The following is a 56,061-nucleotide window of genomic DNA, read 5'->3' as shown; positions in this document are numbered from 1 at the left end:
ACGGCGGCGGCGCGACAGACATCGACGGCAAGGCCCCGCCAGTTGCCCTGGCTGTCGAGGAATTCGAAGCCCGGGAGGCCGGTCCCGAGCCCGCAGGCAAGAGTGCCTCGTATCCTGACGTTATCCAGATCCTTGCCGGCCTGGGCCAGGCGTACGCTACCGAACGCGGCGACAACCAGCCCGATGGCGACCCACGCAGCCAATCTACGCATTGCTCACCCAACTCGCTCCCCTACGTCCCTCTCGATCTTCCATCGAATAATTGCAATAGGCCAAATGAAAACCGCCGCCCTTTCGGGCGGCGGTTCGTCGTGAGGATGTCGCGTGTGTCTTAGCGGATCGGCGGGGCGTACTGCAGGCCACCCTGGGTCCACAGCGCGTTCTGGCCGCGGGCGATCTTGAGCGGCGAGCCCATGCCGACGTTGCGGTCGAAGCTTTCGCCGTAGTTTCCGACCTGCTTGACGATGTTGTAGACCCACTTCTCGTCGACGCCGAGCGCCTTGCCCATGCCCGGCGTGACGCCGAGGATGCGCTTGATGCTGGGGTTCTCGGACTTCAGCATCTCGTCGACGTTCTTGGACGTGATGCCGTATTCCTCGGCCTCGATCATGGCGTAGAGGGCCCAGCGCACGATATCGGCGAATTGGTTGTCGCCGTGGCGCACGACGGGGCCCAGCGGCTCCTTGGAGATGATCTCCGGCAGGATGATGTAGTCATCCGGCGTCGGAGCGTTGGCAGCACGGGTCGCATAGAGGCCCGAGGCGTCCGTGGTGAACACGTCGCAGCGGCCGGCGAAGAAGGCCGCACGGACTTCTTCGATCTTCTCGATGACGACCGGCTTGAAGGTCATCTTGTTGGTGCGGAAGTAGTCGGCGAGATTCAATTCGGTGGTGGTGCCGGGCTGCACGCAAACCGTCGCACCGTTCAGTTCCTTGGCGCTCTTCACGCCGAGCTTCTTGTTCACCATGAAGCCCTGGCCGTCGTAGTAGTTGACGCCGGTGAAGTCGAAGCCGAGCGCGGTATCGCGGGTCAGCGTGTAGGTCGTGGTGCGGGCGAGCAGGTCGACCTCACCCGACTGCAGGGCCGTGAAGCGCTGCTGGGCGGTGGTCGGCACGTACTTCACCTTCTCGGAATCACCGAAGATCGCGGCCGACACGGCGCGGCAGACATCGACGTCGATACCTGTCCACTTGCCCTGGCTGTCGGCCGACGCAAAGCCTGCGACGCCGGTGCTGACGCCACAGATGAGCTGGCCGCGCGCCTTGACGGCATCGAGATCCTTACCGGCTTGCGCCGTTCCGGCGACACCGACCAGCCCGACGGCGATCGCGCCGGCGGCCATATACTTCTTCAGCATTGTTTCGTTCCCTCGTGGTTGCCTCTGGCGTCCGTCGGCCACCTTGCGTGGCCGTTCAGGCGCGATGCGCAATTCCTAGGCGAACCAATGCGCACGCGCAACGGCGGCGCACGTCCGACTGTGGCGGTTTAGAGGCGGTCCGCCGCGTTCGAGGCGAAGGGATTGGTCGACCAGGCGTCGTTGTCCGCCCGGCCGAAGAAGCCCCCCTTGCGGCCCTTGTCGGCAGCGCGCTTCACCTCGCCCTGCCATTGCCGGTAGGCGACCAGCGACTCGCCGGCCAGGGCGCCGTGGCCGCCATTTTCGGAGACATAGGGCTGGGGATTGACGAACTGGCCGTTCACGATGACCGAGAAGTGCAGGTGCGGGCCAGTCGACCGGCCGGTCGAACCGACATAGCCGATCAGGTCGCCCTTGCGGACGCGGGTGCCGGGGCCCATGCCGTCGGCGAAGCGCGACATGTGGGCGTAGAGCGTTTCGAAGCTCTCGGCGTGGCTGATCTTCACCGTGCGCCCGTAGTTGAAGTACCAGCCCTGGTGGTTGATGACGCCATCGGCCGCCGCATAGATCGGCTCGCCGACCTTGCCTTCGTAGTCGATGCCGTTATGGAAGCCGCTGCCGCTCTTGCGGCCATAGTAGTAGCGTGTACCGAAGGGCGACGACATGCGGGCGCCCGGCCGCGGATCGGTGAGCGCCGTGCCGCCCAGACGCTTGCCCTGATCGTCAAACCAGCCCTCGGGCTGATTGGGAGGGGCAAACCACCAGAAGGACTGACGGGTCTTGCCGTCGTTCAGACTTGCTACGAGCACGCGCGGCGCGCCGTCGACCGTGCGGCCCTGCACGATGTCGATCTTGGCCGATGCCGACGTGAAGCCGGCCAGGGCCTGCGTGAGTTCCCTGACCGATGCCGGGGCGGCGCCGGAAGGGGCAAGCACGCCCGCGAGGGTGGTCGGGCTGGCCTTGACCGTCTTGATCGAATCCGCGACCAGCGAGCGGGCGCCGGGACCCGCGGGGAGCGCGGCCGCAGCCGTGCTGGGGACGCTCGAAACACGCTCGTCGTCATCCCTGGTGGCATTGGGGGCGAGCTTGTAGCCGAAGCTGCCATCGGTGCCGCGCGCGAGTTCGACGGCGAGCGAGGTGTTGGAATAGAGCTGAAGCGACACAAGCCGCTTGGGCTGGCCGGCTCCCTGGGCCTCCAGCACGGCACGGCCAGACGAGGCAGCCTTCACCTCCGGCGTGCTCAGCGCCTTGTTGACGGCCGTGGCGGCCGCTTCGGCATCGGCCGGGTCGACCTGGAGGGTGAGAAGTTGTTGAGCGACCGAGCCCTCGGCCGCTACCGAGAAGGACCGGACGTCTTCGCTGGGGGCGGGAGCCACAGACCGCTGGGGCGCCGGCTTGAGCTGTTTCTTTTGCGGGGCCTTCACCTGGGCCATCGCCCCGGTGGCGTCTACTGCACTAGCAGCGGAAAGTGCGAGGGTTGCTACCAGAAAGCTGCGGACGGTTCGCCAGCGGTGGGCGCGTTTGTGACGCGTCATCGTAAACGCCATTGGCCTCTCCCGTTCTCCATTAGAACGCTACTCATTGACAACTGAGGCTGATAGCGATCACCGCCTTCCCCCGAAGCCGATGCCCCCGCGTGCCCCGCTTGGGGCAATACTGGCCACCGAAAACTTACAAGTCCAACAAAAAGTTGCAAAAATGCAACACCCGTGAAAGAGGGGTTAAATAATTGTTAATGAAGGATTTTTCCTCTCAAGGCGTCTTTCGACTTTTAAATGTCACAGGGGGTAAATCACTCACGGATGCTGCGTTTGCTGCACTGCGAAGAGATGGGTAGGATGCCAGCAGCCCGGCGGCTTCGGCCATTTCCTCGACGTCGTTGAACATCGGCACTCCGGTGCGTTCCATCGTGGCGAACCAGTCGGTCTTGCCCGGCAGGGTTCCCATCATGCTGTGCATCAAAGGTAGGCGGGCGTCCGCAGCCAGCTCCGCCAGCCGCTCGATGACCGGCTGGGCATCGACCATGAAGGGCACGACATGGATCATCAGGATCATGTCGTAGGCACGGGCGCCATGAGTCATCGCGGCTTCCAGGGTCAGTCCGAACCTATCCTCGCGAGCATCGGCCAGCAGGTCGACCGGATTGGCGACCGAAGCTTCGGCCGGCAGCTGCTGGCGCAGCACGTCGCCCATTTCCGGCGGCAGGGCCGCCAGGTCGAGCCCTTCGAGGGCGGCGCGGTCGGCGCAAAGCACACCGGGCCCACCCGAGTTTGAGAGGATCAGGGCTCGGCGGCCCAGGCCCTGCGGAAAGCAGCCGAACGCCTTGGCCGCGATCAGCAGCCGCCGCAGGCTGGTGACGCGGACGATGCCGCAGGAGGCACAGAAAGCTTCGATGGCGGCATCGTCGTTGGCGACCGCGCCGGTATGGGCGCCTGCCGCCCGGCCGCCGATCTCGGTGCGGCCGCCGAACAACGCCACGACGGGCTTCTTCGCCGCCACTTGTCGCGCGATGGCCCGGAAACGCTCGTGGTCGTCGATCGATTCGACATAGAGCAGCGCAGCTCCGATCTCCGGCCGGTCACCCAGCCAGCCGAGATAGTCCTCGACCCCCAGGTGCACCGCATTGCCGACCGAGACGACCGACATCAACGGCAGACCGCGTGCATTGGCCTTGTCGATGAACTCTTCGGCCAGGGCGCCGGACTGCGAGATAAAGGCGAGCCCATGCCTGGCGCCGGCGACATTGCCCGGCGGCAGGTCGCGCAGGAAGGTGGCGGCAAAGCGCCGTGCCGGATCGAGGTGAACGATGCCGGCGCAATTTGGCCCGGCGACCGTGAGACCGCGCCGGGCGGCCAGCGTGAGCAGCGCTTCATTGCGCGCCACACCGACCGGGCCCGCTTCCGCAAACCCGCCCGGAAGGATCAGCAGGTTACGGATGCCGCGATCGGCGGCCTCGCCGACGGCGTCGAGGATGGCCTCGGGCCGGATGACGATCACTGCGAGATCGACCGGCCGGTCGATTGCCGAGATAGAGGTCACCGATTCGTAACCGAATATCGTGCCGCCCCTGGGATTGACCGGCACGACCCTTCCGCCATAACCGGCTTGGCGGAGCATCTGCATGACGGCGCCGCCTGACGAGGTAGGGCGCTCGCCCGCGCCGACGACAGCGACGCTGCTGGGCGCGAAGAATGGCGAGAGGTCGCGTACGGGATCGGTCATGGCCGGTCGTTGCAGCACAGGCGTAGAGGGAGAACAAGATGTCCGATCCGATCGAGTTGCTGGTGCAGGGCCGGGCCCACGATCTCGGCGGCGGCTTCGCCGTGCGGCGCGTACTGCCCAGCGTGAAGCGCCGGATGGTCGGGCCGTTCATCTTCCTCGACCATTTCGGACCGATGGACGTGCCGGTCGGTGGCGGCATGGAAGTGCGGCCGCATCCCCATATCGGCCTCGCCACAGTCACGTATCTGTTCGATGGCGGGATCTTTCATCGCGACAGCCTGGGCTATGCGCAGGCGATTCGGCCGGGCGACGTCAACTGGATGACGGCCGGCAGCGGCATCGTGCACAGCGAGCGCACCGAACCCGAGATGCGCGCCACCGGCTTTCGCATGCACGGCGTCCAGACCTGGGTGGCGCTGCCCAAGACGCACGAGGAAACCGCTCCCGCCTTCGAGCATGTCGAGGCGGCGCGGCTGCCGGCCTGGCAGGAGGGCGGTACGGCGCAGCGGCTGATCGTCGGCACCTATGCCGGCCGCATTGCGCCCACCACGCATTTCTCGCCGATCTTCTATGTCGGCGTCGAAGCGGCGGCCGGCGCCAAGCTCACGGTCACGCCGGACCATCAGGAGCGTGCGGTCTACATTGCCGACGGCGCGCTGACGGTCGGCGATCGCCAGCTTCTGGTCGGCGATCTTGCGGTGCTGGCGCCGGGGCAGACCGTCGAGGCGATTGCCGGGCCACAGGGTGCGAAGGCCATGCTGCTGGGCGGTGCCACCATGGACGGGCCGCGTCATATCTGGTGGAACTTCGTTTCCTCGGACAAGGAGCGGATCGAGAAGGCCAAGGCGGACTGGCGCGACCAGCGCATGGGCAAGGTTCCGGGCGACGACGAATTCATCCCGCTGCCCGATCGCTGAGGCGCATCGGCGGGGCGAGGACGGCCCGGCAGGTGCAGGCGTTTGCCTCGGGGACGTGCCGGGAGCGCTGCGACCTGAGGGAAAGCTAAGGAAAGCAGGACGCTCGAAGCCGGCGCGGGCGGGCTCGGCCATAGGCGCATGGCTTGACAGTCACTCTTGACCGTCAGATGATTTTTGACAGTCAGGAGTGACTGTTAGACAACAAGGGCCATAGCGCATGGCGGCAAAAAGGAAATCCGGTCTTTCAACCCGTGCTTCTCGGCACGAGGCGACGCATCGGCGGATCCTCGATGCGGCGGTTGCTTCGCTCGTGGAAGAGGGTACTGCGGCAACCACGACGGTCGCCGTCCAGAAGCGCGCCGGGGTGAGCCGTGGTGCGCTGCTTCACCACTTTCCGACCCATGCAGAGTTGCTGGCGGCGACGGTCGACGAACTGGTGCGTCGCAACGAGAGCGCCGCGCGCGACGCGCAGGCGTCTCATACCGATATCGTCGATCCGATCGACCGCGCGACCCGCGCCCTGGCCGATGCCTTCGCCCAGCCGGCCTATCTGGCCGAACTGGAGCTGTGGGCCGTGGCCCGAACCGATCAGCAGTTGCACGCAAGCCTTCGCGTCGCCGAAAGCCGTGCGCGCCGCGATCTCGAACGCGTCGTCGGCGACCTCTTCGGGCCGTTGCGCGAGCACCCCGCCTATACAACCGTCGCCGCTCTGACGATCGAGTTCGTGCGCGGCCTCGCTCTGGCCGGTGTGCTGCGCCGCAATCGCGCGCATCGCAACCACCTGCTTGAAGAATGGATCAGGGTCGTTCGTCTTCTGCTGGATCAAAAGCCGACAGCCCGGATTTCGTCGACCGCGTCCAAACCCAGAAAGGCCATCAATGACTGACTTTCAGACGCTTCGTTACGAATCGCGGGACCGCAAGGCTTACATTACGCTTTCGCGACCCGACCGGCTCAACGCCATCGACGATCGCATGCCTCGCGAGATTCGCGCGGCGGTCGAGCGCGCCGACGCAGATCCCGACGTGCACGTCATCATCCTCGCCGGGGATGGTCCCGCTTTCTGTGCGGGCTATGACCTGAAGAAGTTCGCCGAGGAAGGCAACAGCGAGTGGAACCAGGTCGGTCCCTCGTGGGATGCGATTCGCGACTATCGCGGGATGAGCCGCAATACCGAGGACTTCTTCTCATTGTTCCGCTCGCTCACGCCGTCGATCTGCAAGATTCACGGCTACGCTGTCGCCGGCGGCAGCGACATCGCGCTGAGTTGCGATCTGGTGGTCATGGCCGAGGATGCCAAGATCGGTTACATGCCGGCGCGCATCTGGGGATGCCCGACAACGGCGATGTGGGTCTATCGCCTGGGTGTCGAGCGCGCCAAGCGCATGCTGTTGACCGGCGATAAGATCGACGGCCGTACGGCGGCCGAATGGGGGCTCGTGCTCGAAGCCGTGCCGGCCGATCAGCTCGACGCGCGGGTCGAAGCGCTCGCCGACCGAATCGCTTCGGTGCCCACCAATCATCTGGCGATGCAGAAGCTGATGGTTAATCAGGCCCTCGACAATATGGGGCTGCGCTCGACGCAAACGCTGGCGACGCTGTTCGACGGCATCACGCGCCACTCGGCCGAGGGGCGCTGGTTCAAGGAGTTCGCGGAACAGCGCGGTTTTCACGCGGCCGTCGAATGGCGCGACTCCGGTCGACCGATGCCGAACGGCGGCGGCCCTATCCCGGAGGCGTGACCGGGGTGCTTGCCGGAACCTCCTTCGGCAACGCGGATCCTAACCCCGTTCGGGTGGACTCCAGGTCGTCTCCTCGTCGAGCGGGTAGACCGGCCGCGGTAGCTTGGTCCAGGTGAAGTTCGCCAGGACCGGGGACGTCAAGCCCGGGCAGTCCACTTCGTAGATCTGTTCGGGCTTGAAAAACTCGTCGAATCCGCCGCGGAAATGGCCGCGGCTCTTCACGACCACAACCCTCGCCTGGGAGATGTCGAGGTCGAAGATCTCGAACTGGCGCGGGTCCATGCACTGGCAGCGGATGCTGATGACCACCACCAGGATGCCGCCGAGGTCGAGCAGCGCCGATGGGCCCATGTCGGACGAGACATTTCTCAGCACGCCGCGACGGCCGACGAACTTGCCGTCCGACAGCTTGATGACCTTCGCTTCGCAGTCGAAGGGCAGCGAGAATTCCTGGTGTTCCTGGGTGTTGAACGAGGCCGTGAAGATCGCGCCTTCGCCCAGCTCGTGCGCCTTGGCGGCGAGGGCGGCGTCGTTGAAGACGCCGAAGAAGACACCCTGCGCCTTGCCGCCCTTGAGCGCGCGCAGCAGATAGGTCGTGTTGCCGCGACCGCCGCCGCCGGGATTGTCGGCGACGTCTGCGAGAATGATCGGCTTGCGACGTCGGTCGCGGCCGACCGAGACGGCGAGCTGGACGGCATCGCCCAGCGACATCATTGCGCGCTTGAAGCGCTCTTTCATGCCCCAGGCGCGCTTGGCGATATCGAGCGACAGGTCGGCGGCGGCCTGGCGATTGCCGTTGCGCGCCGTCACCACGGCGGTGAGGCCGTTCTTCGGGCTGTCGCTGTAGGCAAAGCCGGCCATCACCGACACGTTCAGGATATCGCCGCCGACCTTGGTTTGGCCGTACTTGATCAGATCGGCGTAGGGGCCGCGCGCCGTCAGCAGGGCGATCTGCGGCGGCACCAGCGGAATCTTGACCATCTCGACAGCCGTGCGCGTTCCCGCCAGCAGCTCGCGCATGTGCTTGGCCGCTTCGACGCCGCGCTCGTAGATGTCGATGTGCGGGTTCTCCAGATAGCCCACGAAGACGTCGAGATTGTCGGTCATCCGGCGCGAGACGTTGGCGTGCAGGTCGAACACCGCGGCGATCGGCACATCGGGGCCGGCCACGCGGCGCAGCAGTTCGAACAGGTCGCCGTCGGGATCATCCGTGCCTTCGGCCAGCGCCGCGCCATGGCAGGCAACGAAGATGCCGTCGACCGGCAGCACCGATTTCAGGCTGGCCTCGATCTCGGTAAGATAGGCTTTGAAGAAGTTCTCCTCGACCGGGCCGCCGGGCTGGGCGAGGGCGACGCGCAGCGGGACGGGTGTCCAGTCGCCGGTGCGGTCCATCTCCGTAAAGAAGCCCGGCAGGTCGGGCAGGGTGATCGACTTGCCCGAGCGGGCTTCGCTCACGATGCGGTTGCCGCGGATGTCGGCGTCATGCTCGAAATCTTCCGCCGTCGTGACCGGCGCGAACCGATTGCACTCGATGGCGAAGCCGAGAACGGCGATCCGCGGATTGTCCCTGGACACAGTCTCCTCCCTCAGGCCGCGAAAGCGGGTTCGTAGGCAAAGAGTCCGGCCTGGCCGCCCGTGTGAATGAACACGATGTTTTCGTCTTTGCCGAACGTGCCCTTGCGGATCAGGTCGATCAGGCCCGACATCGCCTTGCCGGAATAAACAGGGTCCAGCAGCAGGGACTCGGTTTCGGCCAGGAGCTGGACCGCTTCCTTCATGGCCGGCGTCGGCACGCCATAGGCCTCGCCGAAATAGCCGTCATTGGCTTCGATATTGTCGTGCGGCGCCGCGCCCTTGAGGCCGAGATGCACCCAGGTCTCGTCGACCAGGGCGGCAACACCCTTCTCCTGGACGCTGCGGGACCGGCCGACGGTGATGCCGAGCACACGCACGCCGCTTCGCACGCCGTCGAAGCCGGCGACCAGGCCGGCCTGCGTACCGTTGCTGCCCGTGGCATGGACAACCCGGTCGACGCGGATGCCGAGATCGGCTGCCTGCTGCAGGATTTCTACGGCGCAGCCGACATAGCCCAGCGCGCCGATCGGGTTCGAGCCGCCGACCGGGATGATGTAGGGCTTGCCGCCGGCGCGGCGTACGTCGTCCGCCGCGCGTTCGCCGGCTTCCGCCATCTGTGTATCGCGCGGCACGTACTTCAGCGTCGCTCCGAGCAGCCGGTCGAGCAGGATATTGCCGTTGTGGCGATAGGCGTCGGTCGGCTGCGAGACACGCTCTTCGAGGACGAGAACGCATTTCAGGCCTAGCTTGGCGGCCGCCGCTGCGGTTTGCCGGGCATGGTTCGATTGAAGCGCGCCCAGGGTGATCAGCGTATCGGCGCCTTGGCTCACGGCATCGGCGACCAGGTATTCGAGCTTGCGGGTCTTGTTGCCGCCGGTCGCTAGTCCGGTGCAGTCGTCGCGCTTGATCCAGAGGCGCGGGCCGCCGAGCCGGTCGGTGAGGCGTGTCATGGGTTCGAGCGGCGTCGGCAGGTGCCCAAGACGGACGCGTGGAAAACGACCAAGCTGCAACAACTCATTCCCCTTTTTGTCAGCGCTGTCGCGCGAGGAACGCGTCGACCCGTGCGTTGAACGTAGCGGCCTGCTCGAAGTATGGCGAGTGGCCGGAGTCCGAGATTATCTCGGCTTCGCCGCAGGGCAGGTTTGCCGCGATGGCGCTTGCGAGGAAAGCTGGGAAGACCGTGTCTTCGCCGCCGGCGATCAGCAAGGTCGGCACGCGGAACGCCTTCAGGTCGGCGAGCGTGCGCGTTGCCGTGCGGCGCAGGCCCTCGCGCAGTTTCGCCTTGTCGAGCGCACCGGCCATCTCGTCGATGCTGCGGTAGAGAAGGTGAAGCGCCGGCCAACGTTCGGCAGCCGATACGCCGACAGCCGGATGAATGCCTTTGGCCATGCCGTCGGCAATCTTGGCGTCGGCGTCCTTCAGCCACGCATCGTAATCGCGCCCGCCCGACGGATCGCTGCCGCGACGGTCGAGCGTGCCGGACGTCGAACTCAACACCAGCGCCTTAACCGTATCGGGATGGGCGAGCGCGTATTCGAGCATCGTCCAGCCGCCCATCGACTGTCCCACCAGTCGGACATCGGGAAGCTCCAGATGCTCGATGAGAGCAGCAAGGTCACCGGCATAGTCCGCCGGGTCGGGGCCGTCTGGGATCGCATCGGAGGGCGCAAAGCCGCGGTGCGCGAACGTCACACAGGTGTAGTGCGGCGCGAAGTGCGCGACCTGCTGCCACCAGCTCAGGTGATTGCCGCCGAGCCCATGGGCGAACAGCAATGCAGGACCGCTGCCGGTGACTTCATAGTAAAGAGTGCCGAAGGGGCGCTTCAGTCGGCCGGTCGCGCGCGGAGGCGCAGCATAGGAAGACATACCAAATCCTCTCAGAAGAGGACCAGCCTAGTGCCCACGACACCGAGCGGCCAGCGGCCGGCGGCGAACAGACGGAACTTGCTTTCGAAGAGCGATGCCGTTTCGCCGGCCATCCGCGCGACGGCGAGTTGATAGACCGCCTGCGAAGCCGCTCCGGCTGCGACGTGAACGGAGGCCTTGGCGGCGTCCCCCATGCGAGCCGCGGCGGTGGCTGCCTTGCCGTGCACGAATTCGCCGACGTCGGTGGTGAGTTCGGTGAGCGCCGTCCAGAGTTCCCGCTCTCTATGGAGTGTTTCCGCCTGTCCCAGCAGCGTGCGTCGCAGGGTCTCTTCACGATCCCACCAGGCGGATGACCAGTCCGGTGACTTCAGGAGCCGTTCCGCTTCGGGCCAATCATGTGCCCGGTCTATCGAAAGGTCGCCGAGGTTCAGCGCGGCGACGTAGGCCTCGGCGTCGGCGAGGTCGCCTGCGATCAAGGGTTCGCCGAGGGCGGCGAACCACGACGCGGCACGCGCTTCCGCTCTCAGCCTGTCGAGCGGGGCGAGCGGCAGGTCGGCGGCGGGCGTCACGCGGCCTGCCGGACCTCCGGCAGCGTGAGGCCGTACTTGGCGGCGACCTCGGTCGCGCGCGTCATGAAGTCGGCGCGCATTTCGTCGTTGGTGCGCTGCTTGATGTTCCACTTGCGGAAGATCTCGTTGTTCCTCGACTTGGAGCCGCCGAAGAAGGACGGCAGGTAGGGGAAGTACTCGTCGACGGCGGCCTGCAGCCTGGCCTTGCCTTCGGGAGTCTTGACCAGCTCGGCAGTGAAATCCTCGCCGAACTGCGCGTGGAAACGCTCCTCCGGCATGGTGGCGCGCGCCAGGTTGCGCAGCGGATGGAAGGTGCAGTGCAGGAGGTCCTCGACCTGCAGGATTTCGGCGAGGTCGGCCAGCAGCTTGATGGCGACGAACTCCTCCCAGGTCTTGAGCGGGAACTCGAAGATCGAGAGCGGGCGCTTGCCGGCACCGGGGATCATGCGTTCCTCGGGTATGCCCATCTGCACGCCGAGCTGCTTGAACCGGACGTGATGGCCGTACTCTTCCATGGCGACACGGCAGGTCAGCCACTTGGCGTAGGGCGTCGGCGCATAGGCAATCGCCGGCTCGTCGAACACCTGCGCGCCATAGAGTTCGTTGATGGCGTGGCTGATCACCAGCTTGCCCACGGCCTCGCGATATTCTTCGGGGGCGTCCTTCAGCTCTTCGACGGTCTTGACGATGATCGGCTGGGTCATGGTCGCGCTCCTCAGACGAGAGGTTCGGTATTGAAGGCTTCGAGATCGGTGGTGAGGTCGGTGAACTGACCGCCGAGCTTGGTGGACAGATCCTCGGCGAGGCTCGACGCGGCGCCGGCTTCGAGTTTGGCAACGGGCCGCGGCTGGCCGAACAGGAAGACCTCGCGGCCGCGCACGCCCAGCAACTGGCCGGTGATGCCCTTGCCGGCCGGCGAGCACAGCGCCGTTACGAGGTTGGCGACGTGATGGGCGCCGATCTTCAGCGCGCGTTCCTTGTAGGTCTTCTGCGCCTCGTTGGCGGGCTGGATGATGTCGGTCACGCGCGTGCGCGCAAACGGCGCTACGGCATTGGCGGTGATCTGCGCGCGGGCGAGGTCCATCGCCGTCACGCGCGTCAGGCCGAACAGGCCGGCCTTGGCGCTGGCATAGGCCGCCTGGCCGAGATTGCCGTAAAGACCGGCCGAGGAGACGATGTTGACGATGCGGCCCCAGTCGTAGCCGTCTTTTCCGCCGCGACCGGCCTTGCCCTGGTCGCGCATCACGCCCGACGCGGCGTTGATCAGGTAGAAGGCAGCCGACAGGTTGGTGCGGATCACCGCATCCCAGTCGCCGGGATCGGCGCGGAAGACGAAGGCGTCGCGCAGGATGGCGGCGTTGTTCACGACGATGTCGATGCCGCCGAAGTTCTTGACCGCGAGATCGACGAGCTGCTTGGCGACGCCGGGGGAGGCCACGCTTTCCGTGAAGGCAATCGCCTTCTTGCCGATTGCCTTGGCCGTTTCACGAGCCACCTCGGGATCGCCGCCGTCGCCGGCAATCGACGCGCCATTGTCGGCCACGATCACGCTCGCGCCTTCCGCGGCTAGGACTTCGGCGATGGCCCGGCCGATGCCGCGGCCGGCGCCGGTGACGATTGCTGCGCGTCCCTCGAGAAGGCCCGTCATAGTTCAGCTCCCGTCTTCTTGTTGGCGCTCGCCATTTCCGCGGCGGTGTAGAAAGCATCGGCGTGGATATCGATGCGGCGCATGCCGCGGTCCTCGAACAATCGCGTTGCCGCCTCGACCATGACCGGCGGACCGGCGAGATAGGCCTTGCAGCCGTCGAGCTCGTCGAAATCGGCGGCGACCGCCTCGTGCACCAGGCCGCTGCGCAGCGACGAGGGGCCGGCTTCGCTCAGCACCGGCACGAAGTGCAGATTCTTGTGCTTCTCGGCCAGGGCCGCGAAATGGTCGTGCAGGTAGAGGTCGCGTTCGGTGCGGACGCCGAAATAGAAGTAGATGTGCTGCGGCAGTTCCTTCTGCAGCGCCCGCTCGATCACCGACTTGATCGGTGCCATGCCCGAGCCGCCGGCGACGGCGATGATCGGGCCGCGATGGGCCTCGCGCAGGTAGGAGGGGCCGAACGGTCCTTCGACCCGCACGCTGTCGCCGATCGCGAGCTTCTCCGCGACATGCATGCTGGTGGCGCCGCCGGCCGTGCGACGGATGTGGAATTCGAGGATCGGATCGCCCGGCACGTTGGCCATCGAATAGTCGCGCGGCGGGCAGCCCTCGAAGGTGACCGAGGCGAACTGGCCGGCCGAGAAGTCGAACGGCCCGCCCGAAACGATTTCGAGGCGAATGCGCTTGATGTCGTGCGTGGCATCGTCGAGGCTGACCACCTTGCAGGCCAGCAGGCGGCGCGGATGGACGATCAGATCGTCTTCCTCGAGCCAGGCGACTTCGCTGTCTTCCCAGGGCACGGCGCGGCAGGCGAGGATCAGCCCGCGTTCCTTCTCCTCGTCGGACAGGGCGAATTCCGAATAGCCCTCCATCGTCACCTCGCCCTTCACGAGGTGCGACTTGCAGGCGCCGCAATTGCCGGACTGGCAGCCGAACGGATAGGAGATGCCGGCATCGAGCGCCGCTTCCAGGATGGTGGCGCCGGTCGGGACGTCGATCGTTCGGTCGGCCTGGGCGATTCGTACTTTGAAGCTCATCGGATCAGCGCGAAATTTGTTTGATCTACCAACAATCGCCGTCTACCACTCCGTGCATGGGCCGTCCACTCGCCATGCCTGCAGAAGACCTCGGAACGAGGGCTGACGGCAAGCCCGCTGCTCGGGACCTCGATCGCGGCTTGTTGCCGTCCCTGATGGGCTATGCGCTGCGCCGCACCCAGTCCGCCGTCTTTGCCGATTTCGCGGCGACCTTCGCAGCCGCCGGCGAGGCACTGACGCCGGGGGAGTTCGGATTGCTGGTGCTGGTCGATCGCAATGCCGGCCTCAGCCAGATGGCGCTGGCCCGTGCGCTCGGCATCGACCGCTCGACCCTGGTGCCCATCCTCGATCGCCTGCAGGGGCGGGGCCTTCTGGTGCGTCGTCGTTCGCCGACCGACGGTCGCACGCATGCGCTGGCGCTCACACCTTTCGGTGTCAAAGCCCTGGCGCGTTTCGCAAAGCTGGTGCGTCTGCACGAGGCGCGCGTCGCATCGGCTCTTTCGACCGCCGAAACGCGCCTGCTCATCGAGTTGCTGGAGAAGGTGAGAGCGTCGTTATAGTCGCCGCCCCGTGAGTACCTCAGCCACCGTTCCCTCCGTCGACTACGATTCGCCCGCCGTTCGGCGCGGCCGTGTCTGGTTGTTCGCCATTGCCGCCGCCTGTTTCATCCTCTGCCAGTTCACCCGGTCGGTGACCGGCGTGCTGGGGCCGACGTTGCGTACCGAGATCGGTCTCAGCGCCGAACAGCTCGGCACGGTGACGGGCGCGTTCTTCTGGGGCATTGCGCTGATGCAGATTCCGTCGGGCGTGCTGTTCGACCGCTACGGGCCGCGTCTCACGGTGGCGCTCACCCTGTTTCTGGGTGTCGCCGGCGGAATGCTCTTTGCCTTCGGCAAGAGCTTCGAGGAACTGGCGGCCGGCATGTTCGTGCTGGGCCTCGGTACGTCGGCCGTGTTCATGGGGGCGATCGTGCTGATCGCGCGGTGGTGGCCGCCGACGCGTTTTGCGACGCTCTCCGCCACGATGATGTCGCTGGGCTATATCGGCAATCTCAGCGCCACGGAGCCCTTCGTGTGGATCATGGGCTGGATCGGCTGGCGCTGGGGTTTCTCCGTCGCCATTTTCGGCATTCTGGTATCGGCGGTGCTGATGCTGTTCGTCGTGCGCGACGCGCCACCGGGATCCGACTGGACGAAGCGCGAACCCGAGTCTCTCCTGTCGGTGATTCGCGGTCTTGGGGAAATCTTCCGCCATCCCGCGATGCCCGGCCTGATCGGCGCCGCGCTGATCGGCTACTCGACCAATTTTGCGATCCGGGGCCTCTGGCTCGGCCTCTACATGGTCGACATTCATGGGCTCGGGACGTCCGTCACCGGCCGTCTGCTGTTCGCCATGGCCGCGCTCGGCACTGTCGGCATCTTCCTGGCGGGCTGGCTTTCCTCGCGCCTGGGAACGCCGCGACCCGTGGTGCTGGTCTTTGCCGGGATCAGCTTCTCCTGCATGACGACCCTCGCGCTATGGTCGAACATCCCGACCACGGCGTTGATCGCCGTGCTGTTGGTATTTGGGCTCTTCTCCAATTTCTTCCCGGCGATCATCGAGCATGGCCGCTCGCTGTTCGACGACCGCCTGCGCGGCCGTTCGCTTACCTCCATCAATGTCTGGGTGTTCGTCGGCGTCGGCATCACCCAGCCGGTCAGCGGCTTCATCATGGAGTCGTTCATGCCGGCAGGCGCGACGACCGGCGCCTTGCCGGAAGAAGCCTACCGCGCCCTGTTTACCTATCTCGCCGTGTTGGTCCTGGCCGGCGCTTCCGCTTACGCCCTCTTTGCAAGGTATCGACGTTCATGACTGCTACACCTGCGTCCGCCCATCCGGATTTCCAGCATTTCTCCAAGGACCTTGTGCACGATTCGGAGATCCTTGCCGCCCTGCGCGCCAATCCGCCGGAAGTGCTCAAGACCTTGAACGGCGAACTGCTCGATATCGATTCGGCGCGCGGCTATGCGCGTTTTCGTTTCGAGATCGTGCCGGCCTTCTGTCATTCGCAGGGCCGCATCTGCCAGGGCGGATTCCTGACCGGCATGGTCGATACGGCAATGGCCAACGCAGCGATCGTGAAGGGCAAGCTCGGCATTGCGGTCCCGACACTCGAACTCAAGATCAGCTTCTTCGAAGCGATGGGGCCGGGGATCGTCTACGCCGAGGGCCGCGTCATGCGCTGGGGCGGCTCGGTGGGCTTCCTCGACGGCGATCTGAAGGACGAGAAGGGCCGGCTCATCGTCCATTCGACCTCGACCATCAAGATCGTACGGCCCAAGGCGAAGGCCTAGGAGTCCGAAGGCGTCTCCCCCTTGAGGCGCGCTACTTCCTCCTCCAGCTCTTTGATCCGCTGGGTGAGCTGGTTGACCGCCGGGGCGATCTCCGCCTCGCTGTAGCGCGGCGTGATGTGTTGGCGGCAGTTGATGTCCCAGGCTTCGATGGTGAAGGCGATGGCCCGTTCGGGCCGCGCCCTGTATCGCGGATCGACCAGCCGCTCCATCAGTTCGAGATCGCCCTCGACGATGCGGGCACGGCCCCACAGCTTCACCCGCTGCTGGGTCGCGAAGTGCAGGATGAAGATATGCGCGCGGTCGTTCTCGCGCAGGTGGCCCAGCGAGATGTACTGGCGATTGCCGGCAAAGTCGGCGAAGGCCAGCGTGTGGCTGCCGATCGGCTTCAGGAAGCCCGGTGGCCCGCCGCGGTGCTGTATATAAGGTCGGCCATCGGCGCTCGCTGTCGCAAAGAAGAAGGTGTCGATGACACCGAGGAACTGACGGAGATCGTCGGTGATCTCCGTGTTCCAGGTCCGCCCCTCGAACTGGGCCCGCGATCCCAGACGCGTCTGCTCCGCCTTGACCGCAGGCGAGAACAGGACGTCGTCGGGATCTTCCATGGCTACTCCTGGGCTACTCCAGTTTCTTGCCGAGTTGTCCCGCGACTTCCTGAACGAACTGGAAGGCGACGCGTCCGGAGCGGGAGCCGCGCGTCACCGACCATTCGACCGCCTGCTTGCGCAGAGTCTCGGCCGGGACGCCGAGCTTGTAGAATTCGGCATAGCCTTCGATCATCGCGAAGAACGTATCCTGGTCGGCATTGTGGAAGCCGAGCCAGAGCCCGAAGCGATCCGACAGGGACACCTTCTCTTCGACGGCCTCCGACGGATTGATCGCCGTCGAGCGCTCGTTCTCGATCATGTCGCGCGGCATCAGGTGACGGCGGTTGGAGGTCGCGTAGAAGACGACATTGTCCGGCCGGCCTTCGATACCGCCTTCGAGCACCGCCTTCAGCGACTTGTAGGCCGCATCCTGGCCATCGAAAGAGAGGTCGTCGCAGAACACGACGAAACGGCGCTTCGAGCTGCGGATCATCGAGAGCAGCGCGGGCAGGGAGGGGATGTCCTCGCGGTGGATCTCGACCAGCGCCAAGGGACCCGGCGGGCCGCCCATCTCGCGGTTCACATGGGCGTGGACGGCCTTCACGATCGAGCTCTTGCCGGCGCCGCGCGAGCCCCAGAGCAGGGCATTGTTGGCCGGCAGCGCCTTGGCGAAGCGGCGGGTGTTCTCCAGCAGGATTTCCTTCTGGCGGTCGATGCCGACCAGCAGGTCGATGCTGACGCGGTTGACCTTGGGCACGGCTTCGAGGCGGTGGCCGGCCGCGTGCCAGACATAGGCTTCGGCTTCGTTGATGTCTGCGCTGGGGGGCGCCGGAGGCGCCAGGCGATCGAGTGCTTCCGCAATGCGTGAAATGAGGGCTTTAAGGTCTTGATCCATCGTTGCCGGCCGCTTGAAAGGGGGCGACCATATCCCCCCGCGCTTGCGTTGCAAAGCGGGGCGAGACCGCTATAGTCCGCGCGCTTTTTTCGACGGCCGGAAAGACTTGAGGGGGCGGAAGCGATGTTCATTTCCCAGGCATGGGCACAAGGTGCGGGCGGCGGCGGCGGAGACTTCCTCGTCCAGCTTTTCCCGCTCATCCTCATCTTCGTTGTCTTCTACTTCCTGCTGATTCGGCCGCAGCAGGCGAAGGTGCGCGCACAGCGCGAGATGCTGGCGGGCGTCAAGCGCGGTGACCGCGTCGTTACCGGCGGCGGCATCATCGGCCTGGTCACCAAGGTGATCTCCGACAACGAGGTCCAGGTGGAACTTGCCGAGGGCGTGCGGGTTCGCATCATCAAGCAGACCATCACGGATATCGTGGCCCGCGGCGAATCGGTGCGCGGTCCGAAGGAGAGCGAGGAGGACGACAAGCCCCTCCTGCCGCCGGCGCCGCCGGCCCCCGAACGCAAGAGCCTGCTGGGCAGCTTGTTCGGCGGCAAGAAATAGCCGCAAAAGACGGGCAGTAGGTCGACATGCTCAATCTTCCGCGTTGGCAGACCATCGGCATCATCACCGTCACGCTACTGGCGGTGTTGTTTGCGTTGCCCAACCTGCTGCCGTCGAGCGTGCTCGACCATCTGCCGGGCTGGTACGCCCAGAGCCGCATGAATCTGGGTCTCGACCTGCGCGGCGGCGCCCATTTCCTGCTGGAAGCCGACCTGCGCAGCCTGATGACCGAGCGGCTGACCAACCTTTCCGACTCGGTGCGTTCGGAGCTGCGCAAGCAGCAGGTCGCCTACAAGGACGTCAACGTCGAAGGCGGCCGCAACGTCGTGATCACCCTGCGCGACGAAGCCCAGCGCTCGAAGGCGCTGGAAGCGATCCGCGCGGTCGATCCGACGATTGCCATTTCGGGCAGCGGCGACCTGATCCGGCTCGCCTATTCGGACCAGGAAGTCGCCAAGAAGAAGAAGGAAGTCATCGATCAGTCGATCGAGATCCTGCGTCGCCGCGTCGACGAGACCGGCACCATCGAACCGACCATTGTCCGCCAGGGCGACGAGCGCATCCTGCTGCAGGTCCCCGGCATCAAGGACACGACCGACCTCAAGCGCAAGATCAACCAGACGGCCAAGCTTACCTTCCATCTGGTGAACGAGGATGTGGCCGCGACCGGCCAGAACATCCCGACGAACCTACCGGCCACGACGTCCCTGGTGCCTACGCGCGAGGGCATGCAGGAGCTGCGGCGCACCAATCCCAAGGCCTGGGAAGACATCCAGAACGCCAATCCGCGCATGACGCCGGACCAGATCTGCCGGCGCTTCCAGCCGCAGTGCCTGCCCGTGCTCAAGCGCGTCGTTGTCGGCGGCGAGGATCTGGACGATGCCAAGTCGACCTTCGAGCAGCAGCAGGGTGGCCGGCCGATCATCAGCTTCACCTTCAACAGCGCCGGCGGCCGCGCCTTCTGCAATGCGACCCGCGCCAATATCGGCAAGCGGCTGGCGATCCAGCTCGATGGCGAGATCATCAGCGCCCCGGTCGTGCAGAGCGCGATCTGCGGCGGCAGCGGCATCATCACCGGCAGCTTCACCACACAGCAGACCCAGGAACAGGCTCTGCTGCTGCGCTCCGGCGCCCTGCCGGCCACCCTGAGCATCATCCAGGAGAGCACGGTGGGCGCCGACCTCGGCGCCGACGCGATCCGCTCCGGCACGACGGCGGCGCTGGTCGGCACGGCCATGGTCGCGCTCTTCATGTTCATCGCCTACGGACCGCTGTTCGGCGGCTTCGCCAACCTCGCCATGCTGGTCAACCTGCTGCTGGTGATTGCCGGCATGTCGATCCTGGGCGCCTCGCTGACGCTGCCCGGCATCGCGGGCCTGGTGCTGACCGTTGGTATGTCGGTCGATTCCAACGTGCTGATCTACGAGCGCGTCCGAGAGGAAAAAGCGCTGGGTCGATCGGCCTTCAGTTCCATCGCCACCGGCTACGAGCGCGCCATGTCGGCCATTATCGACGCCAACCTGACCGCGCTGATTGCCGGCGTGCTGCTGTTCGGCTTCGGCTCGGGCCCGATCCGCGGCTTCGCGACGGCATTGACGCTCGGTCTTCTGACCCATCTCTTCACCGCAACCGTCTTCACGCGCATGCTGCTGTCCACCTGGGTGCGCTGGCGGCGGCCGACCGAAATCGTGATCTGAGGCCCTGACCATGCTGTGGAAGCCTCTTCATCTCGTTCCCGCCGGCACAAAGTTTGACTTCCTGGGCAAGCGCCGTTTCGCGCTCATTGCATCGACGGCGGTCAACATCATCTCGCTGCTGGCTGTGTTCTTCATCGGGCTGAACTTCGGCATCGACTTCAAGGGCGGCATCGCCATCCAGGTGCGTGCCAAGGAAGGCCCGGCGCATCTCGACAATCTGCGCTCCGTCGTGGGCGGGCTGGGCGTCGGCGAAGTCTCGCTGCAGGAATTCGGCGATCCGACGACAGCCCTCATCCGCATCCAGCGTCAGGATGGCGGCCCGCAATGCGTGGCCGGTGCCCAGCGCATCATGCAGAGCCGGGCGGGCGAGGGCTGGCAGGTCAAGCCGGGCGCCCCCGAGACCGGCGACGTGGAATTCACCGCCCCGCGGCCGCTCGATGGCGCCAACTGGCGCGATGCCGTGAGCCGTGTCGGCCTCACAATCCTCGATCGCCAGCTGCCGCGCGGAAACACCCCAACCGCCAAGGTCGAGATGACCCACGAGCAGCGCGCCGAATGGTGCCAGCAGGTGGCCATCAAGCTGGTCGAAGACGCAATCGAGGCCAAGTACGACCTGCGCGGCACAGAGTCGGTCGGTCCCAAGATCGGCGACGAGCTGATGCACGGCGGCATTCTGGCGGCATTGGCCACCATGGCCGCGATCGTCATCTATGTCTGGATACGCTACGAATGGCAGTTCGGCGTCGGTGCGTTGATCGCCATGCTGCACGACCTGATCTCGACGCTCGGCATCTTCGTTCTGTTCCAGCTCGACTTCAGCCTGACGGCCCTCGCCGCCGTGCTGACCATCGCCGGCTACTCGATCAACGACAAGGTCGTCATCTTCGACCGCGTCCGCGAGAACATGCGGCGCTACAAGAAGATGGGCCTGATCGAGCTTCTGAACTTCAGCATCAACGAGGCCCTGGCCCGTACGCTGATGACGTCGGTCACGGTGTTCGTGGCGGTGCTGTCGCTGGTGCTGTTTGCCGGGCCGGTGCTCTACAGCTTCTCGGTCGCCATGCTGTGGGGCATCGTGGTCGGCACCTACTCGTCGATCTGGATCGCCTGCGCCGGTCTCGTCTACATGAACCTGCGGCCGGAGCAGTTCCGGCACGAGGACGAGAAGGCGGAGAAGGCCAAGGCGTGAAGCCGCCGGTTCCGGGGCCGGCCGACAAGACCCTGCCGACGCCCGATCCGTCGCAGGTCCAGTACATTCGCACCTACGGTCCCGGCCGTTTCCTGATCAGCGAGCGCGAATGGCGCGAGCCGGTGCTGGTGACGCCGGCGGCGACCGTTTCGTGGGGCGTGACCGCTGCGGGCGACCTGTCTCTGGAATCGCTGTCGCCGCTGCAGGCTCTGGCGACACCGACCGAACTGCTGGTGTTGGGCTGCGGTGCGCGGGCCGTCTTTGTCGCGCCGGACATGCGTGCCGCCTTGAAGGCCGCCGGCATGGCGCTCGAAGTGGTGGATACCGGCTCGGCCTGCCGCATCTACAATGTCTTGCTGGCCGAGGGCCGCAGAGTAGCGGCGGCGCTCATTCCGCTGTAGCGGGCGGCCCGTCGGTCGATCCCTGCCTGACGCGCAAATGAAAACGGCGTCCCCTTGGACGCCGTTTCCGCAAGCTGGTGTCGTTCGATCAGATCGGCGCGTTCTGCTGCGCCACCATGCAGTAGAGCATGCCGATCGAGAACATGGTGTTGAAGCGGCTGGCGTAGAGCGCCTTCGGCGCGGCGGCGGCTTTCTCCTCCGCCGTTGCATCGACGAGGCCCAGGATCTTCTGCTGGTTCGGCCAGATAATGAACCAGACGTTGAAGGCCATGATCAGCGCCATCCACATGCCGACGCCGATCATGATGAAGCCGGGACGCAGCGTCAGCGCCTGGACGATGTAGCCGTTCATCCAGGCCAACAGCAGGCCGGTAATGACGGTGGCGAGGGCGGCGTAACGGAACCACCAGAGAACGGTGGGGGCGATGAACTTGGTGATCGCGGTCCGGCTTTCGACGGGCTGGATCTTGGGCATGGTCGGCACCTGCACGAAGTTCAGGTACCAGAGCAGACCGATCCACATCACGCCGCTCAGCACGTGCAGCCAGCGCATGACAAACGTGCCCCATGCGTGGTCGATACGGGTCATCTGACCTGTCGCGGCGCCTGCAATGATCACGATCAAGATGAGCAACACGACCCCTGCTGAAACCGTACGGCCCAGCGAAGTAAATATGGCGCCCATGTTAAACATCCCCTTTATCTTGTTGATGGGATTGATGAATCCTCGATCGTCATATTGTAAACTCATAGCGGCCTGCGTTCAACGGTCGCAGGTCTGAGCTTATCCACGCATGTCTCCTGCATATATTGGCCCCTACCGCGCGCCCGACGCCTCACACCGCTACGTGCTCGACCTCGTGCGGGGAGCCGACCGCGATCGTTTCCTGGCCGCGCTTTTTGCGCCCGAGCCTGCGCGAACCGGCCTCCTGGCGCTGCTGGCGTTCGACCATGAACTCGCCCGCACGCGCACCGTGACTCGTGAACCGATGCTGGCGCGCATTCGATTGGAGTGGTGGCGGGAGGCCGTCGCCGAGGCTGCCGGCTCAGGAACACCGCGCGCCCAACCCATTGTTGAATCGCTGAGCGAAATCGTCAGGCGGCATGGAATCACTGTCGAGAAGCTCAGGGCTTTGATCGACGCGCGGGAGGAAGAGATCGACGGTCCGCTCGACGTGATGCGCGCAGGCCACGCGCTCGCCGATCTCGAACTCCAGGTCCTGGGCGCAGCCGATCCCCACTCGCAGCAGGCGGCACACGCCGTCGCGGCGGCGTGGCTGATGGGTGAGGGACCGGAGCGCGACTCGTTGCTGGGGGATGCGCGTGCGCTGCGCCACAGGATCGACCCCGCGGCGCTGCCGATCCTGCTGCCCGCCCTTTCGCTGGGCAGGCCGATGGGGCCGCTGCGTCTGCCGCTGGCCTATTGGTGGGCCGCCAAGCGCGGCACATACTGACGCGAGGAAAGACGGAGGAAGCGTGACGAAGACTAGGGCCAACGGCATCGAGATCGAGTACGAGACCTTCGGCAAGAAAAGCGATCCCGCGCTGCTTCTGATCATGGGGCTGGGCGCACAGCTCACGCTCTGGCCGGAGTCGTTCTGCGAAGGTCTGGCGGCCAAGGGCTTCTTCGTCGTGCGCTACGACAATCGCGACGTCGGTCTTTCTACCGATTTCGGAAAGTGGGGCATGCCCGACCTGATGGGGTCGTTCGCCAAGCTGATGAAAGGCGAAAAGGTCGACACGCCCTATCTGCTCGACGACATGGCCGCCGACGCGATCGGCCTGCTCGACGCACTGGGGATCGACCGTGCCCATATGGTCGGCGCCTCGATGGGCGGCATGATCGCGCAGATCCTTGCGGCCAAGTACCCACAACGCACGCTTTCCCTGGTCTCGATCATGTCGACCAGCGGCCGGCCCGGCCTGCCGATGGGCAAGCCCGAGGCCGTGGCGATGCTTTCGGCGGTGCCGGAAGGCCCGGCGCGCGAGCAGCTCGTCGCCCATGGCATGATGCTGCGCACCGTGATCGGAAGTCCGGCGTATCCTGTCGATCCAACCGAGCTGCGCGCGCTGGTCGAGCGCAACGTCGACCGCCGCTACTATCCCGAAGGTGCCGCGCGCCAGTATCTCGCGGTGATGGCCTCCGGTCCGCGCACCGATCTTCTCAAGACCGTGAAGGTCCCGACGCTGGTCCTGCATGGCGCCGACGACCCGCTGCTGCCGGTCGATTGCGGCCGCGACGTCGCGAGCCTCGTGCCGGGCGCCAAGATCGAGGTCCATCCCGGCTGGGGTCACGACCTGCCGAAGGAGATGGTGCCGAAGCTGGTCGAGAGCATCTCGGCCTTTTGCAAAGCAGCGTAAGGGGCAGCCATGAAGTTCGGCATTTTCTATGAGCACCAGCTTCCGCGGCCATGGGGCGAGAAGAGCGAGTACCAGCTCCTGCAGGACTCGCTGACGCAGATCGAGCTCGCGGATCGGCTGGGCTACGACTACGCCTGGGAGGTCGAGCATCACTTCCTCGAGGAATATTCCCACTCCTCTGCGCCGGAAGTGTTCCTGGGGGCCGCCAGCCAGCGCACCAAGCGCATCCGGCTGGGCCATGGCGTGATCCAGCTCACCACCAACCAGCCGCACCGCGTGGCCGAGAAGGTGGCGACGCTTGACCTGCTGTCGGGCGGCCGGGTCGAACTCGGCATGGGCGAGGCCGCGGGGCCGGCCGAGCTGCATCCCTTCAACATCCGCGTGCGCGACAAGCGCGAGCGATGGGAGGAGGCCGTAAAGGCCATCGTCCCGATGTTCACCAAGGAAAGCTGGGAGTTTCACGGCCAGTATTACGACTTCCCGGCGCGCAACGTCATTCCCAAGCCGTTCCAGAAGCCGCATCCGCCGCTATGGGTCGCCTGCTCGAACATCCAGACCATCGGCAAGGCGGGCGAGTGGGGCATGGGCGCGCTCGGCTTCACCTTCGTGACGCCGGAAGCAGCGCGCGCCTGGGTGCACAAGTACTACAACAACCTGCTGAACAACTCGCGGAAGCTCGCGGACTATCCCAGCAATCCCAACGTTGCGATGGTCTCGGGCTTCATGTGCGCGGCCACCGACGAGGAAGCCGAGGCCAAGGCGGCCGGCTGGACTTTCTTCATCTTCGCGTTGAGCTACTACGGCCGCAAAGGCGTCGATGCGCCGGGCACGTCCGACCTCTGGAAGGAATACCAGGCCTGGCGCGGCGGCCCGGAGGAGAAGAAGGCACTGGAGTCGGGCCTGATCGGTTCACCCGAGACGATCCGCAGGAAGCTGCGCCAGTTCCAGGCGAGCCGGGTCGATCAGGTGATCCTGCTGAACCAAGCCGGCAAGACCAGCCATGAGGACATCTGTTCCTCGCTGGAGCTGTTCGCCAGGGAAGTGATGCCCGAGTTCCACGCCGCCGAGGCCGAGCATCTGCAGTGGAAGCAGAAGGTGATGAACCGCGAGATCGTGCTCGAGGATCTCGATGTCCAGAAGTACGACATCTACAGCCATCAGAACGAGCACATTGTCCGGCTGACGCCGGAGCAGCTTAAGCAGAAGATGGCCGAGAAGGAAGCGACGGCGAAACGGGCGTGAGATGCGCCACGTCCCCGTCCTGATCGCGGGGGCGGGCCGGTTGGCATGACCCTGCCCGCGCGCTGACGTCGATCCTGTCGGCACGGCCGGACGACGACGACCTGCCGGCGGCTTTGAGCGGCTACGAAGCGCTGCGCAAGCCACGTGCGACGCGCCTGCAGGAGGCGAGTGCGGCCAACCGCGTGCGCTTTCATCTGCCCGACGGTCCGAAGCAGCAGGAGCACGATGCCGCCATGGCGAGCTCGGGTGACCGCTCGCTCGATGCGATGACCTGGCTCTATGGGCACGATGCCGCTGATATGCCGACGATGGCGTAGCGCGCCGGTGCGGGATATGGCCTAATCCTCGACAAATACCGCCCTCGAAGGCGGATCGGACAATGCCGCCCAGGGAGGCGACGCCATGTACAGCTATGTCGCGCGGCGGCTGGTTTTCGGCGCGCTGACGATTGTCGGCGTATCGATCATGGTCTTCGTGGTCATGCGTATCCTGCCGGGCGATCCGCTGGTCGCGATCTTCGGCGCCGAGGGCATGACCAAGCTCACCGACGAGCAGCGCGCCCACTACATGGACGAGCTGGGGTTGAGCGACCCGTTGTGGGTGCAGTATCTCAACTGGGTAAGGGACATCCTGCGCGGCGACTTCGGCCGTTCGTTCTTCCGCTCCGAGAGCGTCGCCGAGATGATCCTGCGGCGCGGTCCCCTGACAGCGGAAATCGCCATCATTTCCGTGGTCCTGTCGTGGCTCGTCGGCATCCCGGTCGCGATCATAAGCGCGCTGCGCCCCAACAGCATCGCCGACAGCGTGGCGCGCTTCACCAGCATCCTTTTCATTGCCGTGCCGGGCTTTTGGGTCGGCATGCTGATCGTGCTGGGCCTGCTCTTCTGGTTTGGCTACCGCGCGCCGATGGCCGGCGTCTCGCTGCTGGCGGACCCGTGGAGCAACCTGCAGATCGTCATCGGGCCGGCCGTCGTGCTGGGCCTGGGGCAGGCGGCCTATATCGCCCGCATGGCGCGCTCCAGCCTTCTCGAAGTGATCCGTGAGGACTATGTGCGGACGGCACGTGCCAAGGGGTTGAACGGCAAGCTGGTGATTGCGCTGCATGCGTTGCCCAACGCGCTCCTGCCCGTCATTACCCTGTCGGGCGTGCTGCTGGGGCTGGTGCTGGCCGGATCGATCCCCGTCGAGCGGGCCTTCGCCACACCGGGGCTGGGCTACGCCATGTTCACGGCCGTGAACGAGCGCGACGTCTTCGTCATGCAGAACCTGGTGTTCCTCTATGCCGTGGTGTTCGTGGGGCTGAACATCCTGGTCGATGTCACCATCGCGCTCCTGGACCCGAGGATCCGCTACCAATGACAGCGACCGTCGCCGCGCCAGTTACCGCCCAGCCATCGCGCCTGCGAGCGGCCCTGCGCACCTTCGGGTCGTTCTTTCGCCGCGCGCCGTTCTCGGCCTTCTGGGGCGTGGTGGCAGCCTTGATCGTCGCCATGGCCGTCGCGGCACCCGTGATTGCGCCCTATCCACCGCTCAAGTCCGACTTTCGTGCGATGCAGAAGCCGCCCGACGAGAAGCACTGGTTCGGTACCGACCAGATCGGCCGCGACACGCTGAGCCGCGTCATCTACGGCAGCCAGACGTCGCTCACTGTGGCGCTCGGCGCGGTGTTGTTCGGCACGACGGTCGGGGCGCTGTGGGGGCTGGCCTGCGGCTATTTCGGCGGTCGTTTCGACATGGTGAGCCAGAGGGTCATCGAGTTCCTGCAATCCTTTCCCGACCTGATCCTGGCCATGGCCATCGCCATGGCGCTGGGCGGCGGCCTCGCGACCGTCATCGTCGCGATTGCCATTACGCGCATTCCGTTCGGCGGGCGCGTCATCCGCTCGGTCGTGCTGTCGCTCAAGGAGATGCAGTATGTCGAGGCCGCACGCGGCATCGGCGCCTCGCACAAGCGCCTGATGTTCCGCCATATCCTGCCGCAGTGCGTGGCGCCTTACCTGATCCTCGCGACAACCCATCTCGGCGTTGCCATCGTGATCGAGGCGTCGCTGGGCTTCCTGGGCGTCGGCATCCCGCCACCGATGCCGACCTGGGGCAACATGCTGGCCGATTCGCTGAACGCAGGACTCGTGCCGCCCTGGTGGCTGGTTCTGTTTCCCGGCCTCGCCATCACTGTCACGGTGCTGGCCTTCAACCTTCTGGGCGACGGGATACGAGACCTGCTTGACCCACGCCTGCGCGGTTCGGTCTAGGACGCCGCTGCTAGGGGAGACCTCACGCCGCCGTCGTGCAGATGGCATGATGCGAGGTGGCCCGGAATGACTTCGCGAAGGGCCGGCACCTCGGTCTTGCAGCGCGGCATGGCATAGGGGCAGCGCGTGTGGAAATGGCAGCCGGACGGCGGATTGATCGGGCTCGGCACGTCGCCGGTCAGGATCACGCGCTTGCGGCCGCGGGCGCTCGACTTGGGGATCGGCACGGCCGACAGCAGCGCCTCGCTGTAGGGATGCAGCGGCATCTCGAACAGGCTCCGCTTATCAGTCATCTCGACGATGCGGCCGAGATACATCACGGCGACCCGGTGGCTGATATGTTCAACCACCGCGAGATCGTGGGCCACGAAGAGGTAGGAGAGCTTGAACTCGTCCTGCAGGTCCATCAGCAGGTTGATGATCTGCGCCTGGATCGACACGTCTAAGGCCGAGACCGGCTCGTCGCCCACGATCAGCTCCGGCTTGAGCGAGAGTGCCCGGGCGATACCGATGCGCTGGCGCTGGCCGCCGGAGAATTCGTGCGGATAGGCGTTCACGGCTTCCGGCCGCAGGCCGACGCGCTCGAACAGGGCCGCGACACGTTCCTTGCGTTCTTCCGGTGCGCCGAGATCGTGGACGAGCAGCGGCTCCCCAACGATCTCGCCGGCCGTCATGCGTGGATTGAGCGACGCGTAGGGGTCCTGGTAGATCATCTGCAGCCGCCGCCGGTAGGGCAGCAGATCCTGGCTATCGAGCTGGGTGATGTCCTGGCCCGCGACTTTGATGGTGCCCTGGGTCGGTTCCAGAAGCCGGAGCACGGTGCGTCCGACCGTGGATTTGCCGCACCCCGATTCGCCGACCAGCCCGAGCGTCTCGCCGCGGCCGATCGAGAATGAGACGCCGTCGACGGCGTAGACACTTCCAGAGGCGCGGCTGAAGAACCCTTTGCGGATGGGAAAGTGTTTCTTCAGGCCGTCGACTTCGAGCAGCGGCGTCATGCGCCGGCCCCAACGAGCATGCCGGCTAGCACCTTGTCGGCATGCCAGCAGGCGATCCAGTGGCCGGGCCGCTGCTCCTCGAGCGGCGGCCGGGCCTCCCGGCAGCGGTCGCTGGCCAGGCTGCAACGCGGGGCGAAGCTGCAGCCCTGTGGCAGGTTGAAGAGCGAGGGCACCATGCCCCTGATTTCGTTAAGTCGGGCGCGCCGCGTGTCGCTATGCGCAGCAGTGTCGAGATGGGGGATCGAGGCCAGCAGGCCGCGCGTATAGGGGTGGCCCGGATTGTCGAACAGCCGGGCAGCGTCGGTCTCCTCGACCTTGCGGCCGGCGTACATGACCACGACCCGGTCGGCATTCTCCGCCACCACGCCCATGTCGTGGGTGATCAGGATGATGGCGGTGCCGAACGTCTCCTGCAGCTCGCGCATCAGGTCGAGGATCTGTGCCTGGATGGTGACGTCGAGCGCCGTGGTCGGCTCGTCGGCGATCAGCACCTTGGGGTTGCAGGACAGCGCCATGGCGATCATGACCCGCTGCCGCATGCCGCCCGAAAGCTGGTGCGGATAGGCATGGGCACGCCGCTCCGGCTCGGGAATGGAAACGCGCTTCAGCATCTCGACGGCGCGATCCCAGGCATCGCGCTTGTTCAACCCCTGATGGAGGGCGACGGCCTCCGCAATCTGCTTGCCCACCGTGTAGAGCGGGTTCAGCGAGGTCATCGGCTCTTGGAAGATCATCGAGATTTCGTTGCCGCGGATGCGTTCCATCTCGGGTTCGCTGATCTCCAGCAGGTTCCTGCCCTCGAAGCGCACGGCACCGCCGATGATGCGTCCCGGTGGGTTTGCCACGAGGCGTAGAATGGAAAGAGCCGTCACGCTCTTGCCGCAGCCCGATTCGCCGACGACGCCCAGCGTCTCGCCGGCCTTCAAGGAGTAGGACACACCATCGACGGCGCGGACGGTGCCGACCGCGGTGAAGAAATGGGTCTGGAGGTCCTCGATCTGCAGGATCGTTTGCGCCGCCATCGACTCCCTTCAACTTATGGTGTTAGTTTTGGCCCACCAAGAAGATGGGCAAACCATCAGAGCATAGAGTGCTCGGTCTGCAAAAGACCAAAAAGGGAGGAACGGCGCATGTCAGACCAAGTGTCTAAGCGTTCCCGCGTAAACCGTCGTCAATTCGTCAAGGGCGCTGCCGCCTTGGGCGCCATGAGTGGAGCAGGAGCTTTCGGGCTGCCTTTCCATGCTTGGGCGCAGGGCGTGCCCAACGAGTTCGACGGGTCGAAATTCCAGCTCAAGGCACCCGAGCCCAATGCCAAAGCGGGCGGCGTGCTGCGCTACGGCATCACCTCGCGGCCGCCGCATTTCGACTTCCATCAGTCGGGCACCATCAACAGCCTGGGCAGCCAGGGCTGCATGTTCGACAATCTCGTGCGGCGCGATCCGCGCGACAGCGGCAAGACGATCATCCCCGACCTTGCCCATAGCTGGGAAATCTCCAAGGACAACAAGACCTACACGTTCATGCTGCGCAAGGACGTGCAGTTCCACGATGGCGCGGACTTCACGTCGGAGGACGTGAAAGCGACCTTCGACCGTATCGCCAAGCCGCCGCAGGGTATTTCCATCCCGCGCAGTACGCTGTTTGCCGCGGTCGAAGAGATCACCGCGCCCGACAAGTACACGGTGCAGTTCAAGCTCGCCGAGCCGCGGCCGGCCAACTTCATCATGTCGGCGATCGCCAGCGGCTGGAATGGGATCGTGCGCAAGAAGACGCTGGAAGATAACGGCTACAACCTGCGTCGCGTCGTCGACATTCCCGGCACCGGACCGTTCAAGAGCCAGCGCCGCGTCGAGGCCGAGATCTGGGTGATGGAGAAGAACAAGAACTACTGGAACAAGGGCCTGCCTTATCTCGACGGCATCGAGTTCTATCACGCCCTGCCGTTCTCGCCCGAGCTCGGCTCCAGCCTGCTCTCCGGCCGCATCGACTATGCCCGCCTGCTCGATCCTGTATCGCAGCGCCGGGTCAAGGCGACCCAGGGCATGTCGGGCACCGACTTCTACCAGAGCGTCATCCAGGCGACCTGGATGAACAACAAGAAGAAGCCGCTCGACGATCCCCGGGTGCGCCGGGCCTTCCATCTCGTACTCGATAAGCCCGTGCTGGTCGACGTGGTGAAGGATATCGCACCGATGATGGTCGGCGGCTTCATCTATCCCTTCTCGGAGTTCGCCACGCCGTTGCCCGAACTCAGCAAGCGGATCGGCTATCAGGCCGACCCGACGGCTGCGGTGAAGGAAGCCAAGGCGCTGATGGCTGCGGCCGGGCACGCCAAAGGCATCACCGGGCTCGACTACCTGGTGCGCGAAGTCGCGAGTTTCAAACTGTGGTCGCAGGCCATCCAGGCGATGTTGCAGCAGACGCTCAACGTCCAATGCAATATCCGCACGGCCGTCGAGTCGGTGTGGTTCGACGACATTCGAACCGGCAAGTTCGATCTCGCCATCGGCGCCATCGTCTCGACGCTGCTCGACCCGTCAGACTACTTCAATGCCTGGTACAGCAAGACCGGGCCGCAGAACTATTCGTCCTGGGACAATGCGAAGTTCAACGAGCTTCTGCCGCAGATCGACCGCGAGGTCGATGCCAAGAAGCGCCTCGACCTGATCCGTCAGGCAGAGGCCATTATGGAGCAGGATCCGCCGCTGCTGCCGGTTTCCTGGGAGAAGATCAACGACGGCTGGTACAATTATGTGAAGGGCCACCGTCCGCAGGAATATTTCGGCATCTACGACGTGGTGCGCTTCGATACTTTCTGGCTCGACAAGTAGCCAGCATCTGCAAACGGAAAGGGCCGGCGCTTCGGGCGCCGGCCCTTCCTATTTATGGGGCAGGTATCAGCCCTTGTTCGGATTGATCAGGAACTTCTCGCCCGTCGCGCGCTTGGCGTAGGCGCCGATGTTCTTGAGGTCGAGGACTTCCCGCAGCGAGATCGTCTGCGTGTAGTGGCTGGCGAAGGTCGTCTTCAGGCTCTTCACTACCCGCTCGCGCAGCCGGATCTGGTCGGGCCGGCCAATCTTCTGCAGGAACGGCGTCAGCAGCCAGCCCCCGACACCCCACGCCATGCCGTAGTTACGCGTCAGCTCGACCGGGCCGGTGTCGAGGCTGCCGTAGACATAGACCTGCTTGTGGACGCTCGAGCCGTAGCGGTTGTAGGTCGTCGCGGTCTTGTTGATCGCGATCTCCATGCAGGTGAGGATCTGGCTGGCAAGTTTGCCGCCGCCGATGGCATCGAAGGCGATCGTGGCGCCGGTCTCGACCAGCGCCTGCGTGAGGTCGTCCTTGAAGCTCGCGGAACTCGAATCGACGACGTGCTTGGCGCCGATGTCCTTCAGCAGCTTGGCCTGCGCCGGGCTGCGCACGATGTTCACCAGGCCGATCCCGTCCTCGTTGCAGATCTTGTTCAGCATCTGGCCGAGGTTGGAAGCGGCGGCCGTGTGGACCAGCGCCTTGTGGCCCTCGCGCTTCATGGTCTCGGTCATGCCGAGTGCCGTCAGCGGATTGACGAACCAGGAGGCGCCCTCGGCTGCCGTCGTGCCGGCCGGCAGCGGCTGGCAATCCGTCGCTTTCAGCAGGCGGTACTGCGCATACATGGCGCCGCCTATCATCGACACGGTTTTGCCCTTGAGCGCCTGGGCGGCGTCGGAAGAACCGGCTTTGACCACCGTGCCCGCGCCTTCGTTTCCGACGGGCATCGACTCGTCGAGACGCGTCGCCAGGAAGGGCAGGATGGCTGCAGGCACTTTGGCCGTGACCGTAACGCCATCGCCGCTGCCGCTCGACTTGGCGGTCGTCAGATCCGCAGGACCCAGGAGCAGGCCGAGGTCCGACGGGTTGATCGGCGTCGCCTCGACCTTGACCAGAACCTGGTCGGGGCCCGGCTCGGGCAGGTCGACCTTGGCCAGCGACAATTGCAGCTCGCCGCCTTTGGTGATGAGGGATCGAAGCTGCAGCCCCGAGATCTTGCTGGTGTCACCCATACTGATATCTCCCACGGTTGGCATTGGAATGGATTGGCTCTGTAGCACATCCGATCGGAGCTGGGATCGGGACCTCGGAAGCCCTATCGTATGGTGATCAATGAAAGTCCTTCGAGGTCGTGATGTGCCGTAGCTGTGTCGGCGAGCTGTTTGCAAATCTCTCCAGTTTCTATCCAGGCAAGAGCCGGCGCGGCTTCATGGTTGGATCGGCGTTGGCTGCGGGAGCGGGGATGGCGGCGCTCGGAGCTGCGCCGCCAACCCGAGCCCAGGCAGGCGGAGTCGATCTGATCTTCCGGAAGGGCACGATCATCCCGATGTCGGGCGCCGATCGCTATGCCGAGGCGGTGGCTGTCGACGACGGCAGGATCGTGGCGGTGGGGACTGACGCCGAGGTGATGAAACTCAGGACGACGTCGACCCGGGTCGTCGACCTTGCCGGCCGCACGTTGCTGCCGGGGTTGATCGACCCTCATCAGCATACGGGTGTCGGCGCGGTCATCACCGCGTTGTTCGAGGATGTCGGCTATCCGACCTACAAGACGCGTCAGGCGGTGTTCGATGCGGTGCGCGCCAAGGCCGCCAAGACGCCGGCCAACGACTGGCTGTACTTCTTCGGCTTCGATAACCTGCTCCAGGGCGGCGAACTGTCGATCGGGGAGCTCGACGCCTTGTCGGCCACTCATCCGATCATGATCTACTACAACAACATGCATACCGCCGCGGTGAACAGCGCCGCGCTCAAGGCGGCGAAGATCCCGGACGACATACAGGAGCTGCCCGGTGGCGGGCGGTTCCGCCGCGATGCCAACGGCAAGCTGAACGGTCTGGTCGACGAGGAGGCGGCCCTTCGGAGAATGCTCGTCGGCCTTCCCAAGCTTACGCCGCAGTTCGTCGGCAAGGCCACGGCCGATTGGCTGAAGCGCAATTCGGCGGCGGGCATTACGGCGGTTCACGAAGCAGGCGTGACGGTGACGGGCGACCAACTCCAGGGCTACGAGCGCATCGCCGCGCAATCTCCCTGCCGAATGAGCATCAGCCTCATGTTCGCCTCGATGAGCGCCGGTGATCCTTATAAGGACTTTGGCCGCGGCGCGCGGGCGACGCAGGTCCCGAACTCATTGTTGTCCTTCTACGCCATCAAGATCATTGGCGACGGGTCCAACCAGACCAAGACGGCCGCTCAGACGGTTCCGTATCTTGGGGGTAGAGCGAAGGGCGAGCTGAACTACGAACCGGCGCAATTGAAGAAGATGGTTGCCGAGGTGAAGGAAGCTGGCTGGCCGGTTTCGATCCATGCCAACGGCGACGCCGCGATAGACGCCGCCCTGGACGCCATCGAGGCCGCTTACGGTGCCAATCCTGCGACCGGGATCAACCGGATCGAACACTGCACCATGGCACGTATGGACCAGGTGGCCCGAATGGGCGCCCTGGGCGTTCAGCCGAGCTTCCTCATGAACCACGTCCATCTCTATGGAGCAGCCTATCGCGACATACTGTTCGGAGCAGAGCGAGCGGACCGCATGGACGCCGCGGGCGATTGCGTCAGGGCGGGCGTTCCGTTCACCCTGCACACGGATTCGCCGGTCACCAAGATCGGTGTCCTGCAGCTCGTGCAGACTGCCGTGACACGGCGGTGCGCCTTGGACAATTCGGTGATCGGCAAGAATCAGGCAGTGTCGCTGACTGATGCTCTCAAGGCGGTAACGGTGCATGCCGCCGGCCAGATCGGCATGCGCGATCGGCTCGGTTCGCTGGAGCGCGGCAAGGAGGCCGACCTGACGATCCTCGAAAGCGATCCCTACAAAGTCGAGCCGGACAAGATCGCGGACATCAAGGTCAGCGAGACCTGGGTTGCGGGCAAGAAGGCGTTCGGCTGAAGCGGCGACGCTATTCGGGCTGCAGTCCGGCCTCGCGGACCAGGGCCGCCCAGTTGCGTGCCTCGGCTTCGAAGAAGCCCTGCAGATCGGCGGCAGGGACGGCGAAGGGCTCGGCGCCGCGCGCTGCAAGTTGGCGGACGAATTCCGGCGAGGCCATCACGCGATCCAGCGCGGTGCGCAGCCGGGCCAGGATCGGCTGAGGCACGCGGGCCGGAGCGTAGAGGGCGAACCAGAAATTCAGATCGAAGCCCGGCAGGCCTGCTTCCGCCATAGTCGGGACGTCGGGCAAGGCGGGTGAGCGCGTCCGCGAGGTGACCGCCAAGGCGCGCACCTTGCCGCCCTGAGCCTGCGCCGCTGCGGTGGTGATGTTGTCGAAAAGAAAACTGATCTCTCCGGACAGCAAGGCGTTGGAAGCGGGCGCGCTGCCCTGGTAGGGCACCTGCAATGCCTCGAAGCCGCCGACCTTCTGCAGCACCACGGCGAACATGTGGGGCGAGCTTCCCGGACCGTAGGTGCCGTAGGTGAGGGCATTGGGTTCACGCTTGCCGCGCGCAATCAGTTCCTGCACGGAGCTGACGTTCAGGGTGCTCGGATTCACGACCAGCACGTTCGGCAGCGCCGCCACCGTACCGACGCCCACGAAGTCCTTCAACGGATCGTAGCTGATGTTGCGCATCAGCAGGGGGTTGAGGACCTGCGTCTGGACGGGCCCGAGCCAGAGGGTCGTGCCATCCGGTTCGGCTCTCGCTGCGACAGCTGCTCCGATGCTGCCGCGCGCACCACCACGATTCTCGACGATCACCGAGGCGCCGATTGCCTCGCGCAGTCCTTCCGCAACGAGCCGCGCCACGAGGTCGGTCGGGCCGCCGGCCGGATAGCCGACGATCACGCGCAGGGTGCGACCGGCAGGCCAGTCCTGGGCCGCCGCGGACCAAATGGCAGGTGTGGCCAATCCCGCAGCCAACAGGCCGCGCCTCGTGATGCGCATCTTGTTCCTCCCTCAACGCTCCCAAGCTGCGCTGTACTTACCTATAGGACAAAGCTCAATTAGTGATCGCTGCCATATGTCTGTACTATGGGTCGATGGACTTCCGTATCCTCCGTTACTTCGTTGCCATCGCCGAAGAAGGCTCGATATCCCGCGCCGCAGAACGGCTGCGTATCGCCCAGCCGGCGCTTAGTGCGCAGATCCGCAATCTCGAGAGCGAACTCGGGTCTCCTCTGCTGCACCGCATGCCGCGCGGTGTTGCTGTGACGGAGTCGGGCGCGAAGCTGCTCGGCCACGCGCGCCACATTCTGCGATCGGCGGCGCTGGCGCGCGAGGATCTGCTCGGCGATGCCGCGGTCATCATCGGCGATGTCACGGTGAGCTTCCCTCAATCGGTCGCGATGGTGCTGACGCGGCCCGTGGTGGAGGAGGTGCTGCGCGTGCTGCCGCGCGTCTCCCTCAGCGTGCGCGAGAGCAATACAGGGTACATGGCCGAGTTGCTGCGCACCGGCCGGATCGACCTGGGTTTCGTCTTTCGCGAAGCCGATACGGTCGGCCTGAAGGCGCGTCGCCTCGTCGAGGAGGATCTCGTCGTCATCGGCCCGCAAGGCGCCTTCGAGCGAGGCCATGGCGGGCTGGCGCCGAAGCCGCTGCGTTTCGCTCGGCTTGGCTCCCTTCCACTCGTCATTCCCGGACGGCCCCACAGCCTGCGCGAATTGCTGAACGACTATGCCCGCCGGGCACGCACCGAGCTCAGCGTCGCGGTCGAGGTGGATGCCATCCCGCAGATCAAGGAGCTGGTCGCGGCGGCGGCGGGCCACGCGGTGCTTTCCTACAATTCGGTGCGCGAGGACCTGACTGCAGGGCGTCTGTCCGGCGCTCGCGTCGCGTCGCCTTCCTTGCAGCGCTCGGTCTTCCTGTGCGGCCACGCCGAGCTTCCGCAGACCCGCGCCGTGCGCGCGGTCGAGAAGATCATCCTGGAGGTCACGGCACGGCTGGTGGAAACGGGCATCTGGAAAGCTCGTCTGGCGTCGCCATAGGTCGGAGCTATGGCCGCCAGCATTTATTAGTCTTGGATCGTCTCTGCCGAAGCTGATTGGTTCGCCGGCGAATTTCCTGGAGCGAACCTCAGCAATGTCCACCGGCACCCATATCCATGTACGCCATGATGCGCGGCCCGAATTTCCCGGGATCGTGCATGTCACCATCGACAACCGCGCGAAGCTCAATGCGCTGAATTCGGTCGTCATCCGCGAGTTCGTGGAGGCGGTGGAACGTCTGGGCAAGGACCCGGAATTGCGTGGCATGGTCGTCACCGGCTGGGGCGAGAAGTCCTTCATCGGTGGCGCGGATATTCAGGAGCTGTCGCAACTGCACGAACCGGGCGCGGCCCGGGCTTTCATCACCGGCGTGCACGAAGCCTGCCGCTGCCTGCGCGATTGCCCCGTGCCGGTGATCGGCCGCGTAAATGGCTTCACGCTCGGGGCCGGGCTGGAACTCATGGCGGCCTGCGACATGCGCGTCGCCGTCGCCGGTGCGAAGCTCGGCATGCCCGAGGTGCGGTTCGGCATGCCGTCCGTCGTCGAAGCCGCCCTGTTTCCCGGCCTCATCGGCTGGGGCCGCACGCGTCAGCTGCTGCTGCTCGGAGACATGATCCCGGCCGAGCAGGCGGTGCAATGGGGGCTTGTCGAGCGCGTGGTCGCGCCGGAGGCCTTGGACGCGGCCGTCGACGAGTGGCTTGCATCCATGGTGATGAACAGCGTGCGCGGCATGCGGCTGCAAAAGAAGCTCATTCGGGCCTGGGAGACCCTGCCGATGGAGCAGGCTGTGCAGCGTGGCATCGACATCTTCGCCGAGACCCACGAGGTTGCCGAACCCCGCGAACTGCTGCAGCGCTTCCTCGACCATCAGGCGGCAAGAAAGAAGAGGTAGTCCTCGCCGCTCTCGTTGCAGACAGGCGCGGCGGCGCCCGGGCCGTAATCGTACTCCCGTTGCCGCGTTGCCTCAGAGAACCGGCGTCACGTTCTCGCCGCGTTCGTAGACAACGTGCGCCCGCCCGACCAGCAGCGGATCGAGGGCGCCGATCTTCTTGGGATCCTTCCCTTCGTAGGGCAGTCGGTGCAGCAGATAGCGCATGGCGTTCAGTCGCGCGCGCTTCTTGCAGTCGGATTTGATGACCGTCCAGGGCGCATCGGCCGTGTCGGTATGCTGGAACATCGACTCCTTCGCCTGGGTGTAGTCCTCCCATTTGTCCAGCGAGGCCAGGTCGATGGGCGACAGCTTCCAGTGCTTGAGAGGGTGAACCTGTCTTTCCTTGAAGCGCCTTCTCTGCTCCTCGCGGCTCACCGAGAACCAGAACTTGATCAGATGGAGCCCGCTGCGCGTCAGGTTGCGCTCGAATTCCGGCGCCTGACGCATGAATTCCTTGTATTCCTCGTCGGTACAGAACCCCATCACCCGTTCGACGCCCGCCCGGTTGTACCAGGAGCGATCGAAGAGAACGATTTCACCTGCCGTCGGCAGTTGCTGGACGTATCGCTGGAAATACCATTGGCCGCGCTCCGATTCGGTGGGCTTCTCGAGGGCAACGACCCGCGCGCCGCGAGGATTGAGATGTTCCATGAACCGCTTGATCGTGCCCCCTTTGCCGGCGGCATCGCGACCCTCGAAGAGAATGACGATCTTCTGCTTGTGCTCCTTGACCCAGCTTTGGAGCTTCAGCAGTTCCACCTGCAGCCCATACTTGGCCTTCTCGTAGTTCCTGCGGAGCATGAGGTTGCGGTAGGGATATCCGCCCTGTCGCCAGTCGTCCGACAGCTCCTCGTCCGGATGGAGGCTCGCGACGGTCTTCTCAGCCTCGGAACTCTGCAGGGCTCGCTTCAGGGCGATGGCGTCGTCAGGCGATGCTCCGGCCATGATCGCCTGAAGAGCGTCGGCCAGCTCGTGATTCTTGTCCGGCACCATGAGACCGAGGATGTCGCGGACGGCGATCTCCTTCGAAAACTCCGCCGCCTGCACAGCATCGTGCTCGACCGATTCCTCGATGGAACGAGACGACTGCAACGACGCAACATCTCCGTGTTTCACGAGGCGCTGACCGTTTGCGTGCGTGCGGTCTTTCTTTTTCATGTTTGCAACCCTGAGGCAGACTTCGGAGCGGTGCCAAACAACAACTATAGTTGAAGGCCGCGCTTCCGGCCTTCAAATGATCCAGATCAAACCGAGACAAAGAAGCAGCCAAGGCATCCGCAGGAGTGCAGCCCTCTGTTGTTCCGCTTCGGTTTCTATGCCTTGCGGATCAGATACGTATCCATGATCCAGCCGTGCTTCTGCCGGGCTTCGCGGCGGCTGCGGTGGATGTCGGCGGCCACGTCCTTCAGTCGCCCTGAAATCAGGATTTCGTCGGGCGTCCCGAGATAGGCCCCCCAGTAGATCTCCATCTCGCCATGGATCGCGGAGTCGGCGAAGCGTCCAAAGGTGTCCTCGCCGTCGAGCAGGACGACGGCGCTGTCGATGCCTTCGGGAAAACCTGCGGCCAGTTTGCGTCCGGTGGTCAACAGCACCGGGTCGGCAATGCGATTGAGCGGAATCCTGTGCCGTGCCGCCAGCGCCTGGACCGCCGTAATGCCGGGAAAGACCTCGTAGTCGATTTCGTGGCGGCCTGTCGCCACCAGCGCCTCGATGTTGCGGATGGTGCTGTCGTAGAGCATCGGATCGCCCCAGACGAGGAGGCCGGCAGTCTCGCCCTCCTTCATCTCGTCAGCGATCATGCGTTCGAAGACCGCTTGTTTGGCAGTGTTCAATTCGTCGACGCAGGCGCGGTAGTCGGCAGGCCGGGGATCGCGTGGCGGGCTCGGCGCCTCGACGAAGCGGTGGACGCGGCCGGGCGCGATGTGACGGCGGCAGATCTCCTCGCGCACATCCCGCAGTTTCCCCTTGGTGCGGCCCTTGTCGAGAAGGAAGAAGACGTCGACGCGGTTCAGCGCCGCGATGCCCTGCACGGTGATGTAGTCGGGGTCGCCGGCACCGATGCCGATGACGAGTATCCTTTTCACGGTCCGCCTCGCTTCTGCGGCACAATATGTACGCGGACCAGGCGGCGCCTGTCAGCCTGTCCACGCCCGGCGCGTCGTCGAGAAGGCCAGCACCGCCGAGAAGGCGACGATGCCCAAGGCAACACAAGCATAAAGGCCGGACACGCCCCAGCTGAAAGTGTCCAGCGCCAGCAGACTGCCGCCGCCGGCGATGGTGATGCGGGTGATGTTGGCACCGACCGGCCAGTACATTTCGCCGGTACCCTGCGAGGCAAAGTAGAGCGCCATCGCGACACCGAAGAAGCCATAGGCCGGGCCGACGATGGTAAGGTAGTGGCGGCCTGAGGCTAGTGCGCCGGGATCGGCAGTGAACAGGCCGAGCCACAGGTCGGGCCAGATCGCCACGACGATGCCGATGGTGGCGGCCATGCCGCCCGCCATGAAGGCGCCTGTCCAGGCCAGCCGCTGGGCGCGGGCATGCTGCCTTGCGCCGATGTTGGTGCCGACCAGCGCGGTGAGCGTCGCCCCGATGCCGAAGCTGATGGGGATCAGCATGTATTCCAGGCGGCTGCCGATGCCGTAGCCCGCGATGGCGGCATCGCCCTCGCGACCGATCAGGCCGGTGACGACCAGCACGGTGCCGTTGGTCAGGATCACTACCAGACAGGCGATGAGGCCGACCTTCAGGATGTCGCGGAAGGCGCGCCACTTGAACCCGTCCACGGGCCAGCGCAGGCGGACCGCCGCCTTGTCGCCCGTCAGCTTGGAGAGCATCCAGGCCGCCGCGATGGCGAAGGCGATGACGGCGGCCACGGCCGGTCCGCGGATGCCGAGCGCGGGCAGGCCGAACCAACCCAGGGTGAGCGCTCCGGTGAGCGGGATCTGGATGGCGCCGGTCACCACCAGGGCGAGGCCGGGCGTCTTCATGTCGCCCGTGCCGCGCAGCACCGAGGCCATGGAGTTGGCGACCCAATGGGCGCCGCAGCCCAGGAACAGGATGGTGGCGAAGGCCTCGGCGCGATCGAGGGCCGCGCCGCTACCGCCCAGTGCCCCGTAAATCTGCCGGCCGAAGCCCACGAAGACGATGGCGAAAAGCGCAGCCATGCCGAGTGCGATGGCTAGCGCATGGGCCGCTGCCGCTTCGGCCGCCGCCTTGTTGCCCGAGCCCAGCGCCCGCGCCACGGACGAGGAGATGCCACCCCCCATGGCGCCCGCCGACATCATGCCCAGGGTCATCTGTGTCGGAAACACGAGGGCCAGCGCCGCGAGATCGACGGTGCCGAGCTGGCCGATGAAGAACCCGTCGGCGATGCTGACCAGGCTCTGCATGGCCACGTTCAGCACGTTGGGGACCGCGAGCGTGAGGATGGTGGGCACGATCGGCCCGGCCAGCATCATTTGCCGGCGTTCTGCGGGAGTCATTGCCGCGGTCTCTAGCACGTCACGTGCCCAGACCGCGCGAGCTTATCTCATCGCATGCTTACGGTTTTTTCCGCTTTCGCTCAGCGGCCGGTGCGTTGCGCCACGATGGCTTCGGCGAGCTGGTCGATCGTGTCGATCCCTGCAGATACGTTCATGGGGATGGTCACGTCGAACCGATCCTCCAGCTCCATGATCACGTCCATGATCGTGAGCGAGTCTACGGTGGTTCCGGTCGAGATGACGGTCTGCGGGGTGATGGCCTTCCCGGCAACCTGATAGGGCGCGAGAAGGCGGAAGATTTCGCCGATCACGTTACGCTGCAGCGCTACATTGGTGTCGGCGACCAGATGATGAGTGGCCTGCAAGGCTACCTCCGCCGGTTTGATGGTGGCGGCATCTGATAGAACCACCGGGCCAATGTGAAATAACAATTGGTTACCCAGTGTTGCGACACATTACGAAATATTGCGGCGTCTTCACTCCGCTGCGAGCGGCGTCGGCTTCAACCATGCGTCGAAGTCGTGCAACGCCCTTGCACTGAGTGCCTGCTTGCGTTCCTTGCCACGCAGCGTGCCCTCGATTGGCGGGAAGAGTCCGAAGTTGACGTTCATCGGCTGGAAGGTCGTGGCGTCGGCGCCGCCCGTGATGTGGCTCAGGAGGGCGCCCATGGCTGTCGTGGCGGGCGGCGGCCCCTGCGTCCGGCCCAGGCGCTCCGCGGCGGCGAAGCGGCCGGTCATCAGGCCGACGGCGGCGCTTTCGACATAGCCCTCGCAGCCGGTGATCTGGCCCGCGAACCGGAGCCGCGGCATCGCCTTCAGCCGCAGGGTGGCGTCGAGCAGGCGGGGGCTGTTCAGGAAGGTGTTGCGATGCAGCCCGCCCAGCCGCGCGAACTCGGCATTCTGCAGGCCGGGGATGGTGCGAAAGACGCGGGTCTGTTCGCCGTGCTTCAGCTTGGTCTGGAATCCCACGATGTTCCAAAGCGTGCCGAGGGCATTGTCCTGGCGGAGCTGCACCACGGCCCAGGGCCGATGGCCGGTCCGCGGATCGCGCAGGCCGACCGGCTTCATGGGGCCGAAGCGCAGGGTCTGCGGGCCGGTCGAGGCGATCACCTCGATCGGCTGGCAGCCCTGAAAGTAGGGCGTGTTGGCTTCCCACTCCTTGAATTCGGTCTTCTCGCCGGCCAGCAGGGCCGCGACGAACGCCTCGTACTCGGCCTTGTTCATCGGGCAGTTGAGATAGTCGGCGCCATCGCCTCCCGGGCCGCCCTTGTCGTAGCGCGACTGCTTCCAGGCGACGGAGAGGTCGATGCTCTCATAGTGGACGATCGGCGCGATGGCGTCGAAGAAGGCCAGCGACTCCTGGCCGGTCAGCTTGCTGATCGCTTCTGCCAGGGCCGGCGAGGTGAGAGGGCCGGTGGCGACGATGACACTGTCCCAGCTCTCGGGGGGCAGGCCGGCCACCTCGCTGCGCTCCAAAGTTACCAGCGGATGGGCGAGCAGTGCTTCCTGCACTGCCGCAGAGAAGCCATGGCGATCGACGGCCAGCGCGCCACCCGCCGGCAGCTTGTGCTGGTCAGCCGCCCGCATGATCAGCGAGCCGGCGCGGCGCATCTCCTCGTGCAGCAGGCCGACGGCATTGTTCTGTGCGTCGTCGGAGCGGAAGGAATTGGAGCAGACGAGCTCGGCCAGGCTGTCCGTGAGATGGGCTTCGGTGCCACGCACCGGACGCATCTCGTGCAGCACGACGGGAACGCCGGCGGACGCGAGTTGCCAGGCCGCTTCGCTGCCTGCGAGCCCGCCGCCAACGACATGAACGCTCTTGATGCTTGACGTCATCCCATCTGACCTGAAACCGTGCGCCTCCTTCGCGAACCTATAAAGGGGGGAGGGCCCAATGGCCATCAAGTTCCACAATCCCAAGTCCGTCGCTCTGGCGGGCAAGTACAGCCTGGGGGCCGAAGTCGCCCCGAACGCGCGCCTGCTCTATGTCTCCGGACAGGTCGGCGTCGATTCCAAGGGCAAGCTCGGTGCAGGCATCGAGAAGCAGGTCGAGCTCACTTGGAAAAACATCGGCCAGGTCCTGAAGAGCGCCGGCATGGGCTACAAGGACATCGTCAAGATCACGGGCTTCCTCACCGACGCCCGTTACATGACCGCCTATCGCGAGGTTCGCGGCCGCTTCATCGGCGAGCCCTATCCGGCGTCGACCCTGGTGATCGTCTCCGGTCTCGCCGATCCCGGCATGATGGTCGAGATCGAGGTCGTCGCGGCCAAGTAGAACGACCTTTCCGTCCGGGCGTAGCGCGTTGACCGAGCCTCTTTCCTATCGGCGACTGTTGCGCCTGGGCGGCATGCCCGAGCTGTTTCTGGCGGCGTGCCTGTCGCGCCTCGCCGGTCGCATCTTCTCGCTGGCCATCGTCCTCTACGTGCTGGAACGCTTCGGTTCTCCTGCTCTTGCGGGATGGGTGGCGTTCGCCTCGATGGCGCCAGGCCTGTTGATCAGCCCGTTGGCCGGCGCGCTGCTCGACCGTCTCGGAGCGGCGAAGGCGATCGTCATCGACATGGCGGCGAGCACATTGCTGCTCCTGGCGCTCGGCCTTGCCGACGTCGCGGGTTCGGTCACCGAGCCTCTCCTTCTGACACTGGTGACGCTGTACTCCCTGACGAGCCCGCTCGGCACCGCCGGCATTCGCGTTCTGATCCCGCGCCTCGTGCCGAAGGATGGGTTGGACCTGGCCAACGCGCTGGATACGAGCAGCTATGCCCTCATCAATGTCGGCGGCCCCGCCGTTGCGGGATTGCTGTTTGGCTTCGCCGGTTCGCAGACGACCTTGCTGGCCATCGTGCTTCTCTATGCGGCGGCGGCCGCGAGCCTCGTTCCTCTCATACGGCGTACGTCCCACGGCCACGCCGCGTCGTCAGGACCTTTGATCGGAGACGCTGTGGCCGGCGTGATCTACTTCGTGCGCCACACGTCTCTCCGTGGCCTTGCTATCTCTTATGCCTTGTTTCAGGTGAGCTGGGGCATTCTCGTGGTTGCCGTGCCCGTGGTGGTGATGAAGGAACTGGGAACGGGTGCCCGGGCGGACGCGGTGGTGGGTGGCTTGTGGGCTGCGGCCGGCCTCGCGGGCGGGCTCGGTGCGCTATTCGCCGGACACCTTCGCACCGTCGATCGCGAGCGGCAGTTCATCGCGTTCGGGGCGCTCGCCACGGCAGTCGCGATCTTCCCCGTGAGCGCGAGCTTCGGCCTCGTCGGTCTGGCGATTGGTCTGGTTCTGGTGGGGTTCGTGGAAGGTCCGGTCGATGTCGGCGTGCTTTCGCTGCGGCAACGGCGTACCGATCCGGGGTGGCTGGGCCGTGTGCTCGCCGTCTCGATGAGCTTCAACATGTCGGGTCTGCCGCTGGGTTCTGCCATCGGCGGCGTGATCGTCATGCATTCGCCCACTCTGGCGTTTGCAACCGCAGCTTTGGCGTCAGTCTTCGCCGCCGTAGCGGCCTACGCGCTTGTGCCGGCGAGGTCAGAGAGGTGAACACCCCGATGAAATCTCGCGCTATGATTGTCCCATGACGAATTCCCTCAAGGTCGGACTGGCGCAGCTCAACCCCAAGGTCGGCGATGTTGCGGGCAATCTCGCCAAGGTGCGGGTGGCGCGCGCGGAAGCCGCCTCGCAGGGCGCAGAACTGGTGCTCTATCCGGAGACGGTGCTGTCGGGTTATCCGGCCGAGGATCTTGTGCTCAAGCCTGCTTTCCAGAAGGCTTGCCACGAGGCGGTCGAAGCCCTGAGGGCCGATACGAAGGACGGTGGTCCGGCGTTGTTCGTCACTACGCCGTGGCGCGAAGGCGACAAGCTGCACAACGCCGTCATCGCCCTCGACAAGGGCGAGATCATCGGCAAGCGTTTCAAGGTCGATCTACCGAACTATGGCGTATTCGACGACAAGCGCGTCTTTGCGCCGGGGCCGATGCCGGGGCCGCTGGTCTTCAACGGCGTGCGCATCGGCGTCCCGATCTGCGAGGACATGTGGACGCCCGATGTCGTCGAATGCATCGCCGAAACCGGCGGCGAGATCATCCTGGTGCCCAACGGCTCGCCCTACGAGGTTGGCAAGACCGACGTGCGCGTGCAGCTTGGCGTCAAGCGCGTGGTCGAAAGCGGTCTGCCCTTCGTCTACCTCAACCAGGTCGGCGGGCAGGACGAACTGATCTTCGATGGCGGCTCGTTCGCCTTGGGCGCCGATCGTGCCTTGAAGGTCAAGCTGGCATCCTTCGCCGAACAGGTGGCCACGATCGAGTTCCGCCGCAACGGCGGTGGCTGGGAGTGTCAGCCCGGACCGATCGAGCCGGAGATGAGCGACCTCGAATCGATCTACCGGGCGATGGTGCTGGGCCTGCGCGACTATGTGAACAAGACCGGCTTCCCCTCGGTAGTGATCGGCCTTTCCGGCGGCGTCGATTCGGCGATCACGGCGGCGGTCGCGGCCGACGCCTTGGGCCCCGAGCGCGTGCACGCGATCATGATGCCGTCACCCTATACCAGCCGGGAGTCCCTGGAAGATGCCGAAGCCTGCGCGCGGGCAATCGGCGTACGCTATGACATCGTCGATATCGGCCCGGCGATGGAGGCGTTTCGCGGCATGCTGACGCCGCTGTTCGGCAATCGCGCCGAGGACGTCACGGAAGAGAACATCCAGAGCCGTGCCCGCGGCGTCACTTTGATGGCCGTGTCCAACAAGCTCGGCGGCATGGTCGTCACCACCGGCAACAAGTCGGAGATGGCCGTGGGTTACGCCACCCTCTATGGCGACATGTGCGGCGGCTTTAACGTGCTGAAGGACGTCTACAAGACGACCGTGTTCGAGCTCTGCCGCTGGCGCAACAAGCACCTGCCGCAGGGCGCTCTGGGCAAGGCCGGCACAGTGATCCCGGCGCGCATCATCGACAAGCCGCCCTCGGCCGAGTTGCGGCCCGACCAGCAGGATTCCGATTCACTGCCGCCTTATCCCGTGCTCGATGCGGTGCTCAAAGGCCTGATCGAACGCGATCTCGGCACAGCCGATCTCGCGAAGGAGGGCCACGATCCGGCGGTCGTGGATCGTGTCTGGCGGCTGCTCGAAGGGGCGGAATACAAGCGGCGCCAGGCGCCTCCCGGAGTCAAGATCACCTCACGTAACATCAGCCGCGAACGGCGCTACCCGATCGTGAACGGCTTCCGCGGATGACAGGAAGACAGAGTGGATGGATGCAATGCTGATTGCCCAGATCTCCGACATGCACATCAAGAAGACGGGCGAGCTGCTCTACGGCCGCATCGATACGCAAGGCTACCTCGAGCGTGCCGTGGCGCACGTCAACGCCCTCGATCCCAGGCCGGACATCGCCCTCGTGACGGGCGATCTGGTGGAGGGCGGCAAGCCAGAGGAATACGCGAACCTGAAGCGCATGCTGTCGGCGCTGCGCATGCCGTTCTATCTCATTCCCGGCAACCATGACGCACGCGACCCGTTGCGCGAGATCTTTTCGGAGCATGTCTACCTGCCCCGCGGCGGCTTTCTTCAGTATGTCGTCGAAGGCCTGCCCCTGCGCCTGATCGCCCTCGATACCCTGGTGCCCGGCAAAGGCTTCGGTGCCCTGTGCCCGGAGCGGCTGGACTGGCTGGACGCGCGGCTTGGAGAGAGTGACCAGCCGACACTTCTCTACATGCATCATCCGCCGTTCGATTGCGGCATCGACGCCTTCGATGCAGCCCGTCTCAACGAAGGGGCGGAGCGATTGGCCGAGATCGTCCGGGCGCGCGGCACCGTCGAGCGCGTGCTGTGTGGCCACGTCCATCGCCCGATCCAGGTGCGCTGGGCCGGCACCATGGCCTCGATCGCGCCCAGCACTGCACATCAGGGCACGCTGGACCTGCGTCCCGATGCCAAACTTTCGATGACCATGGAGCCTCCGGGTATTGCTCTCCACCTGTGGCGGCCGCCTACCGGACTGATCACACATCTCAGCTACATCGGAACCTACGATGGACCGCGCCCGTTCAGGTGAGGCATGACTGCCTCGCCGGCTTCGTCTTCGAACCTGACCAGGAGAGTGGGCCCCGGTGTGATCACCGGCGCGGCCGACGACGATCCCAGCGGCATTGCCACCTATTCCCAGGCCGGCGCGCAGGCGGGCTTCGGGCTATTGTGGACTGTGGTGCTGACCTGGCCGCTGATGGTGGCGGTGCAATCCGTCAGCGCTCGAATCGGAAGGGTCACCGGCCGCGGTCTTGCCGCCAACATGTGCCGCGTCTTTCCCAGGCCGGTAGTTCTTGCGTTGGTCTCCTCGCTGTTCGTCGCCAACACTATCAATATCGGCGCCGACCTCGCGGCGATGGGCGCATCCGTCAGTCTGCTTTTCGGAGGGGGCCAGACCCTCTTCACCGTGATGTTTGCCGTGGCGTCGTTGCTGGCGATCGTGTTCATTCCCTACAGTCGCTATGTCGGCATCCTGAAGTGGCTGACTTTCTCGCTGTTTGCCTACGTCGGGGTCGTCTTCTCCGCTCAAATCGACTGGCAAGCGGTTGGCCTTGGGGCCATTTTTCCGCGATTCGACCTCGACGCGAAGACGCTGATGCTGGTGGTCGCCATCCTCGGTACCACGATCAGCCCCTATCTCTTCTTCTGGCAGAGCTCCCAGGAGGTCGAGGACGAAGAGGGTGATCCATCAGCCGGCCCTCTCAAGACGCATCCCGACGAAGCGCCGCTCCAGCTTGCGCGCATCAATTGGGAAACCGGCATTGGCATGGCGGTGTCGAATCTGGTCGCCTTCTTCATCATACTGACGACCGCTGCGACGCTGAATGCCAACGGCCTGACCGACATCGCGAGCACGCAGCAGGCGGCCGAAGCGCTGAAGCCGATTGCCGGCGAAGCTGCCTTCCTGCTGTTCAGCCTTGGCATTGTCGGCACGGGGCTGCTGGCCGTGCCTGTTCTGGCGGCGTCCGCCGCCTACGCGGTCGGCGAGACGCGCGACTGGACGATCGGGTTGGAATGCAAGCCTCGCGACGCCCGGCCATTCTACGGTGTCATCGTCGCGGCGATCCTGATTGGGCTCGGTGTTGCACTGCTGCCGATTGATCCGATCAAGGCTTTGATCTGGAGCGCCGTGCTGAACGGGGTGATCGTGGTGCCCATCATTGCTGCGATGATGGTGGTGGCCGCGCGGCGCGAAGTCATGGGCACGTTCGTCGCTGCGCCCTGGCAGCATGTGCTGGGCTGGCTCACCGCTGTCCTGATGGCTGCTGCCGCCGTCGCGATGTTTGTCCTGATGTAGGGGGTATTCCGCAGGTCCTCGCTTGCTGGCGTGCAGGGACGCAGCCCATGCAGGCACTGCCAGCACAAGCATAAGTAGCCTTGCCATTGCGGCCTAGCTTAGCTCGTGCGTGATGAGGGCCGGCGCATGTTAACCTCCTTCCTATGAAGCTCTATTCCGGACCGCTCAGCATGTTCGGCGCCAAGGCCGAGATCGCAGCCCGCGAGAAGAAGCTCGATGTCGAGCTCATCATGGTGCCTTTCGAGATGAAGCGGCTTTATGAGCCCAAGCATCCCGAAGTGTTGCGCATCAATCCCAAGCGCCAGGTGCCGGTGCTGATCGACGACGGTCCGGGCGGCACGCTGGAGATCTTCGACTCGACACAGATCTTTGAATATTTCGAAACCGTGAAGCCGGAACCGTCGCTCTGGCCTGCCGAACCCAAGGCCCGTGCCCGGGCGCGGCTGCTCGAACACAAGTCGGACGAAGTCTATTTCCCGCACATCATCCGGCTGATGGGGCTGCAGGGAACACCGGAGGATCTGGCCGCCGTCGCGGCGCGCGACGGCGCCGCGAAGGTCTACGACGAGATGGAGCAGGTCATCGGCGAGCAGGAATGGCTTGCGGGCAGCTACTCCTATGCCGACATCGCCTTCTACATGGCGCAGCTCTTCGGCGCCCGGATGGGAGCGCCCATGACCGACGCGCATCCGAAGCTGCAAGCCTGGCGCGATCGCATGAGCGCGCGACCTGCCGTGGGCCAGGTTGCCGGAGCCATGGGCCGCTACCTGCTTTCGCAGGGGCGCACGCTGCCGCCCTTTCTGGCCAAGCTGAGCGTTTGACGATGACTCCGATCCTGTTTCTGCCGGGCACAGGAGCGTCGCCTGACTTCTGGAAGCCCGTGGGCGAGCGGCTGCCTTCCGATTGGCCGAAGGAGTATTTCGGTTGGCCGGGCCTCGGCGACCAGCCGCCCGACCCGTCGATCCAAGGTTACGACGACCTGAAGCAGCTGGTGGCGGCAAAGATGGGCGCGCCGGTCGATCTGGTGGCCCAGTCCATGGGCGGCGTCATTGCCGCGCGCCTGGCGATCGAACAACCGGAAAAAATCCGGCGACTGGTGCTCTGCACGACCTCCGGCGGCGTCGACATGCAAGACTTCGGCGCCGGCGACTGGCGTGCCGACTATCGCAAGTCCTATCCCAATGCTGCTGCCTGGGTCACTGCGGAGCGGTCGGTGCCGCCGGTGCCGGTCGAAAGGATCGCGGCGCCGACCTTGCTGATCTGGGGCGATGTCGATCCGATCAGCCCCCTCGCTGTCGGCCGGCATCTCGAGCAGCGTCTGCCGAAAGCGAAGCTCGAGGTCGTGGCGGGCGGCAATCACGACCTGGCCCGCACCCATGCCGACCAGGTAGCCCGATTGATTGCCGCGCACCTGAGTTAAGGTTTGACGGTCTTCTTTAGTACCGATTCGTAGACCTGCAGGATTGCCGAGCTGTCGTTGTCGCCCAGCCCCATGCGGCGCGCCATGCGCTGCAGGTTGTGCGTCGCCGAGCCCTGGGGCAGCGGCACGTCGAGTTCGTCGGCGAGTTCCAATGCGAGATGAAGGTCCTTGTGCGCGAGGTTCAGCGCGAAGGAGGGCGGCGAGAACTTGCCCGAGAGGGCGCGCTCGGAGAAGGACTTGAAAACGGCGGAGTTGCCGCTCGAGCTGGCGATGACCTGCACCAGCTTGTTCGGATCGAGGCCGGCGGTGATGCCCAGCATCAGGCCCTCGGCTGCGGCCGCGGCATTGCAGAAGGCCATCATGTTGTTCACCAGCTTGGCCACCGTGCCGGTGCCGAGCTCGCCCATGTGGATCACGTTGGCGCTGAACGATTGCAGAACGGGCAGGGCGTCGTCGAACACCTTCTTGTCGCCCCCCACCATGATGGCGATGGTCGCGGCTTCGGCGCCGACCGTGCCACCGCTCACCGGCGCGTCGAGCATGGCGATGCCCTTGGCGGCCATGGCGGTGCCGATCTTCTTCACCATCGACGGCGCGTTGGTGCTGAGGTCGATATAGGTCTGGCCCTTGGAGATGTTGGCGAGGATGCCGTTGTCGCCCAGGGTTACGGCCTCGACATCCCGCGGCATGGGCAGCGAGGTCATGATGATGTCGGCGCCCTTGGTCGCCTCGGCCACGGATTTGGCGGCCGTCGCGCCGAGGTCGGTGCAGGTCTTCACCGCCGCCGGGTTCAGGTCGAACACGGTCACGGCGTGGTTGCTGCGCTTGATGATGTTGCGGCACATGGGGCCGCCCATGTTGCCGACGCCGATATATCCGACCTTCATGGCTACCTCCCGAAAAGAAAACTTATCCGCTGACTATACGCCGGAATCGCCGCCGCCTAGTGTTGCTGGGCGAAAGAGCCCGCGGTAGTGCGGGCTTGGGGGAGGACGTTCGGACTCATGGCGCGCAACAAGCTCTATCCCATCCCGCATCCGCCGCGGACGCCCGTGTTGGGCAACATGCTCACCGTCGATGGCGGCGCGCCGATCCAGGACCTGATGCGGATCGCCCGGGAGCAGGGGCCGATCTTCTGGCTCGACATGATGGGCACGCCGCTGGTCGTGGTTTCCGGTGCCGACCTGGTGGCCGAGCTTTGCGACGAGAAGCGTTTCGACAAGGCGGTACGCGGCTCTCTGCGGCGCGTGCGCATGCTGGGCGGCGATGCGCTGTTCACGGCGGAGACGCAGGAGCCGAACTGGCAGAAGGCGCACAACATCCTGCTGCCGACCTTCGCGCATCGCATGATGCAGACCTATCACGAAGGCATGCTCGACATCGCCGATCAGCTCGTCACCAAGTGGGAACGGCTGAATGCCGACGAGGAGATCGATGTGGTGCGCGACATGACCGCGCTCACGCTCGACACGATCGGCCTCTGCGGCTTCAACTATCGCTTCAACTCGTTCTACCGCAGCGACAACCATCCCTATGTCGAGTCGCTGGTCCGCGCGCTCGAAGCGGTGATGAAGATGCGCGGCCTGCCGCTGGAGGATCTGACGCAGCGCAAGAGCCGCCGTAAGCTCGAGGAAGATGTCGGCTTCATGAACGGCATCGCCGACCGTATCATCAAGGAACGCCGCGAGGTCCCGGCGGACGATGCCTCTAAGCCCGACCTGCTGGGCTTCATGCTGAGCGGCATCGACAAGCAGAGCGGCGAGCGGCTGGACGACGTCAATATCCGCTACCAGATGAACACCTTCCTGATCGCCGGTCACGAGACCACGAGCGGGATGCTGTCGTTCGCGATCTACTTCCTGCTGAACAATCCGCATGTGCTGCAGAAGGCCTACGAGGAGGTTGATCGGGTCCTGGGTCGCGACATCAACGCCAAGCCCACGGCGCAACAGGTCAATCAGCTCGTCTATATCGGCCAGATCCTGAAGGAGTCGCTGCGCCTGTGGCCGACGGCGCCGGCCTTCGGCCTCTACCCGTACCAGAACGAAACGATTGGCGGAAAATACAAGCTGCGTAAACGCACCTTCGTCACCGTGCTGACGGCGATGCTCCACCGCGACAAGTCGGTGTGGGGCCCGCAGGCCGAAGTCTTCAATCCCGACAACTTCGCGCCGGAGCGCGAAGCCAAGATGCCGCCGCATGCCTTCAAGCCGTTCGGCAACGGCCAGCGCGCCTGCATCGGCCGCCAGTTCGCCATGACCGAGGCGACTCTGGTCATCGGTATGATCCTGCAGCGCTTCCGCCTGGTCGATCACACGCGCTACCAGCTCAAGATCAAGGAGTCGCTCACCATCAAGCCCGAAGGGCTGACGATGCGCGTGCGGCTGCGGCCCGACGTCGTGCGCGGCAGCGGTCAGGTCGCGGTGTCTGCCAAGCCGGCGCCGCGCAAGGCGCCGAAGAAGGTTGCCGCCAGCCACGGCACCAGGCTCGCCGTACTGTTTGGCTCCAACATGGGCACGGCCGAGGAACTGGCGCGATCGATTGCGGAGGATGCCGAAGCCGCAGGTTTCGCGACGACCCTGGCGAGCCTCGACGACATGGCCGGCAAGCTGCCGACCGACGGCGCCGTCGCCGTGGTCTGCGCGTCTTACAACGGTGGGCCGCCGGACAATGCCGTGCAGTTCCTCAAGTCGTTGCGAGAGATGCCGATCGGCGCCCTGAAGGGCGTGCGCTACACCGTTTTCGGATGCGGCAATCGCGACTGGGCGTCGACCTATCAGGCGATCCCGCGCGAGATCGACGAGTTACTGGCGGCCAAAGGGGCGGAGCGCCTCCACGCACGCGGCGAGGGCGATGCCCGCGAAGACCTCGATGGCAATTTCCAGGCCTGGTACGAACCGATGCTGCCGGACATTGCGAGCAAGCTCGGCATCAAGTTCGATGCAGAGGCGGCCGGATCGCAGGAACCGCTCTATCAGGTGCAGCAGGTCGACAAGCCGCCCGTCAATCCGATCATCGGCGGTCACGGCGCCTTGCCGATGCGCGTGCTGGCCAATCGGGAGCTGCAAAACCCGGACAAGTCAGGTCGCAGCACGCGCCATATCGAAGTGTTGCTGCCCGATGGCGTCAGCTATCGCGCCGGTGATCACCTCAGCATCGTGCCGCAGAACGGCGCGGTGCTGGTCGAGCGGGCGATCCGCCGCTTCGGCTTTGCACCCGGTGCGCATGTCGTGCTGACGGCACCGGAAGGACGCCGCGCGGCCCTGCCCATCGGCGAGGCGATCTCCGTTCATCGTCTGCTGTCCGACTATCTGGAACTGCAGCTCCCGGCGACGCGCAAGCAGATCCAGACCATGGTGCAGCACACGCGTTGCCCGTTTACGCGGCCCAAGCTCGAAGCGCTGCTGGAGGAAGAGCGGTTCCGCGCCGAGATCCTGGCCAAGCGCAAATCGATCCTCGACCTGCTGGAGGAGTTTCCCGCCTGCGAGCTGCCGTTCGCGGCCTTCCTCGAAATGCTGCCGCTGATGACACCGCGCTACTACTCGATCTCGTCGTCGCCCATGGCCGACGGCGCGCGTTGCTCGATCACGGTAGCTGTGGTCGAAGGGCCGGCGCGAGCCGGTGCCGGCATCTATCACGGTGTCTGCTCGAGCCATCTCGCGCGGCAGGCCGCCGGCAGCACCGTCCAGGCCTTCGTGAAGGAAACGAAGGTCGGTTTCCGCCTGCCGGTCGATCCGGCGGCGCCGATCGTCATGATCGGGCCGGGTACCGGGCTGGCGCCGTTTCGGGGATTCCTTCGCGAGCGGGCGGCGCTCAAGGCGCAGGGTCGTACCTTAGGGGCCGCCTTGCTGTTCTATGGTTGTCGTCACCCCGATCAGGACTACATCTATGAGGACGAGCTGAAGGAGCAGGCCGATGCCGGCATCGTCGATCTCGAAGTCGCGTTCTCGCGTCATGATGGAAAGAAAACCTACGTGCAGGACCTCCTAAAGGAAAAGGCGGACAAGGTGTCAGCCCTGATCGATCAAGGCGCGATCGTCTATGTTTGCGGCGACGGCAGCCGGATGGAACCCGATGTGAAGCGTGCCTTGATCGCCATGCATCGCGAGAAGACGGGGGCCGACGAAGCGGCCGGCGAAAGCTGGATGGCGAAGCTCGTCGCCGACAATCGCTACGTGCTGGACGTGTGGGCGAGCAGCTGACCGAGCTTAGCGATCGCGACCGCCAGAGGGCGCGCGAACTCCGGCGCGTCAAGGCTGCGGCGACGGCGCTGCTGGTGTTCACGGCAGCCCTGTTCGTGCTGGCGCGCCACTACGAGCCGCAGCATTGGGCCTGGGGCTACGTTGCTGCCTTTGCGGCTGCGGCCACCGTCGGCGGCCTCGCGGACTGGTATGCCATTGTGGCGCTGTTCCGCCGGCCGCTTGGGCTGCCGATCCCGCACACCGCGATCGTACCGCGCAATCATCACCGTATTGCCGAGACGCTGGGCGAGTTCATCGAGACGAACTTCCTGGCGCGTGAACCCGTCGAGGCGAGGCTGCGCGAGGTCGACTTTGCCGCTCTGGTGTCGGAGTGGCTGAGCGACCGCGAACGCAGCGCGGCGCTTGCCGGCTTCGTAATGCGTCTGGTGCCGCAGGCACTGACTTCGATCGATCAGTCGGGCCTGAAGGGCTTTCTCGGCAAGCGTGTCATGGCCGAGCTGGAGCGGATCGAGCTGGCACCGTTGGCCGCCGGCCTGTTGAGTGCGGTCACCGAGAAGAACCGCCATCAAAGGCTGCTCGACGAGTTGTTGGCAGCACTCGAAAAGGTACTGACCAACGAGGAAACCTTGGCGGCGCTGCGCGAGAAGATTCGGCAGGAGCTACCGGCCTTGTTCAACCTCTATCGAGCCGATGCCTACCTGCTGCGCAAGATCGTCGCTTCGACGACAGCCTTCATTCAGGAGGCGCGGGCCGATGCCAGCCATCCGCTGCGGCGTGAATTCGACAGTTTTGTGTCAGGCTTCATCGAACGGTTGCGCCACTCCCCGTCTTTCGCGCGGCGTGCGGAAAGTCTGAAGCGCGACATGCTGGCGCGTCCCGAGATCGCTGCGGTCGCCGAAGGCGCCTGGGAGAGCCTGCGCAGCTTCCTCGAACAGGATGCGCAGGCGCCGGACAGCCAGGTGCGACGGCAACTCGAAGCCATGCTGGTCGATGTCGGCAGCCAGCTTGCCCGCGAGCCCGCCATTCGGGCCGAGATCAACCGCGGCATGGTGCAGGTCCTGTCCGAATTTGTGGAAAGTCAGAAGAGCGGTGTCGGGCGCTTCATCGCCGATCAGGTGAAGTCGTGGGACATCGATATGCTGATTGGTCGCATCGAGCTCACGGTCGGGCGTGATCTGCAATATATCCGTTTCAATGGCGCGATGATTGGCGGCCTTGCCGGTTTGGCCTTGCACGCGCTCGAACAGGGGTTGAAGCTGCACTTGTAATCGACAGGAGGTTCAAATGGCCGATGCCCCTCAGAACTTCACCGATATGTTCAAATCGTTCGGCGAGCAGCTCAAGGTTCCCGCCTTCGACATGGCGAAGATCATGGAGCACCATCAGAAGAATCTGGATGCGATGACTCGCTCCTGGCAGGCCATGGCCGGCGGCGCCAACGAGATCGCGAACAAGCAGCGCGAGATCTTCGAAGCCGCGATGAAGGATGTCACCGCCATGGTGCAGGCGTACAAGCCCGGCGGTTCGGCGCAGGAAGTCATGGCCAAGCAGGGCGAGTTCGCCAAGAAGGCGATGGATGCTGCCATCTCCAACACGCGCGACATCGCCGAGCTGGTTCAGAAGTCGAGCGCCGAGGCGTTCAAGATCGTGCAGGATCGGATGAAGGAATCCTACGACGAGATTCGCAGCGGCCTCGAAAAGAAGTCCTAGGACAGGATGAAAGCTGGGGGCATGCTCCCCCAGCGAGAAACCTAGGCCCGACGCCAATCCGGGAAGACGAAGCTCTTCCAGCCGGAGCGGTCGAAGCGCTTCCATTGACCTTCCGGCTGCGACAGCCGGTCGGCAACCGCATAGACGGCCGCCGGATGATGGCCGAGGCCGCAATGGCTGCCGTAAACTTCGATGTTCTCGACCTGCTCGTCTTCGACGTTCAGGCACGTTTGCCAGGCGCAGATGCCGTCGGTGCGGCTGAAGATCGACGTCGTCGGCACCGGCGGCGGATCGGCGAGCGGGCCTGCGATGTGATGGTCGCTGTCTTCGACGCTCTGCCCCGAGGCGAATTCGTAGACACGCCAGGCATTGGTCGCCTTCGGACTGCCGGTGAAGGGGCTTCCAAGACTGATCACCGAACGCACCTTTTCGGGGCAGCGCTTCGCGAGCTGGCGCGCATAGATGCCGCCCAGGCTCCAGCCGACGAGGCTGATCTTGCGACGGCCATGGCGCTCGTAGAGATCGTCGACGCGATCCAGCATGGCGCCTTCGATACCGGGACGCAGGCCGAGATTGCGGCCTTGCTTCCAGCCATGCGTGGCATAGCCCTGCGCCTTCAGGAAGGAGCG

Annotated in this window: 55 protein-coding genes (2 of these 55 only partly in view); 30 read left to right on the top strand and 25 right to left on the bottom strand. The window is 65.1% G+C overall.

The features are described from left to right. The 4 genes from BN60_RS15555 to BN60_RS15540 form a co-directional block, all read right to left on the bottom strand. Window positions 1–212, bottom strand: partial view of an amino acid ABC transporter substrate-binding protein gene (locus BN60_RS15555; protein WP_043283976.1) — the beginning only. 817 nt of this gene lie to the left of the window's left edge; 212 of the gene's 1,029 nt are visible here — the first part of the coding sequence; the start codon lies at window positions 210–212; its stop codon lies beyond the left edge, outside the window. A 119-nt stretch (window positions 213–331) separates the two neighbouring features. Continuing rightward, entirely contained in the window at window positions 332–1,354 is a 1,023-nt protein-coding gene (locus BN60_RS15550) for an amino acid ABC transporter substrate-binding protein (RefSeq protein ID WP_425357825.1), read from the bottom strand. A gap of 131 nt (window positions 1,355–1,485) precedes the next feature. Beyond that, complete coding sequence (locus BN60_RS30420; RefSeq protein WP_083856131.1) at window positions 1,486–2,901, bottom strand: M23 family metallopeptidase; 1,416 nt, start codon at window positions 2,899–2,901, stop codon at window positions 1,486–1,488. A gap of 205 nt (window positions 2,902–3,106) precedes the next feature. After that, on the bottom strand, window positions 3,107–4,576 hold the full coding sequence (locus tag BN60_RS15540; protein ID WP_020697015.1) for an acetate--CoA ligase family protein: 1,470 nt from the start codon (window positions 4,574–4,576) through the stop codon (window positions 3,107–3,109). Window positions 4,577–4,614: 38 nt separating this feature from the next. Between BN60_RS15540 and BN60_RS15535 the strand changes: the two genes are divergently transcribed. From BN60_RS15535 to BN60_RS15525, 3 genes are all read left to right on the top strand, one after another. Continuing rightward, on the top strand, window positions 4,615–5,493 hold the full coding sequence (locus BN60_RS15535) for a pirin family protein (RefSeq protein ID WP_020697014.1): 879 nt from the start codon (window positions 4,615–4,617) through the stop codon (window positions 5,491–5,493). Window positions 5,494–5,710: 217 nt separating this feature from the next. After that, the gene (locus tag BN60_RS15530; protein WP_020697013.1) at window positions 5,711–6,379 is read left to right on the top strand and encodes a TetR/AcrR family transcriptional regulator; all 669 of its coding nucleotides are present in this window, start codon (window positions 5,711–5,713) and stop codon (window positions 6,377–6,379) included. Further along, window positions 6,372–7,235: a crotonase/enoyl-CoA hydratase family protein gene (locus BN60_RS15525; RefSeq protein ID WP_020697012.1), complete on the top strand. Its 864-nt coding sequence runs from the start codon at window positions 6,372–6,374 to the stop codon at window positions 7,233–7,235. Before BN60_RS15530 ends, BN60_RS15525 begins: the two co-directional genes overlap by 8 nt. A 39-nt stretch (window positions 7,236–7,274) precedes the next feature. On the opposite strand, the gene BN60_RS15520 is transcribed toward BN60_RS15525, so the two are convergent. From BN60_RS15520 to BN60_RS15490, 7 genes are read right to left on the bottom strand one after another with little or no spacing between them, the layout of a single operon-like run. Beyond that, window positions 7,275–8,810 (bottom strand): M81 family metallopeptidase, encoded by a 1,536-nt coding sequence (locus BN60_RS15520; protein WP_020697011.1) that lies wholly within the window; start codon window positions 8,808–8,810, stop codon window positions 7,275–7,277. 11 nt (window positions 8,811–8,821) lie between these two features. Next, window positions 8,822–9,820 carry a D-cysteate sulfo-lyase gene (gene cuyA / locus BN60_RS15515; RefSeq protein WP_043283974.1) on the bottom strand — a complete coding sequence of 333 codons (999 nt, stop codon included), beginning with the start codon at window positions 9,818–9,820 and terminating at the stop codon, window positions 8,822–8,824. Between the two features lie 19 nt (window positions 9,821–9,839). After that, window positions 9,840–10,676, bottom strand: a complete 837-nt coding sequence (locus BN60_RS15510; protein ID WP_020697009.1) for an alpha/beta fold hydrolase — start codon at window positions 10,674–10,676, stop codon at window positions 9,840–9,842. A gap of 11 nt (window positions 10,677–10,687) precedes the next feature. Further along, a complete protein-coding gene (locus tag BN60_RS15505) occupies window positions 10,688–11,245 on the bottom strand; it encodes a hypothetical protein (RefSeq protein ID WP_020697008.1) in 558 nt (185 codons plus the stop codon). Further along, window positions 11,242–11,949 (bottom strand): Phenylacetic acid catabolic protein, encoded by a 708-nt coding sequence (locus BN60_RS15500; protein WP_020697007.1) that lies wholly within the window; start codon window positions 11,947–11,949, stop codon window positions 11,242–11,244. The genes BN60_RS15505 and BN60_RS15500 overlap by 4 nt, the downstream gene beginning before the upstream one ends. Before the next feature lie 11 nt (window positions 11,950–11,960). Further along, window positions 11,961–12,893 (bottom strand): SDR family NAD(P)-dependent oxidoreductase, encoded by a 933-nt coding sequence (locus tag BN60_RS15495; protein WP_020697006.1) that lies wholly within the window; start codon window positions 12,891–12,893, stop codon window positions 11,961–11,963. Then, window positions 12,890–13,927, bottom strand: coding sequence for a 2Fe-2S iron-sulfur cluster-binding protein (locus BN60_RS15490; RefSeq protein ID WP_020697005.1), 1,038 nt, complete (start codon window positions 13,925–13,927; stop codon window positions 12,890–12,892). The genes BN60_RS15495 and BN60_RS15490 overlap by 4 nt, the downstream gene beginning before the upstream one ends. Window positions 13,928–14,001: 74 nt before the next feature. Between BN60_RS15490 and BN60_RS15485 the strand changes: the two genes are divergently transcribed. From BN60_RS15485 to BN60_RS30415, 3 genes are read left to right on the top strand one after another with little or no spacing between them, the layout of a single operon-like run. Further along, window positions 14,002–14,487: a MarR family winged helix-turn-helix transcriptional regulator gene (locus BN60_RS15485; RefSeq protein WP_043285767.1), complete on the top strand. Its 486-nt coding sequence runs from the start codon at window positions 14,002–14,004 to the stop codon at window positions 14,485–14,487. 10 nt (window positions 14,488–14,497) lie between these two features. Further along, window positions 14,498–15,778 carry an MFS transporter gene (locus BN60_RS15480; RefSeq protein WP_020697003.1) on the top strand — a complete coding sequence of 427 codons (1,281 nt, stop codon included), beginning with the start codon at window positions 14,498–14,500 and terminating at the stop codon, window positions 15,776–15,778. Continuing rightward, window positions 15,775–16,260 carry a PaaI family thioesterase gene (locus BN60_RS30415; RefSeq protein ID WP_020697002.1) on the top strand — a complete coding sequence of 162 codons (486 nt, stop codon included), beginning with the start codon at window positions 15,775–15,777 and terminating at the stop codon, window positions 16,258–16,260. Before BN60_RS15480 ends, BN60_RS30415 begins: the two co-directional genes overlap by 4 nt. Here BN60_RS30415 and BN60_RS15470 read toward each other — a convergent pair. Next, window positions 16,257–16,862, bottom strand: a complete 606-nt coding sequence (locus BN60_RS15470; RefSeq protein WP_020697001.1) for a pyridoxamine 5'-phosphate oxidase family protein — start codon at window positions 16,860–16,862, stop codon at window positions 16,257–16,259. The genes BN60_RS30415 and BN60_RS15470 overlap by 4 nt on opposite strands. 13 nt (window positions 16,863–16,875) lie before the next feature. Beyond that, window positions 16,876–17,739, bottom strand: coding sequence for an ATP-binding protein (locus tag BN60_RS15465; protein ID WP_020697000.1), 864 nt, complete (start codon window positions 17,737–17,739; stop codon window positions 16,876–16,878). Between the two features lie 123 nt (window positions 17,740–17,862). Here BN60_RS15465 and yajC point away from each other — a divergent pair, with 123 nt between their 5' ends. The 4 genes from yajC to BN60_RS15440 are packed head-to-tail and all read left to right on the top strand — an operon-like array spanning window position 17,863 to window position 21,575. Continuing rightward, window positions 17,863–18,288, top strand: coding sequence for a preprotein translocase subunit YajC (gene yajC, locus BN60_RS15460; RefSeq protein WP_020696999.1), 426 nt, complete (start codon window positions 17,863–17,865; stop codon window positions 18,286–18,288). Window positions 18,289–18,314: 26 nt separating this feature from the next. Further along, window positions 18,315–19,985 carry a protein translocase subunit SecD gene (gene secD, locus BN60_RS15455; protein WP_020696998.1) on the top strand — a complete coding sequence of 557 codons (1,671 nt, stop codon included), beginning with the start codon at window positions 18,315–18,317 and terminating at the stop codon, window positions 19,983–19,985. Between the two features lie 10 nt (window positions 19,986–19,995). Beyond that, the gene (gene secF / locus BN60_RS28990; protein ID WP_020696997.1) at window positions 19,996–21,174 is read left to right on the top strand and encodes a protein translocase subunit SecF; all 1,179 of its coding nucleotides are present in this window, start codon (window positions 19,996–19,998) and stop codon (window positions 21,172–21,174) included. Next, window positions 21,171–21,575: an Mth938-like domain-containing protein gene (locus tag BN60_RS15440; RefSeq protein WP_020696996.1), complete on the top strand. Its 405-nt coding sequence runs from the start codon at window positions 21,171–21,173 to the stop codon at window positions 21,573–21,575. Before secF ends, BN60_RS15440 begins: the two co-directional genes overlap by 4 nt. An 88-nt stretch (window positions 21,576–21,663) precedes the next feature. Here the strand turns inward: BN60_RS15440 and BN60_RS15435 are convergent, their stop codons facing one another. After that, window positions 21,664–22,260, bottom strand: coding sequence for a urate hydroxylase PuuD (locus BN60_RS15435; RefSeq protein WP_043283971.1), 597 nt, complete (start codon window positions 22,258–22,260; stop codon window positions 21,664–21,666). A gap of 109 nt (window positions 22,261–22,369) precedes the next feature. Here BN60_RS15435 and BN60_RS28985 point away from each other — a divergent pair, with 109 nt between their 5' ends. The 6 genes from BN60_RS28985 (at window position 22,370) to BN60_RS15405 (ending at window position 27,430) form a co-directional block, all read left to right on the top strand. After that, entirely contained in the window at window positions 22,370–23,029 is a 660-nt protein-coding gene (locus BN60_RS28985) for a squalene/phytoene synthase family protein (RefSeq protein ID WP_020696994.1), read from the top strand. Window positions 23,030–23,051: 22 nt separating this feature from the next. Beyond that, entirely contained in the window at window positions 23,052–23,936 is an 885-nt protein-coding gene (locus tag BN60_RS15425) for an alpha/beta fold hydrolase (protein ID WP_020696993.1), read from the top strand. A 9-nt stretch (window positions 23,937–23,945) separates the two neighbouring features. After that, window positions 23,946–25,178: an LLM class flavin-dependent oxidoreductase gene (locus tag BN60_RS15420; protein WP_020696992.1), complete on the top strand. Its 1,233-nt coding sequence runs from the start codon at window positions 23,946–23,948 to the stop codon at window positions 25,176–25,178. 113 nt (window positions 25,179–25,291) lie between these two features. Then, window positions 25,292–25,495 (top strand): hypothetical protein, encoded by a 204-nt coding sequence (locus BN60_RS15415; protein WP_020696991.1) that lies wholly within the window; start codon window positions 25,292–25,294, stop codon window positions 25,493–25,495. A gap of 85 nt (window positions 25,496–25,580) precedes the next feature. Then, window positions 25,581–26,537 carry an ABC transporter permease gene (locus BN60_RS15410; protein WP_020696990.1) on the top strand — a complete coding sequence of 319 codons (957 nt, stop codon included), beginning with the start codon at window positions 25,581–25,583 and terminating at the stop codon, window positions 26,535–26,537. Continuing rightward, window positions 26,534–27,430 carry an ABC transporter permease gene (locus BN60_RS15405; RefSeq protein WP_020696989.1) on the top strand — a complete coding sequence of 299 codons (897 nt, stop codon included), beginning with the start codon at window positions 26,534–26,536 and terminating at the stop codon, window positions 27,428–27,430. Before BN60_RS15410 ends, BN60_RS15405 begins: the two co-directional genes overlap by 4 nt. Here the strand turns inward: BN60_RS15405 and BN60_RS15400 are convergent. Together BN60_RS15400 and BN60_RS15395 are read right to left on the bottom strand one after the other, a co-directional pair. Continuing rightward, the gene (locus BN60_RS15400) at window positions 27,427–28,428 is read right to left on the bottom strand and encodes an ABC transporter ATP-binding protein (RefSeq protein WP_020696988.1); all 1,002 of its coding nucleotides are present in this window, start codon (window positions 28,426–28,428) and stop codon (window positions 27,427–27,429) included. The genes BN60_RS15405 and BN60_RS15400 overlap by 4 nt on opposite strands. After that, entirely contained in the window at window positions 28,425–29,450 is a 1,026-nt protein-coding gene (locus tag BN60_RS15395; RefSeq protein ID WP_020696987.1) for an ABC transporter ATP-binding protein, read from the bottom strand. The genes BN60_RS15400 and BN60_RS15395 overlap by 4 nt, the downstream gene beginning before the upstream one ends. Window positions 29,451–29,558: 108 nt before the next feature. Between BN60_RS15395 and BN60_RS15390 the strand changes: the two genes are divergently transcribed. Further along, window positions 29,559–31,259 carry an ABC transporter substrate-binding protein gene (locus tag BN60_RS15390; RefSeq protein ID WP_215905973.1) on the top strand — a complete coding sequence of 567 codons (1,701 nt, stop codon included), beginning with the start codon at window positions 29,559–29,561 and terminating at the stop codon, window positions 31,257–31,259. A 66-nt stretch (window positions 31,260–31,325) separates the two neighbouring features. On the opposite strand, the gene BN60_RS15385 is transcribed toward BN60_RS15390, so the two are convergent. Continuing rightward, window positions 31,326–32,468: a zinc-binding dehydrogenase gene (locus BN60_RS15385; RefSeq protein WP_020696985.1), complete on the bottom strand. Its 1,143-nt coding sequence runs from the start codon at window positions 32,466–32,468 to the stop codon at window positions 31,326–31,328. Window positions 32,469–32,590: 122 nt separating this feature from the next. On the opposite strand from BN60_RS15385, the gene BN60_RS15380 reads away from it, so the two are divergent. Then, window positions 32,591–34,348, top strand: coding sequence for an amidohydrolase (locus BN60_RS15380; protein WP_083856126.1), 1,758 nt, complete (start codon window positions 32,591–32,593; stop codon window positions 34,346–34,348). A gap of 10 nt (window positions 34,349–34,358) precedes the next feature. On the opposite strand, the gene BN60_RS15375 is transcribed toward BN60_RS15380, so the two are convergent. Next, entirely contained in the window at window positions 34,359–35,336 is a 978-nt protein-coding gene (locus BN60_RS15375; RefSeq protein WP_020696983.1) for a Bug family tripartite tricarboxylate transporter substrate binding protein, read from the bottom strand. 95 nt (window positions 35,337–35,431) lie between these two features. Between BN60_RS15375 and BN60_RS15370 the strand changes: the two genes are divergently transcribed. Further along, window positions 35,432–36,376 (top strand): LysR family transcriptional regulator, encoded by a 945-nt coding sequence (locus BN60_RS15370; RefSeq protein ID WP_020696982.1) that lies wholly within the window; start codon window positions 35,432–35,434, stop codon window positions 36,374–36,376. Between the two features lie 94 nt (window positions 36,377–36,470). Next, window positions 36,471–37,268 carry an enoyl-CoA hydratase-related protein gene (locus BN60_RS15365; RefSeq protein ID WP_020696981.1) on the top strand — a complete coding sequence of 266 codons (798 nt, stop codon included), beginning with the start codon at window positions 36,471–36,473 and terminating at the stop codon, window positions 37,266–37,268. A 72-nt stretch (window positions 37,269–37,340) separates the two neighbouring features. Here BN60_RS15365 and ppk2 read toward each other — a convergent pair whose 3' ends face one another. The 5 genes from ppk2 to trmFO all read right to left on the bottom strand — a co-directional run bounded on the left by ppk2 (window position 37,341) and on the right by trmFO (window position 42,627). Beyond that, window positions 37,341–38,399, bottom strand: a complete 1,059-nt coding sequence (gene ppk2 / locus BN60_RS15360; protein ID WP_020696980.1) for a polyphosphate kinase 2 — start codon at window positions 38,397–38,399, stop codon at window positions 37,341–37,343. 221 nt (window positions 38,400–38,620) lie between these two features. Continuing rightward, window positions 38,621–39,391, bottom strand: a complete 771-nt coding sequence (gene cobF / locus BN60_RS15355) for a precorrin-6A synthase (deacetylating) (protein WP_020696979.1) — start codon at window positions 39,389–39,391, stop codon at window positions 38,621–38,623. A 51-nt stretch (window positions 39,392–39,442) separates the two neighbouring features. Then, entirely contained in the window at window positions 39,443–40,792 is a 1,350-nt protein-coding gene (locus BN60_RS15350; protein ID WP_083856125.1) for an MATE family efflux transporter, read from the bottom strand. A gap of 80 nt (window positions 40,793–40,872) precedes the next feature. After that, window positions 40,873–41,157, bottom strand: coding sequence for an acyl carrier protein (locus tag BN60_RS15345; RefSeq protein ID WP_020696977.1), 285 nt, complete (start codon window positions 41,155–41,157; stop codon window positions 40,873–40,875). Window positions 41,158–41,268: 111 nt separating this feature from the next. Then, complete coding sequence (gene trmFO, locus BN60_RS15340; RefSeq protein WP_020696976.1) at window positions 41,269–42,627, bottom strand: methylenetetrahydrofolate--tRNA-(uracil(54)-C(5))-methyltransferase (FADH(2)-oxidizing) TrmFO; 1,359 nt, start codon at window positions 42,625–42,627, stop codon at window positions 41,269–41,271. 58 nt (window positions 42,628–42,685) lie between these two features. Here trmFO and BN60_RS15335 point away from each other — a divergent pair, with 58 nt between their 5' ends. The 7 genes from BN60_RS15335 (at window position 42,686) to BN60_RS15305 (ending at window position 49,520) form a co-directional block, all read left to right on the top strand. Then, window positions 42,686–43,069 carry a RidA family protein gene (locus tag BN60_RS15335; RefSeq protein WP_020696975.1) on the top strand — a complete coding sequence of 128 codons (384 nt, stop codon included), beginning with the start codon at window positions 42,686–42,688 and terminating at the stop codon, window positions 43,067–43,069. Between the two features lie 28 nt (window positions 43,070–43,097). After that, window positions 43,098–44,321: an MFS transporter gene (locus tag BN60_RS15330; protein ID WP_043283967.1), complete on the top strand. Its 1,224-nt coding sequence runs from the start codon at window positions 43,098–43,100 to the stop codon at window positions 44,319–44,321. A gap of 34 nt (window positions 44,322–44,355) precedes the next feature. Then, window positions 44,356–46,011: an NAD+ synthase gene (locus BN60_RS15325; RefSeq protein ID WP_020696973.1), complete on the top strand. Its 1,656-nt coding sequence runs from the start codon at window positions 44,356–44,358 to the stop codon at window positions 46,009–46,011. A gap of 25 nt (window positions 46,012–46,036) precedes the next feature. Then, window positions 46,037–46,831 carry a phosphodiesterase gene (locus BN60_RS15320; protein ID WP_043285747.1) on the top strand — a complete coding sequence of 265 codons (795 nt, stop codon included), beginning with the start codon at window positions 46,037–46,039 and terminating at the stop codon, window positions 46,829–46,831. Between the two features lie 3 nt (window positions 46,832–46,834). After that, on the top strand, window positions 46,835–48,100 hold the full coding sequence (locus tag BN60_RS15315) for an Nramp family divalent metal transporter (RefSeq protein ID WP_043283965.1): 1,266 nt from the start codon (window positions 46,835–46,837) through the stop codon (window positions 48,098–48,100). A gap of 143 nt (window positions 48,101–48,243) precedes the next feature. Next, complete coding sequence (locus BN60_RS15310; protein WP_020696970.1) at window positions 48,244–48,921, top strand: glutathione S-transferase family protein; 678 nt, start codon at window positions 48,244–48,246, stop codon at window positions 48,919–48,921. A 2-nt stretch (window positions 48,922–48,923) separates the two neighbouring features. Next, window positions 48,924–49,520, top strand: a complete 597-nt coding sequence (locus BN60_RS15305) for an alpha/beta fold hydrolase (RefSeq protein WP_020696969.1) — start codon at window positions 48,924–48,926, stop codon at window positions 49,518–49,520. Here BN60_RS15305 and BN60_RS15300 read toward each other — a convergent pair. Next, the gene (locus BN60_RS15300; protein ID WP_020696968.1) at window positions 49,517–50,407 is read right to left on the bottom strand and encodes an NAD(P)-dependent oxidoreductase; all 891 of its coding nucleotides are present in this window, start codon (window positions 50,405–50,407) and stop codon (window positions 49,517–49,519) included. The genes BN60_RS15305 and BN60_RS15300 overlap by 4 nt on opposite strands. 117 nt (window positions 50,408–50,524) lie before the next feature. On the opposite strand from BN60_RS15300, the gene BN60_RS15295 reads away from it, so the two are divergent. The 3 genes from BN60_RS15295 to BN60_RS15285 are packed head-to-tail and all read left to right on the top strand — an operon-like array spanning window position 50,525 to window position 55,432. Further along, window positions 50,525–53,722 carry a bifunctional cytochrome P450/NADPH--P450 reductase gene (locus BN60_RS15295; protein WP_020696967.1) on the top strand — a complete coding sequence of 1,066 codons (3,198 nt, stop codon included), beginning with the start codon at window positions 50,525–50,527 and terminating at the stop codon, window positions 53,720–53,722. Then, window positions 53,707–54,990 (top strand): DUF445 domain-containing protein, encoded by a 1,284-nt coding sequence (locus BN60_RS15290; RefSeq protein WP_020696966.1) that lies wholly within the window; start codon window positions 53,707–53,709, stop codon window positions 54,988–54,990. The genes BN60_RS15295 and BN60_RS15290 overlap by 16 nt, the downstream gene beginning before the upstream one ends. Before the next feature lie 16 nt (window positions 54,991–55,006). Further along, window positions 55,007–55,432: a phasin family protein gene (locus BN60_RS15285; protein ID WP_020696965.1), complete on the top strand. Its 426-nt coding sequence runs from the start codon at window positions 55,007–55,009 to the stop codon at window positions 55,430–55,432. Window positions 55,433–55,473: 41 nt separating this feature from the next. Here BN60_RS15285 and BN60_RS15280 read toward each other — a convergent pair whose 3' ends face one another. Continuing rightward, window positions 55,474–56,061: the 3' portion of an esterase/lipase family protein gene (locus BN60_RS15280; RefSeq protein ID WP_020696964.1), read on the bottom strand. It continues 189 nt past the right edge of the window; 588 of the gene's 777 nt are visible here — the last part of the coding sequence; its start codon lies off the right edge, out of view; the stop codon is at window positions 55,474–55,476.

Origin of the sequence: Reyranella massiliensis 521, assembly GCF_000312425.1 — a bacterium.
In the GTDB taxonomy this organism is placed as follows: domain Bacteria; phylum Pseudomonadota; class Alphaproteobacteria; order Reyranellales; family Reyranellaceae; genus Reyranella; species Reyranella massiliensis.
Note: the sequence above shows the minus strand (reverse complement) of the source record. Positions and strands in the feature narration are given on the sequence as shown.

Excerpts from the sequence above, each read along its gene's own strand:
- BN60_RS15470 (WP_020697001.1), bottom strand. The coding sequence starts at position 16,862 with ATGGAAGATCCCGACGACGTCCTGTTCTCGCCTGCGGTCAAGGCGGAG.
- yajC (WP_020696999.1), top strand. The coding sequence starts at position 17,863 with ATGTTCATTTCCCAGGCATGGGCACAAGGTGCGGGCGGCGGCGGCGGA.
- BN60_RS15335 (WP_020696975.1), top strand. The coding sequence starts at position 42,686 with ATGGCCATCAAGTTCCACAATCCCAAGTCCGTCGCTCTGGCGGGCAAG.
- BN60_RS30415 (WP_020697002.1), top strand. The coding sequence starts at position 15,775 with ATGACTGCTACACCTGCGTCCGCCCATCCGGATTTCCAGCATTTCTCC.
- BN60_RS15400 (WP_020696988.1), bottom strand. The coding sequence starts at position 28,428 with ATGACGCCGCTGCTCGAAGTCGACGGCCTGAAGAAACACTTTCCCATC.
- BN60_RS15385 (WP_020696985.1), bottom strand. The coding sequence starts at position 32,468 with ATGGGTGACACCAGCAAGATCTCGGGGCTGCAGCTTCGATCCCTCATC.
- BN60_RS15490 (WP_020697005.1), bottom strand. The coding sequence starts at position 13,927 with ATGAGCTTCAAAGTACGAATCGCCCAGGCCGACCGAACGATCGACGTC.
- BN60_RS15350 (WP_083856125.1), bottom strand. The coding sequence starts at position 40,792 with ATGACTCCCGCAGAACGCCGGCAAATGATGCTGGCCGGGCCGATCGTG.
- BN60_RS15405 (WP_020696989.1), top strand. The coding sequence starts at position 26,534 with ATGACAGCGACCGTCGCCGCGCCAGTTACCGCCCAGCCATCGCGCCTG.
- BN60_RS15370 (WP_020696982.1), top strand. The coding sequence starts at position 35,432 with ATGGACTTCCGTATCCTCCGTTACTTCGTTGCCATCGCCGAAGAAGGC.
- BN60_RS15535 (WP_020697014.1), top strand. The coding sequence starts at position 4,615 with ATGTCCGATCCGATCGAGTTGCTGGTGCAGGGCCGGGCCCACGATCTC.
- BN60_RS15295 (WP_020696967.1), top strand. The coding sequence starts at position 50,525 with ATGGCGCGCAACAAGCTCTATCCCATCCCGCATCCGCCGCGGACGCCC.
- BN60_RS15310 (WP_020696970.1), top strand. The coding sequence starts at position 48,244 with ATGAAGCTCTATTCCGGACCGCTCAGCATGTTCGGCGCCAAGGCCGAG.
- BN60_RS15305 (WP_020696969.1), top strand. The coding sequence starts at position 48,924 with ATGACTCCGATCCTGTTTCTGCCGGGCACAGGAGCGTCGCCTGACTTC.
- BN60_RS15500 (WP_020697007.1), bottom strand. The coding sequence starts at position 11,949 with ATGACCCAGCCGATCATCGTCAAGACCGTCGAAGAGCTGAAGGACGCC.
- BN60_RS15300 (WP_020696968.1), bottom strand. The coding sequence starts at position 50,407 with ATGAAGGTCGGATATATCGGCGTCGGCAACATGGGCGGCCCCATGTGC.
- BN60_RS15485 (WP_043285767.1), top strand. The coding sequence starts at position 14,002 with ATGCCTGCAGAAGACCTCGGAACGAGGGCTGACGGCAAGCCCGCTGCT.
- BN60_RS15410 (WP_020696990.1), top strand. The coding sequence starts at position 25,581 with ATGTACAGCTATGTCGCGCGGCGGCTGGTTTTCGGCGCGCTGACGATT.
- BN60_RS28985 (WP_020696994.1), top strand. The coding sequence starts at position 22,370 with ATGTCTCCTGCATATATTGGCCCCTACCGCGCGCCCGACGCCTCACAC.
- BN60_RS15375 (WP_020696983.1), bottom strand. The coding sequence starts at position 35,336 with ATGCGCATCACGAGGCGCGGCCTGTTGGCTGCGGGATTGGCCACACCT.
- BN60_RS15395 (WP_020696987.1), bottom strand. The coding sequence starts at position 29,450 with ATGGCGGCGCAAACGATCCTGCAGATCGAGGACCTCCAGACCCATTTC.
- secF (WP_020696997.1), top strand. The coding sequence starts at position 19,996 with ATGCTGTGGAAGCCTCTTCATCTCGTTCCCGCCGGCACAAAGTTTGAC.
- BN60_RS30420 (WP_083856131.1), bottom strand. The coding sequence starts at position 2,901 with ATGGCGTTTACGATGACGCGTCACAAACGCGCCCACCGCTGGCGAACC.
- BN60_RS15420 (WP_020696992.1), top strand. The coding sequence starts at position 23,946 with ATGAAGTTCGGCATTTTCTATGAGCACCAGCTTCCGCGGCCATGGGGC.
- BN60_RS15540 (WP_020697015.1), bottom strand. The coding sequence starts at position 4,576 with ATGACCGATCCCGTACGCGACCTCTCGCCATTCTTCGCGCCCAGCAGC.
- BN60_RS15495 (WP_020697006.1), bottom strand. The coding sequence starts at position 12,893 with ATGACGGGCCTTCTCGAGGGACGCGCAGCAATCGTCACCGGCGCCGGC.
- BN60_RS15390 (WP_215905973.1), top strand. The coding sequence starts at position 29,559 with ATGTCAGACCAAGTGTCTAAGCGTTCCCGCGTAAACCGTCGTCAATTC.
- BN60_RS15325 (WP_020696973.1), top strand. The coding sequence starts at position 44,356 with ATGACGAATTCCCTCAAGGTCGGACTGGCGCAGCTCAACCCCAAGGTC.
- BN60_RS15285 (WP_020696965.1), top strand. The coding sequence starts at position 55,007 with ATGGCCGATGCCCCTCAGAACTTCACCGATATGTTCAAATCGTTCGGC.
- BN60_RS15510 (WP_020697009.1), bottom strand. The coding sequence starts at position 10,676 with ATGTCTTCCTATGCTGCGCCTCCGCGCGCGACCGGCCGACTGAAGCGC.
- BN60_RS15380 (WP_083856126.1), top strand. The coding sequence starts at position 32,591 with ATGTGCCGTAGCTGTGTCGGCGAGCTGTTTGCAAATCTCTCCAGTTTC.
- trmFO (WP_020696976.1), bottom strand. The coding sequence starts at position 42,627 with ATGACGTCAAGCATCAAGAGCGTTCATGTCGTTGGCGGCGGGCTCGCA.
- BN60_RS15525 (WP_020697012.1), top strand. The coding sequence starts at position 6,372 with ATGACTGACTTTCAGACGCTTCGTTACGAATCGCGGGACCGCAAGGCT.
- BN60_RS15320 (WP_043285747.1), top strand. The coding sequence starts at position 46,037 with ATGCTGATTGCCCAGATCTCCGACATGCACATCAAGAAGACGGGCGAG.
- BN60_RS15465 (WP_020697000.1), bottom strand. The coding sequence starts at position 17,739 with ATGGATCAAGACCTTAAAGCCCTCATTTCACGCATTGCGGAAGCACTC.
- secD (WP_020696998.1), top strand. The coding sequence starts at position 18,315 with ATGCTCAATCTTCCGCGTTGGCAGACCATCGGCATCATCACCGTCACG.
- BN60_RS15365 (WP_020696981.1), top strand. The coding sequence starts at position 36,471 with ATGTCCACCGGCACCCATATCCATGTACGCCATGATGCGCGGCCCGAA.
- BN60_RS15435 (WP_043283971.1), bottom strand. The coding sequence starts at position 22,260 with ATGGGCGCCATATTTACTTCGCTGGGCCGTACGGTTTCAGCAGGGGTC.
- BN60_RS15315 (WP_043283965.1), top strand. The coding sequence starts at position 46,835 with ATGACTGCCTCGCCGGCTTCGTCTTCGAACCTGACCAGGAGAGTGGGC.
- BN60_RS15530 (WP_020697013.1), top strand. The coding sequence starts at position 5,711 with ATGGCGGCAAAAAGGAAATCCGGTCTTTCAACCCGTGCTTCTCGGCAC.